Annotated in this window: 29 protein-coding genes; 14 read left to right on the top strand and 15 right to left on the bottom strand. The window is 71.1% G+C overall.

Annotated elements, in window-relative coordinates; all coding sequences use genetic code 11:
* The 8 genes from RBH18_RS23530 to RBH18_RS23495 all read left to right on the top strand — a co-directional run.
* Positions 1-3,606: hypothetical protein (locus tag RBH18_RS23530; protein WP_306211276.1), on the top strand; the 3,606-nt coding region annotated here is incomplete at its 5' end.
* A 20-nt stretch (positions 3,607-3,626) separates the two neighbouring features.
* A complete protein-coding gene (locus RBH18_RS23525; RefSeq protein WP_306211274.1) occupies positions 3,627-4,634 on the top strand; it encodes a hypothetical protein in 1,008 nt (335 codons plus the stop codon).
* An 82-nt stretch (positions 4,635-4,716) separates the two neighbouring features.
* Positions 4,717-5,640: a hypothetical protein gene (locus RBH18_RS23520; protein WP_306211272.1), complete on the top strand. Its 924-nt coding sequence runs from the start codon at positions 4,717-4,719 to the stop codon at positions 5,638-5,640.
* Between the two features lie 272 nt (positions 5,641-5,912).
* The gene (locus RBH18_RS23515; protein ID WP_306211270.1) at positions 5,913-7,004 is read left to right on the top strand and encodes an ABC transporter substrate-binding protein; all 1,092 of its coding nucleotides are present in this window, start codon (positions 5,913-5,915) and stop codon (positions 7,002-7,004) included.
* 89 nt (positions 7,005-7,093) lie between these two features.
* Positions 7,094-9,820: an AbfB domain-containing protein gene (locus RBH18_RS23510; RefSeq protein ID WP_306211268.1), complete on the top strand. Its 2,727-nt coding sequence runs from the start codon at positions 7,094-7,096 to the stop codon at positions 9,818-9,820.
* 14 nt (positions 9,821-9,834) lie between these two features.
* Entirely contained in the window at positions 9,835-11,361 is a 1,527-nt protein-coding gene (locus RBH18_RS23505; RefSeq protein WP_306211266.1) for a sugar ABC transporter ATP-binding protein, read from the top strand.
* Positions 11,351-12,313 carry an ABC transporter permease gene (locus tag RBH18_RS23500; protein WP_306211265.1) on the top strand — a complete coding sequence of 321 codons (963 nt, stop codon included), beginning with the start codon at positions 11,351-11,353 and terminating at the stop codon, positions 12,311-12,313. The genes RBH18_RS23505 and RBH18_RS23500 overlap by 11 nt, the downstream gene beginning before the upstream one ends.
* The gene (locus RBH18_RS23495) at positions 12,310-13,326 is read left to right on the top strand and encodes an ABC transporter permease (RefSeq protein WP_306211263.1); all 1,017 of its coding nucleotides are present in this window, start codon (positions 12,310-12,312) and stop codon (positions 13,324-13,326) included. The genes RBH18_RS23500 and RBH18_RS23495 overlap by 4 nt, the downstream gene beginning before the upstream one ends.
* Here RBH18_RS23495 and RBH18_RS23490 read toward each other — a convergent pair.
* Genes RBH18_RS23490 through RBH18_RS23470 form a run of 5 tightly spaced genes read right to left on the bottom strand, consistent with a single transcriptional unit; the run spans position 13,307 to position 17,215 of the window.
* Complete coding sequence (locus RBH18_RS23490) at positions 13,307-14,353, bottom strand: LpqB family beta-propeller domain-containing protein (protein ID WP_306211262.1); 1,047 nt, start codon at positions 14,351-14,353, stop codon at positions 13,307-13,309. The genes RBH18_RS23495 and RBH18_RS23490 overlap by 20 nt on opposite strands.
* A 2-nt stretch (positions 14,354-14,355) precedes the next feature.
* Positions 14,356-14,862, bottom strand: coding sequence for an RNA polymerase sigma factor (locus tag RBH18_RS23485; protein ID WP_306211260.1), 507 nt, complete (start codon positions 14,860-14,862; stop codon positions 14,356-14,358).
* Positions 14,863-14,896: 34 nt separating this feature from the next.
* A complete protein-coding gene (locus tag RBH18_RS23480; RefSeq protein WP_306211258.1) occupies positions 14,897-15,598 on the bottom strand; it encodes an anti-sigma factor family protein in 702 nt (233 codons plus the stop codon).
* Positions 15,595-16,116, bottom strand: a complete 522-nt coding sequence (locus RBH18_RS23475) for a sigma-70 family RNA polymerase sigma factor (RefSeq protein ID WP_306211256.1) — start codon at positions 16,114-16,116, stop codon at positions 15,595-15,597. The genes RBH18_RS23480 and RBH18_RS23475 overlap by 4 nt, the downstream gene beginning before the upstream one ends.
* 43 nt (positions 16,117-16,159) lie before the next feature.
* Complete coding sequence (locus RBH18_RS23470) at positions 16,160-17,215, bottom strand: neprosin family prolyl endopeptidase (RefSeq protein WP_306211254.1); 1,056 nt, start codon at positions 17,213-17,215, stop codon at positions 16,160-16,162.
* A gap of 318 nt (positions 17,216-17,533) precedes the next feature.
* Between RBH18_RS23470 and RBH18_RS23465 the strand changes: the two genes are divergently transcribed.
* From RBH18_RS23465 to RBH18_RS23450, 4 genes are all read left to right on the top strand, one after another.
* A complete protein-coding gene (locus RBH18_RS23465) occupies positions 17,534-18,007 on the top strand; it encodes a cysteine dioxygenase (protein ID WP_306211252.1) in 474 nt (157 codons plus the stop codon).
* Entirely contained in the window at positions 18,004-18,402 is a 399-nt protein-coding gene (locus RBH18_RS23460) for a rhodanese-like domain-containing protein (RefSeq protein ID WP_372338972.1), read from the top strand. Before RBH18_RS23465 ends, RBH18_RS23460 begins: the two co-directional genes overlap by 4 nt.
* Before the next feature lie 171 nt (positions 18,403-18,573).
* Positions 18,574-20,157 carry a protein kinase domain-containing protein gene (locus RBH18_RS23455; RefSeq protein WP_306211248.1) on the top strand — a complete coding sequence of 528 codons (1,584 nt, stop codon included), beginning with the start codon at positions 18,574-18,576 and terminating at the stop codon, positions 20,155-20,157.
* 302 nt (positions 20,158-20,459) lie between these two features.
* Positions 20,460-22,133, top strand: coding sequence for a DUF262 domain-containing protein (locus tag RBH18_RS23450; RefSeq protein ID WP_306211246.1), 1,674 nt, complete (start codon positions 20,460-20,462; stop codon positions 22,131-22,133).
* A gap of 255 nt (positions 22,134-22,388) precedes the next feature.
* Here RBH18_RS23450 and RBH18_RS23445 read toward each other — a convergent pair whose 3' ends face one another.
* From RBH18_RS23445 to RBH18_RS23420, 6 genes are all read right to left on the bottom strand, one after another.
* Positions 22,389-24,728 carry a glycoside hydrolase family 127 protein gene (locus RBH18_RS23445; protein WP_306211244.1) on the bottom strand — a complete coding sequence of 780 codons (2,340 nt, stop codon included), beginning with the start codon at positions 24,726-24,728 and terminating at the stop codon, positions 22,389-22,391.
* Positions 24,725-27,385, bottom strand: a complete 2,661-nt coding sequence (locus RBH18_RS23440; RefSeq protein ID WP_306211242.1) for a glycosyl hydrolase — start codon at positions 27,383-27,385, stop codon at positions 24,725-24,727. The genes RBH18_RS23445 and RBH18_RS23440 overlap by 4 nt, the downstream gene beginning before the upstream one ends.
* On the bottom strand, positions 27,382-30,564 hold the full coding sequence (locus tag RBH18_RS23435) for a glycosylhydrolase-like jelly roll fold domain-containing protein (RefSeq protein WP_306211240.1): 3,183 nt from the start codon (positions 30,562-30,564) through the stop codon (positions 27,382-27,384). The genes RBH18_RS23440 and RBH18_RS23435 overlap by 4 nt, the downstream gene beginning before the upstream one ends.
* On the bottom strand, positions 30,557-33,667 hold the full coding sequence (locus tag RBH18_RS23430) for a family 78 glycoside hydrolase catalytic domain (RefSeq protein WP_306211238.1): 3,111 nt from the start codon (positions 33,665-33,667) through the stop codon (positions 30,557-30,559). Before RBH18_RS23430 ends, RBH18_RS23435 begins: the two co-directional genes overlap by 8 nt.
* A gap of 202 nt (positions 33,668-33,869) precedes the next feature.
* On the bottom strand, positions 33,870-34,580 hold the full coding sequence (locus tag RBH18_RS23425) for an anti-sigma factor family protein (protein WP_306211236.1): 711 nt from the start codon (positions 34,578-34,580) through the stop codon (positions 33,870-33,872).
* Positions 34,577-35,080 (bottom strand): sigma-70 family RNA polymerase sigma factor, encoded by a 504-nt coding sequence (locus tag RBH18_RS23420; RefSeq protein WP_456237634.1) that lies wholly within the window; start codon positions 35,078-35,080, stop codon positions 34,577-34,579. Before RBH18_RS23420 ends, RBH18_RS23425 begins: the two co-directional genes overlap by 4 nt.
* Before the next feature lie 283 nt (positions 35,081-35,363).
* On the opposite strand from RBH18_RS23420, the gene RBH18_RS23415 reads away from it, so the two are divergent.
* Positions 35,364-36,167 (top strand): hypothetical protein, encoded by an 804-nt coding sequence (locus tag RBH18_RS23415; RefSeq protein ID WP_306211232.1) that lies wholly within the window; start codon positions 35,364-35,366, stop codon positions 36,165-36,167.
* A gap of 170 nt (positions 36,168-36,337) precedes the next feature.
* On the opposite strand, the gene RBH18_RS23410 is transcribed toward RBH18_RS23415, so the two are convergent.
* The 3 genes from RBH18_RS23410 to RBH18_RS23400 all read right to left on the bottom strand — a co-directional run bounded on the left by RBH18_RS23410 (position 36,338) and on the right by RBH18_RS23400 (position 38,996).
* Positions 36,338-37,258 (bottom strand): DUF1996 domain-containing protein, encoded by a 921-nt coding sequence (locus RBH18_RS23410; protein WP_306211230.1) that lies wholly within the window; start codon positions 37,256-37,258, stop codon positions 36,338-36,340.
* A gap of 81 nt (positions 37,259-37,339) precedes the next feature.
* Complete coding sequence (locus RBH18_RS23405) at positions 37,340-38,104, bottom strand: ABC transporter ATP-binding protein (RefSeq protein ID WP_306211228.1); 765 nt, start codon at positions 38,102-38,104, stop codon at positions 37,340-37,342.
* Positions 38,097-38,996, bottom strand: a complete 900-nt coding sequence (locus RBH18_RS23400) for an ABC transporter permease (protein ID WP_306211226.1) — start codon at positions 38,994-38,996, stop codon at positions 38,097-38,099. Before RBH18_RS23400 ends, RBH18_RS23405 begins: the two co-directional genes overlap by 8 nt.
* A gap of 169 nt (positions 38,997-39,165) precedes the next feature.
* On the opposite strand from RBH18_RS23400, the gene RBH18_RS23395 reads away from it, so the two are divergent.
* Positions 39,166-39,774 (top strand): TetR/AcrR family transcriptional regulator, encoded by a 609-nt coding sequence (locus RBH18_RS23395; protein ID WP_306211224.1) that lies wholly within the window; start codon positions 39,166-39,168, stop codon positions 39,772-39,774.
* Here the strand turns inward: RBH18_RS23395 and RBH18_RS23390 are convergent.
* A partial coding sequence (locus tag RBH18_RS23390) for a putative bifunctional diguanylate cyclase/phosphodiesterase (protein ID WP_306211222.1) occupies positions 39,737-42,226 on the bottom strand: 2,490 nt, incomplete at its 5' end. The two genes, RBH18_RS23395 and RBH18_RS23390, sit on opposite strands and share 38 nt — an antisense overlap.

Here is a 42,226-nt window from a genome sequence, read left to right as displayed (position 1 = left end):
CCGGTCACGATGCTCGCCCACGACGAGCCGCACCCGCCGGCCGCAGCCGAGGCCTCGGCGTCCGCCCCGGCACCGATGCGCGTCCCGGGCGGCGGCCTGATCTTCCCGGGCCACGGCATCTCGGGACCGCCCCAGCACCCGCCGGCCCTGACGGACCGGTACGTGGTCGAGGCCCACGGCAACCGGAACGTCATCTTCTCCGGCGCCGCCCCGGTCACCCCCGCCGAGCTGGCCGCGCTCATCCGGGCCGATCCCGAGTGGCGAGGGCGGCCGATCGTGCTCGTGGCGTGCAACACGGGCCTCGACAAGACGGACGGGTTCGCCGCCCAGCTGGCCCGGGAGCTGCCCGGCACCCGCGTCCTCGCGCCCGGCGGCCTCGCCTGGTCGGGCAATACGGGACTGGTCACCGTCACGAGCACCCGGGACCATGCGGAGCAGACGACCGAGGACGTCCGGTACTACGAATTCTTCGTCGCCCCGCACGACCCGGAGTTGCGGGCCGTGGTGCCCGGCCCGTTCTATCTGGACCCGGCGGCCCCGCTCGACGCGCCGTCCGATCCCGCCCCGCTGGTCGCGACGGTCAAGAGCCTGAGCCGGCAGGTGCAGCAGCTGCACGACACGCGGGCCAGGACGATGAGCGACCTGCAGCGCATCGCCGCCGAGGACGACGGTCACCGCGACGCGGCCACCGAGTTGAAGCGGACCGCGAACCGGCTGCAGGACGAGGTCGACGCCGGCCTCGACCCGATGTGGCACCGGCAGTCCGACGCGCGCGACGCCGTCGACGAGCTCCTCGCCTTCCCGCCGGAGGACAAGACCCTCACCGCGGACGTACGCGCCCGGCTGCGCGAGCAGCAAGCCGCCGCCCAGGAGTCCATCGACGCCGCCCGGGCCACCCGGGAGGCGATGCTTGAGCTGTGGCAGGCCGCCGGCGAGGCGTACGACTCCGCCGACATCACGCGCGACATGCGTACGCAGGCCGCCGACCTGCACACCGCCCTGGAGCTCCCGTGGCAGGCGCTGCGCGCAACCCTCCCGTTGTCCCGGCAGATTGCCGCCCACGTCCCCCTGACCGCCGCGATACGGCCCGGAGACAGCCGAGACCATCTGCTGTCGACGTCGTTGCGGCAGGCCATCGAGACGGCGAGCCAGGCCTACCTCGTCGACAACCGGATGGCCGCGGAGCTCCACCGGTACCCGGGCGACCTCGTGCAGTCCGTCCACCTGCAGCAGGCCGAGGCGCAGGAGCTGCTCGACACCGCGAGACGGGCGGAACCCGCCGCGGTCGCCGCGCTCGCGACCGCCCGGGACCGGCTCGCCGAGGCCGACGCCCGGCTGACGACGCTCGAGGCCCTGATCAACGACGTGACCGGCCGCCTCGCCGCCACGCTGATGCCCGCGGGCCCGACCCGGTTCTCCCTCCCGCCCGCGACGCCCGCGCCCCCGGTCCTGGCCGGCTCTTCCGGGTACGACGCCGTGGCGACCCAGGTACGCGGCATCACCGGCACCGGGCCGGGAACAGCCGCGCTCCGGCGCATCGCCGACGCCACCGGCACAGCCCTGCGCGTGCACCGCACCGACGGCGGCACCGAGGTGATCCGGCCGGTCGGCACCCGGGCGCGGCAGTTGATCGAGGTCACGTCCGGCGTGGACGCGGACGGCACGACCACGTACGAGCCGGGGCCGCCCGGCATGGTCGCGCACCCGGCACCCGAGCCGCCCGTCACGGCACCGCCGCCGCTGCACCTTCCGGGCGGCGGACTCGTCTTCCCGGGCCGAAACCTCCACCCGCGGCCGCTGGGTGACACCCCCGACCGGACGCCGGACCGCTATCACGTCATCGGCCACGGCAACCGGGACGGCATGTCCTCCGCCGGCCTCCCGCTGACCCCCGCCGAGGTGGCCGCCCACATCCGGGCCGACCCGGAGTGGCGCGGCCGGCCGATCCTGCTCGTCGCCTGCCGCACCGGCGAGGACCGGGAGAACGGCTTCGCCGCCCGCCTCGCCCGGGAGCTGCCCGGCACCCGGATCTTCGCGCCCGGCGGCATCGGCTGGTACTCCGACGCGGGGTCCGTCATCGTCGCGGACCCCCGGCAGCCGGGCGGCAGCCTGCCGGCGGAGAACCGGTTCCACGAGTTCCTGGCCGATCCCGGCGATCCCGCGCGGCTGACCGTGCGCCCGGGTCCCGTCTACTTAGGCCCGGCCACCCCGCTCGACACCCCGGCTGACCCGGCGCCCGCGGTCCGCACGATCGAGGGCCTGGACCGGTCGATCCAGCAGATCCACGACTTCTGGCACGCGGAGCTGGCGGACCTGCGGAGCCTCGCGACCGGCGACGACACCCTCGGCGAGCGGGCCGGCGACCTGTACGCCACGGCGGACGACCTGGACTCCGAGGTCGAGGACGACCTGAACCGGGTACAACGCCGCCTGCGGATCGCCCTGCGCGAGATGTCCGACGAGGCCCGCGAGCGGATCCGGGAGACCGAGACGGCCGTCCGGGACGCGATCCGGGACGCCGAGGCCGAGCGCGAGCGGATCAAGCCCCTGTGGCAGACGGCGGTGGCCGCCTCGGAGTCCGCCGAGGGCACGGCCGAGCTGCGTGCCGTGGCCGCCGCCCTGCACGCCCGGCTCGACCGCTACTGGCAGCTCGGCCAGGGCATCGACGGCACCAGCCGCGACGCCGTGCAGGCGGCCCGGGACGCGGCCACGCTGCCGCCCGGCGACGACCGGGACCGCCTGATCGCCACATCGTTCCGAGACGTCTTCGGTGCCACCAACGACAGCGCCGACATGCACGAGCGGATGGCCGCCGTGCTGCGCCAGGTCGAGCACAACTTCACCGCGCTCGCCGTCGCCCAGCGCACCCGGACCGCCGACCTGATCACCGCGGCGGCCGGGCTCGAGACCGCCGCGGCCGAGGCGCACCGGGCCGCACGGGCGCGGATCGCCGGGGCCGAGGCCGCCCTCACCGCCATCGAGAAGCAGGCGGCCCGGCACGCCACGCTGGCGGCGGCCGGCCCCACCCGGTTCACGCTCGCCCCCATCTCCCCGGCGCCCGCGCTGCTCACGACGACGACCGGCGCCCTGGCCACGATGAGCCGCCCGGCCACCGCGCTGATCACCTACGATCCGCAGGGCCGCCCCCGGCTCGGCCTGTCCCGGCCCGTCCCCTCCTACGTCGAGATCCCCGCCGGTCTGGCGCTGCTCGGCGACGGGCCCGGGCTGGACGTCGCCCGCGGACACCCGTCACGCCCCGGCGAGTACGTCGTCTTCCTCGCCGGCGGGCCGGCCGACCCGGAGCGGCTCGCCGCGCGGATCAACGCCGACCCCCGGTCGTACGGCAAGGACATCGTGCTCGTCGCCCCGGCCGGTGATGTCGCCGACCGGCTCGCCGAGCAGCCCGGCATCACCGCGGTCGTCGCGCCCACCCGCAGCGCCTGGCTCACCCCGGCGGGCCGGCTGCTGAGCATCGGCGTCGACGGGGCCGGCGCGCGCCCGGGCTCGTGGCGCCGGCACGTCAAGGGCCGGGCCCCCGTGGAGTACGACGGGCCCGAGCTGCCCGGCGACCGCGCCGAACCGGACCTCGCCGCGGCAGCGTCGTGATCGCTTCGAGAAGGGGAGTCATGGTCGCCTACGGCGCCGAGTTCCACCGCCTGCTGCTCAAGGTCGCCGGGCACGCCCCGGCCGAGACCCTGGTGGCGGCCCGGCAGGCGCTGGCCCGGGACCGCACGGCCGAGACCGCCCTGGCGCTGGGCTCGATCATGGCCGCCGCCGGGCTGCCCCCGTCCGAGGAGGAGTTCGCGCTGCTGGGGGCGGCGGAGCCGGACTCGGTCGAGCCGCTGTCCGAGACCCGGCCCGGCGAGTGGCCCGTACCTCCGCTGCGGTTCCGGCCCGTCGCCGCCGAGCGCCCGGACCTGCCCCCGGTGCTCGACCTCACCGCGGCGCCGGCCGCGACCGTCACCCGCCTGACCGATGCCGTCGATCGGACCGCGACCGCCGCGGCGGGACGGCTGCCCGGCGCCCGCGCCCTGTGGCGGACGTGGCGCTCCGGGCCGCAGCCGGCGCGCGTCTTCGTCCTGGAGGCGGCCGTGCCGGCGGAACGACTCCCGCTGCTGACCGGCACCCTGCAGGAGGAGCTGCGGGCCGCCGGGCTTCCGCACCCGCTGATCGAGACGTACGCCCCCGGCGACGAGCTGCCCGTCTACCAGGAACAGGCCCGCGAGGGCGCCGCGCTGCTCTGGACGGCGGACCGCCCGGACCCCGTCGTCGTCGCCCGGGTCTTCGACGGCGCGGATCCGGTCACCGGCCCCTATTTCGCCCCCGGCCACCCCACGCTCGCCGGCGCGGAGCGGGATCAGGTGCTCGCCCGGCTCGACGGCGGGCGGCCGCTGCTGATCACCACGGATCGCGCGGACGACGTCGTGGCGCCGGGGCGCGGGGCGGTGGTGCCGCTGTCGTACCGTACGGACGGCGCCTGGATCTGGACCGACACAACCGCCTACTACCTGCGGGAACACGGGCTGGCGCCGGACCCGGAGCTGCTCGCTCACCTCCGCGGCGCCCCCGCTCCCGAGCCGGACGCGGCGGCTCTCCACCGGGCCCTGGCCGCGCTCTTCCCGCTGGAGGGGTAAGAACGGGCGGAAGCCGCGGCCACTCGGACAAGTCCGGTCACGGGCCCGCCCGGCGCCCGGGCCGCTGTGGTCGAATGCGGCTATGAGCGACCAGGCCGCCCTGCACAGAACCCTGCTCGAGCTCGGTGGCCGGCTGCCGGACGCGGCGCTGGCGACGGCCCGCCTGACGCTGGCCGAGTCGGGCACGGCGAGTGTTCCGGAGCCCGGCTCGCTGCTGGAGATCGGCTTCTCCTTCGTGCCGGCCATGCCGGACGCGCGCACCTTCGGCCGCCACGTGCCCCCGCTGCTCGACCTGGTGGGACGCGAGCTGGGCGACGATGCCGACCAGGCGGCCGTACGCGCGGTGGCCGAGCTGCCCGACGCGGTCGCGCTGTGGCGGGCCTGGCGCCTCGCCCCGGAGTGGGCCGCGGCGACGATCCCGCCCTCCCGCGTCTACGTGCTGGAGGCCAACGGCCCGCAGGCGGGGACGGCCGCCACGATGATGCGCGAGCTGGCCGCCGCCGGGGTGCAGTGGCCGCAGGTCGAGGTCTACCGCTCCGGCGAGGACCTTCCCCCGTACGCCCGGCAGGCCCGCAACAACGGCGCCCTGCTCTGGGTCGAGCAGACCCCGCCGCCGCCCCGCGTCGCCCGGGTCTTCGACGTCGTGGACGACGCGGGCGCCCGCTTCCTGCCCGAGCACGAGCGGCTGACCGGCGACGACCTGGCCCACGTCGCCCGCTACCTGGACGCGGGCGCGCCCGTGCTGGCCACCACCGCCCGGCTCCGCGACGAGGTGGAGCCGGAGCGCGGCGAGGTGGTCCCGATGAGCTATCGCACCGACGGCCCCTGGGTGTGGCCCGAGTCGGTGCACTACTACCTGGTCACCTACGGCTTCGCGCCCGAACCGGAGCTGCTGGCGCGCGCCCGGGCCGCCGGCGTGCTGCTGCCCGCGCCCGACCCGGCCGAGGAGCACCGCGCCCTCGCCCTGCTGTTCCAGTCGGCGGCCTTCGCACCGGTCCCGTCCTGATCGGACGCCGAACCGCACACGTATCGACGCCAGCCTTTGTCGCATTGTGAGCGATAACAAGGATGGAATCGCGACCTGAATTAAGGTCCGCACCTCTCGACAACGCTCCCACCAGCGCATATAAGGCTCCCGGACGCCCCGCTGCAACAGCGGGGCGTTCGTTTGTGGTGCCTTGCGCGCGGACCCTTGACAGAAAAAGTTCGAGAGTGCGTGAATGTGTTACGGGATCGTTTCGCATCGATCTCAAGATCATCCTTTGAGGAGCGCTGCCCATGAGTGTCCTTTCCGGTCGCCTCAAGCCGGCCGTTGTCGCCCTCGGCGCCACCATGTTGCTTGTCAGTGCCTGCGCCAAGAGCGAGGACGAGCCGGGCAGCAGCAGCACCGCCGCCGCCGACCCGTCCGCCGGGGCGCAGGTCGTCCAGTCGGCGGCACCCGGCGCCAAGAGCTGCACGCTCGAGCAGTTCGGCGGGCAGAAGATCGACCTCAAGACCGCCAAGATCGGCTTCTCGCAGTCGGAGAAGGAGGCCAACCCGTTCCGCATCGCCGAGACGCAGTCCATCAAGGACGAGGCGGCGAAGCAGGGCATCCCGGCCGCCAACCTGCAGACCACGAACGCGAACTCGCAGTTCAACAAGCAGATCAGCGACGTCGAGCAGATGATCGACTCGGGCGTCCAGCTGCTGATCATCGCCCCGCTCAACTCCGACGGCTGGGACTCGGTCTTCGCCAAGGCGTCGGCCAAGAAGATCCCGATCATCACCATCGACCGGAAGATCAACGCCGAGTCCTGCACCGACTACCTGACCTTCATCGGGTCGGACTTCGAGGAGCAGGGCAAGCGCGCCGCCGACAAGATGGCCGCGGCGCTGGGCAACAAGGGCTCGGTGGCGATCCTGCTCGGCTCGCCCGGCAACAACGTCACCACGCTGCGGACCAAGGGCTTCAAGGACCAGATCGCCAAGGTGGCGCCGGACATCAAGATCACGTTCGAGCAGACCGGGCAGTTCTCCCGCGAGGAGGGCCAGAAGGTCACCGAGCAGCTGCTGCAGTCCAACTCGGACATCAACGGCATCTACGCGGAGAACGACGAGATGGCCCTCGGCGCCGAGGTGGCCCTCAAGGGCGCCGGCAAGCAGAAGGGCGACGTCAAGATCGTGTCGATCGACGGCACGAAGGGCGCCGTGCAGGGCATCGTCGACGGCTGGATCTACTCCGTGATCGAGAGCAACCCGCGCTTCGGCCCGCTGGCCTTCGAGACGGCCACCAAGTTCTTCAACGGCGAGCCGATCCCCGAGGACATCATCATCAGCGACCGCGAGTACGACGAGTCGACCGCCAAGACCGACATCGGCGCTGCGTATTAATCGACGTTTCTCTATTGATTGTCGGTGTTCGGTCACGTAACTATGTGTTCAATCCCCCACCGCCTCCTGACCCCCGAAGGAGAGGCACCGTGATCGGACACCGACGACGACTGCTCGCGCTCGCAGCGGCAGTCCTGACCGCCACGGCCGGCGCCCTCGTCGCCACCACCGCGCCGGCCGCGGCGTTCGTCCCCAAGACCCCGCCGCTCACCACCCCGTGGACCAGTCAGGTGTCCACGACCAACCCGCTCCCCGAATATCCCCGGCCCCAGCTCACCCGCCCCGACTGGCAGAGCCTCAACGGCATCTGGCAGTTCGCCGGCGCGAGCAACATCAACACCCCGCCCACCGGGCAGACGCTGGGCGAGGAGATCCTGGTTCCGTACCCGATCGAGAGCGCCCTCTCCGGGATCATGCGCCGCCAGGACTACTCCTACTACCGGCGCACGTTCACCGTCCCGGCCGGCTGGTCGGGCCGGAACGTGCAGCTCAACTTCGGCGCCGTCGACTGGCAGTCGAAGGTGTGGGTCAACGGCACGCTGCTCGGCACGCACGAGGGCGGCTACGACAAGTTCTCGTACGACATCACCAGCGCCCTCCGCGCCGGCAGCAACGAGATCATCGTGGGCGTCTGGGACCCGACCGACTCGCAGGACATCCCGGTCGGCAAGCAGCGCATCAACCGCGGCGGCATCTGGTACACGCCGTACTCGGGCATCTGGCAGACCGTCTGGCTCGAGCCGACCAACGCCGCCCGCATCACCCGCCTGGACACCACGCCCAACACCACCGGGCTGGACCTGACCGTGCAGGCCGCGAACGCCGCCGGGCAGTCGGTCACCGCCCAGGTGCTCACCAACGGCACGGTGGTCGGCACGGCGACGGGCACTGTCGGCTCCGCGATCCGGATCAATGTCACCAACCCGCACCTGTGGACCCCCGACGACCCCTTCCTGTACGACCTCCGCGTCACCCTGAGCAGCGGTGACACGGTCGGCGGCTACACCGGCCTGCGCACGGTCGGCAAGGCCGTGCTCGGCGGGGTCCTGCGCCCGACGCTCAACGGCAAGTTCGTCTACCAGCTCGGCACCCTCGACCAGGGCTACTGGCCCGACGGCGTCTCCACCGCGCCCACCGACGCTGCCCTGCGCTTCGACCTGGAGCAGCAGAAGGCGCTCGGCTTCAACATGGTCCGCAAGCACATCAAGGTCGAGAGCGACCGCTGGTTCTACTGGGCCGACCGCCTCGGGCTGATGGTGTGGCAGGACATGCCGGCACTGGCCAGCGGCAAGGAGCCGTCGACGGCCGGGCGCACCCGGTTCGAGAAGGAGCTCAAGGAGCTGATCGACGAGCACAAGGGCATCACGTCGATCGTCCAGTGGGTGCCGTTCAACGAGGGCTGGGGCGAGTACGACGCCGGCCGCATCGCCGACCTGGTCAAGAGCTGGGACCCGACGCGGCTCGTCAACCACAACTCGGGCTCCAACTGCTGCGACTCCGACCCGGACCCGGGCAACGGCGACGTGATCGACGACCACCTCTACGTCGGGCCGGGCATCTCCCGCGCCCCGTCGAGCACCCGCATCGCGGTCAACGGCGAGTACGGCGGCCTCGGCCTGCGCACCTCGCATGAGTTCCCGACCAGCGGCAAGTTCGCGTACGAGTGGCTGCCCGACAGCACGGCCCTCACCAACCGCTACCTCCAGATCACGAGCCGGCTGATCGACCTGATCAACGGCAACGGGCTGTCCGGTTCCGTCTACACCGAGCCGACGGACGTGGAGGAGGAGCTCAACGGCTTCTTCACGTACGACCGGCAGGTCCAGAAGATGGACTTCGCCCGCGTCCGCGCACTGCACCAGCAGATCCTGGGCGCGGCGAACGGCACCACGCTCTCTACCAACAAGCTCGCCAGCCTGCGCGTGACGACGCCCGGCTACACGGACCGCTACCTGCGGCACCAAGACGGCGCGGCGCGTACCGATGTCATCAGCGGAACGACGGCGCGGCAGGACGCGACCTTCTGGGTGCGGCCCGGACTCAGCAACAGTTCCTGCTACTCCTTCGAGTCCCGCAACTACCCGGGCCGCTACCTGCGGCATCGCGCGTACCGGGTCTACAGCGAGGCCAACGACGGCGGCAGCACCTTCAACGCCGACGCCACGTTCTGCGCCCGGCCCGGCCTCTCCGGCGGTGGCACCTCGCTGGAGGCGTCCAACATGGCCGGCTACTACCTGCGGCACCGCAACAGCGAAGTGTGGATGGATGCCAACACCGGCGGCTCGTTCAACGACGACGCCACCTGGACCGTCTCCCCGGCGCTGTGGAAGAGCGGCGCCGACCTGACCGTGGGCCAGAACCGTTCCTTCCGGGTGACGACGGCCGGATTCGACACCCGCTACCTGCGGCACCGCGACGGGCTCGCCCGGACGGACGTCATCACCACGGCGAGCGCGGCCACCGACCGGCAGGACGCGACGTTCACGGTCCGCGCCGGGCTCGCGAACGACAGCTGCTTCTCGTTCGAGTCGGTCAACTACCCGGGCCAGTACCTGCGGCATGCGAACTACCGGCTGCAGAAGGCCACCAACGACGGGACGACGACGTTCCAGCAGGACGCCACGTTCTGCGCCCAGCCGGCCCTGAACGGCGGCAGCGGCACCCTGTCGCTGGAGTCGTTCAACTACCCCGGCTACTTCTGGCGGCACTACGGCGAGGCCGTCTACATCGCCACCAACGGGGGTGGCAACACCTGGGACGCCGCGGGCAGCTTCGCCGCGGACGCCACCTGGAACAACGCAGCCCCATTGGGCTGAGCAAAAGGGGAGCCATGGCGTTACTTGAGGTTGCCGGGGTCAGCAAGGTGTTCCCGGGGGTGCGCGCGCTCGACGGCGTGTCCTTCACCTTGCAGCCCGGCGAGGTGCATGCGCTGGTCGGGGAGAACGGCGCCGGGAAGTCGACCTTGATCAAGGTGCTGACCGGCGTCTACACCCCGGACGAGGGCGAGGTGCGCTACCAGGACCGGCCGGTCCGGTTCGGCACCCCGATGGACGCCCAGCGGGCCGGCATCTCGACCATCTATCAGGAGGTCAACCTCGTCCCCTTGATGAGCGTGGCGCACAACCTGTTCCTGGGCCGCGAGCCCAGGACCAGGTTCGGCCTCGTCGACGAGAAGCGGATGGCCGCCGAGGCGCGGGAGGTGCTGCGGCAGTACGGCGTCACGACCGACGTCCGGCTGCCGCTGGGCACGCTCGCCCTCGGCGCGCAGCAGATGGTCGCCCTGGCCCGCGCGGTCATGATCGACGCCCGGGTGGTCATCATGGACGAGCCCACCTCGTCGCTCGAGCCGCGCGAGGTCGAGACCCTCTTCGGCGTCATCGACGACCTGCACTCGCGGGGCATCGGGATCGTCTACGTCAGCCACCGCATGGACGAGCTCTACCGGATCTGCGACGCGGTCACGATCCTGCGCGACGGCAAGCTGGTGCACACCGGCCGGCTGGCCGACCTCGACCGGCTGCGGCTGGTGTCATTGATGCTCGGCCGCGACATGTCGGCGGTCCGGAAGGAGGGCTTCACCGGCTTCACCGGGGAGAGCAACGCTTCCGGGGCGCCCGTGCTGCGGGCCGAGAAGCTGTCCAGCCGGCACCGCCTGCACGACGTCAGCCTCGAGGTCCGGCCCGGCGAGGTCGTCGGGCTCGGCGGGCTGCTCGGCGCCGGCCGCAGCGAGACGATCAAGGCCATCGGCGGCGCGTTCCCCTTGGACAGCGGCGACATCACCGTGGACGGCGTCGCGCTCGGCCGGCCGAACCCCGTGAAGGCACTCAAGGCCGGCATCGCGACGCAGCCGGAGGACCGCAAGGCCGAGGGCATCGTGGCCGGGCTGTCCGTCCGGGAGAACATCGCGCTCGCCGTCCTCCCCCGCACCTCCCGGCTGGGCCTGGTCTCCGACAAGCGCATCGACAAGATCGTCGAGACGTTCATGACCCGGCTGCGGATCAAGGCGTCCGGGCCGGACCAGCTGGTCGGCGACCTCTCCGGCGGCAACCAGCAGAAGGTGCTGCTGGCCCGTCTGCTCGCCACCGGGCCCAAGGTGCTGCTGCTCGACGAGCCGACCCGCGGCATCGACGTGGGCGCGAAGGCCGAGGTGCAGGCGCTGATCGACGAGCTCGCCGCCGAGGGGCTCGGCGTGGTCCTGGTCTCCTCCGACGCCGAGGAGCTGGTCGAGGGCTCGGACCGGGTGGTCGTGCTGCGCGACGGCGCCGTGGTCGGCGAGCTGCTCGGCGACGACGTGACCACCGAGGCCCTTCTGGAGACCATCGCCGCGGCTGCCGACGGAGATCGCGATGACCACTGAGACCCTGAAACCCTCCCTCGACCTGGCCAGGCTCAAGGCCTGGCTGCCCAAGTACGGCGTCTACGCGGCGATCCTCGTGCTGATCGTCTACAACATCGCCTTCACCCCGAACTTCCTGACCCTGGGCAACCTGCGCATCCAGCTGATCCAGGTGGCGCCGATCGTCATCGTGGCGCTCGGCATGGCGCTGGTGATCGGCACCGAGGGCATCGACCTGTCGGTGGGCTCGGTCATGGCGCTCGCCGCCGCCCTCATCCCTCTCTACCTGGGGTACGGCGTGGCCGGCGCGATCGCCGTGTCGCTGCTCGCGGGCGTCGCGGTCGGCCTGGTCAACGGCCTGCTCGTGGCGCGCGTCGGGCTGCAGCCCATCGTGGCGACGCTCGCGCTCTTCGTCGGCGGGCGCGGTCTCGCCCTGGTGATCTCGGGCGGCCAGCTCAAGGACGTCCGCAACGACGACCTGGTGTTCCTCGGCTCCGGGGACCTGCTGGGCGTACCGCTGCTGGTGTGGATCGCCGCCGCCCTCGTGCTCGTGGTCGCCTTCGTCGTGCGGCGCACGGTCTTCGGTCGCCGGCTGCTCGCGATCGGCGGCAACCGCCCCGCGGCCCAGCTCGCCGGCGTCCCCGTGCAACGCGTGCTCATCGGCGTCTACATCCTGTGCGCGGTGCTCGCCTCGATCGCCGGGCTGCTCGCCGTGGCCCGCATCCAGTCCAGCGACGCCTCGTCGGTGGGCCTGCTCATCGAGCTCTCCGCGATCACCGCCGTGGTCGTCGGCGGCACCCCGCTCACCGGCGGCAAGGTCCGGGTCCTCGGCACGGTCGCCGGCGCCCTGCTCATGCAGCTCGTCGTCGCCACCATGATCAAGCACAACCTGCAGCCGTCCACGACCGAGATGGTCCAGGCCGTGATCATCCTCGTCGCCGTGTACGCCGCCCGGGAGAGGAAGTCTCGGTGACCGTGTCCCTGGAGCAGAACCACAACCCCACCGCCGTCGTCGCCGCCGACGAGCGCAAGGCGGAGCGCACCGACCGGATCATCGGCCTGGTGCAACGCCAAGGTGCGCTCGCCGTGCTCGTGGTCGTCGTCATCGTGGCGGCCGCGTCCTTCCCCAACTTCCGCAGCTACGACAACGCCGCCACGATCCTCGTCGCCGCCGCGCCGCCCGCCCTCATCGCGCTGGGCATGACCTTCGTGATCATCACGGGCGGGATCGACCTGTCGGTCGGCTCGCTGTACGTGCTCGGGGGCGTCGTGTCGGCGTACGCGTCGCAGTGGGGCTGGGTCCCGGCCTTTCTCGCCCCGCTGGCCGTGTGCGGGCTCATCGGCGTCGTCAACGGGCTGCTCATCGCGTACACCAGGATGGCGCCCTTCATCGTCACGCTCGCCGCGCTGCTCGGCGCCCGGGGCCTGATGCGGGCCCTGAGCGACGAGGGGTCGACCACCTATCTCGTCGGCAGCGACACGTTCCGCTCCTTCGGCACGGGATCCTTCCTCGGGCTCGGCTACCCGGTGTGGCTGGTGATCGTCACCTTCCTGCTCGGCATGGTGCTGCTGGGCCGGACCCGCTTCGGGCACGCCGTCTACGCGGTGGGCGGCAGCGAGGACGCCGCAGCGCTGATGGGCGTGGCGGTGCGGCGTACGAAGGTGTGGGTCTATGTGTTGTCGGGCCTGCTCGCGGGGCTGGCCGGAGCCATCAACGCGGCCAAGCTCGGCTCCGGCGTCACCGTCCTCGGCGCGGGCATGGAACTGGACGCGATCGCCGCGGTCGTCATCGGCGGCACGCTGCTCACGGGCGGCGCGGGCACCCTGGCCGGCACGATCGCCGGCGTCCTGCTCCTCGGCGTCATCCAGAACATGATCAACCAGGTCGGCAACCTGCCGAGCAGCTACCAACAGGTGATCAGCGGCGCCTTCCTCGCCGTCGTCGTGGTCGCCCAGACCTACCTCGTCAAGGCACGCCGACGATGAAGGGCTTGACCGTCAGGTAGCCGGGACCGGTCGGATACAGCGCCGCGCGCAGTGTCCGGCCGTCCTGCCACGCCAGCGAGACGTCCGTCTTGTCGAACTGCGCCCCCAGCTCCTGATAGGTCCCGGGCAGCGGCTGCTCGGAGATCTTCGCTCCGCCGTCCGTCATCATGTCGAGGACGACCACCCGGCGGCCCTGGTCGCTTTCCTCGGCGACCGCGAGCCTGCTGCCGTCCGGCGACCAGCGCAGCGCCAGGATCTTGGTGCATCCGTCGGGGGCCCGGCGCAAGCTCGCCGCCAGCGAGTAGGCGCTTGCCATGCCGGCGGTGGCGACCTCGATCCCGCACGGATCGAACACGTAGGCCTGGGCCAGCCGACGGCCGATCGCGTCGGCCGCCGCAGCCATCGTGCCGCCGATGCGGGTCTTCAGGATCAGCCGCTCGGCCCCGGTCGCCAGCTCGTGGGCGAACAGCGAATCCCCACGCTGGAAGAAGGCGGTGGTCTCACTGGCCGCGGTGAGCGTGACCGTCTTGCCGTTCGCGTGCAGATCCCGCCGGAGCCGCAGCTTGCCGTCCGGCCCGACGACCGCGAGCTCCGGCCCGCTTCCCCCCGGCACCGGGCCGAGCAGGACGACGCCGCCGCCGGGCAAGGCCGACACTTGAGCCGACTCGCTCACGCGGACCAGGTCGTGCTCGGCGATCCGGCCGTCGGGAAGCAGCTCGGCGTAATTGACCGGGCCCAGCTCGACCAGCATCGTGCCGGTCCGGTAGGCCCCGGTCGCGCCGTTCAGGATCAGGCGCTGCTCCGGCGTGGCACTCACGCTGGGCCGGACGGCTGGTGGGGCCGCGGTGTTCCGCCGGTTCAGCGTCACGCCCAGCCCCACCAGCAGCGCCACCACCGCGGCGCACGCGGCCAGGGCCTGTCGCCGGGTGCGCCGCTGCCGGGCCCGGCGGTGGATGCCGTCGATGCTGCCGATGTAGGGGCCCGCGGCCCGGGCGGCGGACCGGACCACTTCTTCTTCGAGGCTCACGGTCACTTCTCCTCGCTCAGCGCGGTCCGGAGGGCGGCGAGGCCCCGGGAGAGCCGGCTCTTGACGGTGCCCTCGTTGAGTCCGAGCGCCACCGCCGTCTCCGCGGTGGTCAGGTCGAGCAGGATGCGGCAGGTCACGACCGCGCGCTGCGCCTCGGGCAGCCGGGCCAGCGCCGTGCGCGCCGCCACCGCCTCGGCTCCCGGGCCCGGACCGGCGGGTTCGGCATCGGTGGGCGGCCGCTCGCGGCGGACCTTGCGCCACCAGGAGGTCGCCCAGTTGAGGCCGACCCGGAACACCCAGCCGGCCGGGCTGTCGAGGTGCCGGACCTTGTCCCACTTGGCGTAGGCGCGGGCCATGGCCTCGTCGACGGCCTCCCGGGCCAGGTCGTCGCGGCGCAGCGTCACCGCCAGCGCGCGGTAGACCCGGTCCACGTTCGCCCGGTAGAAGCTCTCGAAGCCGTCGGCTTCCGTCCCCCCGGGCCGCGACACGACCGTCGCCGAAGCATCCATGCCAGGTACACGCCGGTGCGCCCCGGTTGGTTCCTCAGTAAATGTAGGCCGTTCCCAGGACGTGGCCCGCGGCGTCGGCCACCTCGACCTCGGCGACGCTGGTGAGCTGAATCGAGCTGGCCCCGGTCACCTTGGCGTTGCCGCTCGGGGTCGGGCCCCAGATCGCCGCCTGCTCGACCTTGCCGCCCCGGTTGCGGACGTGGCAGACGAAGGGTCCGCTGCCGGCGAGCTGCTGGACGGCCAGGTCCACGGAGACGCCCCACGTCTTGCCGGTGAGGACGGCCTCGCCCGTGAGGCCGCTGCCGCCGGCGGGGTGGAAGGCGGCGACGAGGCGGGGCTGGGCGGGGCTGGACTGGGCCACGGGCGGCGGGGGAACCGTACCGTTGTCGTGGTTGAGGACGAGGACGCCGGAGACCGCGGCGATCAGCAGGACCGCCGCGGCGATCGCAAGCCGGCGGGCCGCCGACCGGCGGCGTTCCCGGGCCTGCTCCCCGCGCATGCGGCCGAGCAGCGCCTCGATCCGGTCGGGGGTGGGCCGCGTGCCCGGCGGCACCGCGAGGTTCGGCTGCGGCAGCGTGCGGAGCAGCTCGGGCACCGGCGCCAGCTGATCCAGCTCCGCCCGGCACTCGTCGCAGGTCAGCAGGTGATTGTCGAGCCGCTCGGTGTCCGCGTCGTCGAGGCCGCCGAGCAGGTAGCCACCGAGCAGGCGGCGCAGCTCGTCGTGACCCGCGGTCATCGCAGCACTCCCATCTCCTCGAAGACCCGCCGCAGCGCCCGGACGGCGTAGTAGGCGCGCGACTTGACCGTGCCCTCGGGCACCGCGAGGGTCCGGGCGGCGTCCGCGACGCTCTGCCCGTCGTAGTACATGGCCTGGACGACCGCGCGGTGGTCGGCGGAGAGCCGCTCGAGCGCCTCGGCGACGAGCCAGCCCTCGACCAGCTCGTCGACGGTGTCCGCGGACGCCACGGTCCGCACCGCCTGCTCGTCCATCACCAGCTTCGGGCGGCGCTGCTCGGCCCGCCAGGCGTTGGTGACCACGTTGCGGGCGATGGTGAGCAGGTAGGAGCGGGTACGGCCGGGCTCCGGGTCGAGGTGGTCGATGTGCTTCCAGGCCCGCAGCAGCGTCTCCTGGACGAGGTCCTCGGCACGGTGCCTGTCCTGCACGTAGCGGGAGACGAACCCGAGCAGCACCGAGTAGTGCTCGGTGTAGAGCGCGGTCATCAGCTCCTCGTCGGCACCCGCCCGTCTTCGCATGGCCATGACCCGTTGTACCCCGCGAAGCGGTTGCCGGTTCAACCTATTCTTCGTCGTCCTCCGGGCAGTTGCCCTTCCCGCCGTACCCGAAGGTGCGGTCGGTGCGCCGATCCACGCTGTAGTACGGGCTCGTGGACTCCAGGCTGGGCTTGACCTCGGGACCATTGATCATCGAGATCGTGCCGACCCGGGTGGCCGCGGGATCGGCGCCGGGCAGGCCGTTGCCCATCTGCGTGCACGGCTCCTTGCTCGACGCGGCCACCTCGCCGAACCACTGGATCAGCCCGGCCTGGGTGTACTTGCCGTCCCACAGCTTGTCGGGGAAGTAGCCGATCCACTCGGAGTTGTAGGCGACCCACCACACACCGCTGGAGTGCCGGACACCGAACCGCTTCTGCTCGCCGACGGGCAGGGTGTCGCCCGGCTTCACCGTGCTGCTGTACTGCACGTAGCCGCAGGCGTTGTAGCAGCCCGGCTTGCCGTTCTGCCACGAGAAGACGAACAGGTGCGGGTCGTCGTCGCCGTTGACCCCGCGGTCGACGGTCCAGCCGATCTCGACGATCTGCTTGCCGTCCTCGCTCTGTACCGCGATCTCCGCCAGCGAGTGGTAGTCCTCCTGCGCCAGCTCCGGCTTCGCGATGTTGAGGTTCGCCCACGTTCCGTCGGTCGCACCGGTCTGCTCGCCGAACGCGTAGAGGTAGGACACCTCTTTGTCCGGGTTGGGCTGGGCGGACGGGGGTGTCGGGGGCTGGACGTCCGTGCGCTCCGCGCGCAGCGTCCCGGCCGGCGAGCGCTTGCCCTTCGGCGCGAACTCCGCCACCGGCCGCAGCGAGCCGCTCTGGTCGGCGGGGGCGGCGTCGGCACCGGCGGCCGCGACGGCCTTGCTGGTGGCCCCGGGCTTGCCGCGCTTGAGCTTGGTGGGCCTGGCACCCCACGGCAGGAGCTTCGGCGGTACGGGCGCCGCGTCCACGGCCACCGTGGACTCGACCGGCTGCGGTGTCTCGGCGGCTCCGGCGTTCATGGTCCACACGACCCCGGTGGCCCCCACGACGGTGGCGGCCAGACCGGCGGCGAGCAAGCCACGGCGATTGTTCGGCACGGATGCGTCCTCAAGGATCGGGGGAGTCGCCAGAGGGGCCGGCGAAGAGGCGTCGCAGACGATATAACGGCCTGAATACCTCTGGCTGCGCTGCGCGGTCGTTTCCACCGGAACGGTGACCCGGGCAGTCCGATCTTACGAGCCCGGCCGGGGAAAAGCGCACGCCGCGTAGCCGTCACGTTGCTCTGGGCGAAAGAGGCGACGCCCGCGTGGCTCTTTCGCCCCGATCATTTCCCGCGAGTCTTCACACCGCTGCCACAATCATGCGGTAAACCTATAGAACCAATAGGCAATGTATGTGACCCGAGGAGTTGCCCCGTGCCGACCGTCGACCTGCGCCTGGACCACCTCAGCATCGCCCGCGAGTTCGCGGCCGACCCCGCGTCCTGGCGCATCAAGCCCCAGTTCAGCGAGGCCGAACGCTGGTACGACCGGCTCGCCGAGGAGCCCGACCACGAGGTGTGGCTGCTCACGTGGCTGCCCGGGCAGGGCACGGATCTGCACGACCACGGCGGCTCCGCGGGCGCGTTCCACGTCTTCTCCGGCACGCTGACCGAGGAGACCGTCGCCGTGCGCCCCGACGGCCCGCCGCGCGTCTCCGTGCGCGAGCTCGGCGAGGGCGCGGGCCGGCGCTTCGGCACCCGGCACATCCACCGCATGACCAACCGCACCAACGTCCCGGCGATCAGCATCCACGCGTACGGTCCGGCGCTGACCACCATGACCAAGTACCGCATCGGCGCCGCCGGCCTCGACGTGGTGACCATCGAGCGCGCCGGAGCCCAGTGGTGACCGCGGCCGTCGCCCCCGCCGGCTCGCGCGGCATCGACGAGCTGCTGACCGCCGCGCGCACCCGGTTGCGGCGCCTCGACCCGCACCAGACCCGGCGGGCCCTGGCGGACGGCGCGGTCCTCGTCGACATCCGCCCGGCCGCCCAGCGCGCCGAGCACGGCGAGATCCCCGGCGCCATCGTCATCGAGCGCAACGTCCTGGAGTGGCGCCTCGACCCGCGCAGCGACGCCCGGCTCTCCTTCACCCGGTACGACCTCGACGTCATCGTCACCTGCCAGGAGGGCTACACCAGCAGCCTGGCCGCCGCCGCCCTGCAGGATCTCGGGCTGCACCGCGCCACCGACCTCGCCGGCGGCTTCCGCGCCTGGCAGGAGGCCGGCCTCCCCACGATCTGACACTCCACGGTGACCGGCTGTGCCGATCGTCCGCCGAAGATGGCCGTCGGGTGACGATCGCGCACCAAATCGCCCCGGCACTCCGCCGATATTTGCGGAACTCATCGGTAACCAGAACGATCGATGTGGAAGATCGTTCGAGGGAGTTGATGAGTGGACACCGCGTACCGCGTGAGTCCGCTGCGTCTGCAGGACCCCACCCGGCTGGGCGACTACGCCCTCGTGGGGCTGCTGGGCCTGGGTGGCATGGGCGCGGTCTATCTGGCGAGGAACCCGGAGGGCCGGTTCGTCGCGATCAAGCTCATCCATCCGACCCTCGCCGCGGATCCCGAGTTCAGCGGCCGGTTCCGCAGCGAGGTCGAGCGCGCCCGGCAGGTGCCGTCGTTCTGCACGGCCGAGTTCCTCGGCGCCGATCTCGAGCACGACCCGCCCTACCTGGTTGTCGAGTACGTCGACGGGCCCAGCCTCGCCGAGGTCGTCGACGAGCAGGGCCCGCTGCGCGGCGGGGCGCTGCACTCGCTGGCGACCGGCATCGCCACGGCGCTGACCGGCATCCACGGCGCCGGCGTGATCCACCGCGACCTCAAGCCGGACAACGTGCTGCTCCCGCCCGGCAGCCCCAAGGTCATCGACTTCGGCATCGCCCGGCCGTTCGAGATCACCAGCCGCCACACGCGTACGGACAACATGGTCGGCACGGTCGCGTACATGGCGCCGGAGCGCTTCTCCGCCGACCCCGACACCCCGATCACGCCGGCGGCCGACATCTTCGCGTGGGGCTGCGTGGTCGCGTACGCGGGCACCGGCCGCACCCCCTTCCACGCCGACTCCCCGCCGGCGACCGCGGCGCGCATCCTCACCCAGCCGCCGCACCTCGACGGGCTGCCCGACTCCCTGCGCGGCCCGGTGGGGCTCGCCCTATCGAAGGAGCCCGCCGACCGCCCGACCGCCCAGGAGCTGCTGGCGATGCTGATCGGCAAGCAGCCGGTCCCCCCGCCGCCTCCGCCGCCGCCCGCCGCCCCGGCGGAGCCCCCGCGACCGCCGCTCAAGGGCCGCGCCCTCCCCCTCGTCCTGGCGGCCCTGCTCCTCGTCGCCCTGCTCACCATCGTCGGCCTCGTCACCACCAGCGGCGACGACCCCGGCCGCGAGCAGCAGCAGAGCGCCGCGCTGCCCTCGGCCGCGCCGACCCCGTCGCCGAGCTCCCGCCCGTCCCGGCCCGCCAAGGCCGCCGACGCGCCGTTCTCCCCCGGCTCGCCCAGCACCGAGAAGCAGGCCCTGCCGTCCCAGGCGCCGAGCCGCCCGAGCAAGCCCGCCCCGTCGGCCGCCCCCACCACCAGCGCCGCCGCGCCGAAGGGCAAGACCAACCCGTCCGGCCGCAACCTGGCCCTGGGCCGGCCCGCCGAAGCCTCCAGCCTCGAAGGCGACCCGTGGTCCGCCGCCGGCGCCGTGGACGGCGACGCGACCACCCGCTGGAGCAGCGGCTTCAGCGACCCCCAGTGGCTGCGCGTCGACCTGGGCGCCCGCTGGCAGATCAGCGAGGTCGTCCTCCGCTGGGAGAACAGCCACGCCACCCACTACCGCGTCGAGATCTCCACCGACGCCAAGAAGTGGAAGACGGTCTACTCCACCACGAGCAGCGCCGGCGGCGTCGCCACGATCCCCGTCGAGCGGGTGACGGGCCGCTACGTCCGCATGTACGGCACCCAGCGCTCCACCGAGTACGGCTACAGCCTGTGGGAGATGGAGGTCCGCTGAGCAGACGGCTACAAGTTTGGTGAACCTAAGTCAGCCTACGCCACCCGCAGTGAGACCTGTGAGGCCCGACACTACATCGGGGCATGCGCAGGACGCCGCGTCTTTCATCGCTCCCGTCCGCGCTGTCCACATGGGCCGGAGCGACGATGGTGTGTCACGAACATGATCACAAGATTCTCGTCGCACCATAAGCGCTGCAGCCTCCGGCCAACCGTGCTCGCTCCTCGGACAGCAGTCGCCATAGGATCGACCCTCCCGCCACAACGCACCGGCGGGCACCCCTCACCTGAGAGGCACCGACCATGGCGAAGAAGCTTGAAAGCGACATGTTGCCGCTTACCAAGCTGTTCTCCCAAGACTTCTTCTTCCGGATCCCCGAGTATCAGCGGCCGTTCCTCTGGGACGACGAGGACTTCACGAACCTTATCGATGATCTCGCGGGCGCGCAGCGCGATGAGCCCTACTTTCTCGGGACTCTTGTTCTCCATAAGATCAATGACGGCGAGTACGACGTCGTCGACGGCCAGCAACGCCTGACAGCCCTCTGCATTCTCCTGGCCTGCATGCGAGACTCCCTCGACACAACGGACGACAAGACCCTTACGGTCGAGATTCACGAGAAGATATTCCAAGCAGCCAAGAAGCTTGATTCCATTCCAGCGCGCAACAGGCTGCAGGTGAAGGACCAATCGGTTTTCAACTCCATGATCGGCACTACCGGGGGCGCCGCACAAGCGCTGTCCGAGTCGGACATGAAGAACGCCATAAATCGCCGATACGAGGCCGCGCGATCAATCTTCTGGGGCAAGCTGCAGGCCATGCGGGAGCACGACCGCGAAAGCTTCGCGATCTTTGTCACGCAGAACTGCACTTTCATCTATGTGGCGACCGACACATTTGAAGACGCCTTCAGACTGTTCACCGTGGTCAACGATCGCGGCAAGCAGCTGCGCCGCATCGACGTCCTCAAGGCTTACAACCTTGATCCGGCATACATAACCACCGCGGACTCCCGCACCAAGTACGCACTGCAATGGGAAGAGATGGAGAACCGCCTCGGCGAGGCCGGCTTCGAGAACATCTTCAGCCTGCTGCGGCTCGTGTATGTCAAAGAGAAGACACAATTCGATCTGCACAAAGAGTTCGAGAAGAAAATTCTCGGGCAGCCCAACATGCCCAAGCCGGGTCCAGAATTCATGGATCAGCTCGAACGGTACGTCGATCTGTACGACGCCCTCTTCGTGGCCCGAGACTTCCTTGATGCATCGGGCGATGCGCCGCATGTCGCTTATCAGACTTTAATGGAGGCGATGGTCAGCTATTTTTCCGCCTCCGAATGGAAGTCCTGCCTTTTGGCTTTCGCTGCGAAGTTCGAGAAGACCCAGTTCTATGATTTTGTACTGATGATCGAGAGAATATACCTCGAACACTGGGTCACCGGCACCCGCAAAGACGAGCGCTACGGCGTCTATACGGCAATCTTGAAGGACATCGACAGGTTCACCTCTGCGGAGCAGGTCCTCGACCGATTGAACGCGTCAACCGAAAAGATCCAGGAGGCCTGCCGCGCGAAGAACTTCTATACTGCCAGTCACGCGAAATACCTGCTCGTCAGAGCCGAGATCGTGGCCGATGAGCTGGATCATGTCCGACACTTCCAAGTTCGCTCCATTGAGCATGTCCTGCCGCAGAACCCGAAGTCGGGTGGCCTGTGGAGCTCGACATTCACCGCGGCGGAGCACGACCAGCTGATCGACTCCGCCGGCAACCTTGTGCTGCTCAGCAAGAGCAAGAACTCGAAGGCAGGCAACCGAGAGTTCAACGAGAAGAAGACGACTTACCTCAAGGACCGGGTGACCTCGTTCCCGCGCAGTGTCCAAGTGCTTGGTTACACGGAATGGACGCCGGACGTGGTACGAGCTCGGACCGAGGAGTTCGCGAACACTGTCCTGAAGGATCCGCAGACGAAGCCGTGAGCGAATCATTCAGATGGAAACGTGCTGTCCACCCTGAGTCCTAGCCTCCGCCGTTGACCCCGACCGGCGGGCTTACCAGAGCAGCCTTGGATCTGCCACTCGCGTTGTTCGATGAGTGGCCGATCCAAGGCTGCCTGATTAATGCCGGTTGATTGTCACGGAAGGTAGTCTGTTCCTGGGATGCTGCCCGAGCTTCGTCGTCAGCCCGTAATTTCATCTGGCCGCTGGCACCTCAATGCCGGCGGCGCCTGCCCGTTATGCGTCCGCCTTGAGGACGAAGTCGGCCACGGCGCCGTCCAGGTAGGGGTGCTTCACGTTCTGCGATCTGCCCAGGTAGTTGAAGTGGGTCGCCCCTACCAGGAGGGCACTCATCCGGGGGGCCTTGTTCTCGCCGCTGAGCACGCCGTCCACATGGAACTGCAGCGTCTTGCCGACGACGATCTTCACCGTCGTCCACACGCCGACCGGGAGGGCCACGGCGGCGTCGACGAAGTCCTCGCCGTCCATGCCGCCCAGTTTCATGGCGAAGCGGGCCGTCCCGTTGCCCGTCCGCGGGGTCAGGAACATGTAGCTCTGGGTGTTGAAGCCCAGGTCGAACACGCGCGCCGAGTTGGCGATGCTGTTCAGCCGGACGGCCACCGAGATCGTCAGCTCGGTCAGGTTGGCGGGCAGGCCGGCCGGTAGCACCACGTGTGCGCCCTTGCCGTCCAGCTCGATGCCGCGCGGGCCGGGCACGGCGCCGCCCGCGAGCACGGCGTCGTCCCAGCGCCCGGTGCGATCCCGCAACGAGCCGCTCAACGGGTACGCCGCCACGACGCCCCGGCGCCGGACGGGCGGCAGGGCGAAGTACACGCTGTAGTGCTCGTGGTGCACGTCGAGGAACGGGCTCAGCCGCAGGTCGCCGAGGCTGAACTCGACCCGGCCCGGCGCCCGGCGGAGCAGGCCGGGGTCCACGGCCGGGATGACGGCGGGCGGGTCGTCGCCGTGCCGCCCGGCCAGCACCAGCGGTCCGTAGGTCAGCGCCCGGATCGCCGGGTTGTCGGGCGCCGCCTGCCAGCGCGGGCGCATCGGCAGGGTCAGCTCGACGACGTCGCCGGTGCGCCACCGCCGGCGGATCGAGGCGTACGTGCCCGGCCGGACGTGCACCGGCGCACCCGCGACCCGCAGCGTCGGCCCGCCGGCCCATCCCGGGATGCGGAGGCGCAGGGCGAAGCTGCCGCCCCGGGTCACCGTGATGCGGATCTTGTCCGAGTACGGGTACTCGGTGGTCAGGCGCAGCGACGATCCCCGGAACTCCACGGTGGAGGGGATGAAGAGCTGCACGGTCAGCTCGTCGCCGCGCTCGGCGTAGACGGACTCGGCGAACTTCGTGTGCGTCTCCAGCCCCGAGCCGTGGTCGCAGCTGAAGTTGCCGTAATCGCTGCTGTAGGAGCCCGGGTCGGAGACGAGCCCGTCCTTGCCCTTGCGCTGGGTCCCCTGCGACAGCCCGGTGTAGTAGGTGACGTTGCCGTGCGCCGAGTCGGGGTCCTGCTCGCCGAGCATCTGGTTGAGCAGCGTCCACTCGTAGTAGTCCAGGTAGTCGACGCGCTCGGGGTCCTGTTCGAGCAGCCGCAGGGTCAGCTTGAGCATGTTGTAGCTGTTGCAGTTCTCGCACGTGTTCTCGCCGAGCTGGCTGACGATCTGGTCCGGCGGCCCGAAGAACTCGGCGTTGGCGTTGCCGCCGATCACGTACGTGTGGTGCCCGACCACCTGGTCCCAGAAGTACGTGGCGATGGTCCCGTACCGCTGCTCGCCGGTCAGCTGCCAGGCCGCCGCCGCGCCGACGATCTTCGCGATGTCGGTGTTGGCGTGCCGCCCGGCGAGGGTGTCCCGCCGCTCGGCCAGCGGCACGAAGATCTCGTCGTGGTCGAACCGGCGGGCCAGCGCGAGATGCCCGGGGTCGCGCGTCACGGCATAGAGGTTGAAGAGCGCCTCGTTCATGCCGCCGAACTCGACGTGCAGCACTTTCTGCATCTGCTCACGCGACAACGCGGAGGTGCGCGAGTCGGCCCACCGGGCCACGCCCAGCGCCACCTGCAGCGCCTGCGCGTTCCCCAGCAACCGGTGCTGATCGAGCAGACCCGCCAGGATCTTGTGGATCGTGTAGTAGGGCGCCCACGGGTTCTTGCCGGCCTCGAGATCGTCGAAGACGGACGAGGGGAAGGCGGAGAGATATCCGTCGGCCGCCTGACATGCGGCGAGCCCCGCGACCAGGACGGCAGACCGCTGCCGGAGACCGGCGTCGTCGAGGTGGTAGGCGGCCTGCGCGAGCCCCGAGAGCAGGTGACCGGTCGTGTGCCCGCGCAGCTGGACGTCCGGAGCCTCCCAGCCGCCCAGGGGCTCGGCCGTGCTCGGCAGGCCCGCGGTCACCCGGAACATGTGCAGCATCCGGTCCAGGTCCACGAACCGCAGGTAGGCCACGGTCCGCATCATGTTCTGCCGGTAGCGACTGTCCAGCAGACGGACTTTTCCGGATCTCGTGCCCGCGGCGGCCGGGGTGGCGGTGAGCGCCACCGGCAAGGCCGCGCCGGCGCCCAGGACCGTACGTCGCTTCATCGGTACCACCTCAGCTGGACGGGCCCGAGCAGGCCGTACGCCTGCCGGGCGGCGATGCCGAACACCTCGGGACTGGTCGTCCGCAACCGGTTGAGCAGCGTCGTGGCCACCTCGACCTCGACGGTGTTGCGCCCGGGCCGCAGCCAGGGGCCCAGGTCCACGACCGGGTCGAGCACGTCGGCCGGCGGCAGCGCGCGGCCGTTCACCCGTACGCGGAAGGTGTCGGTCACCTCCCCCAGGTCGAGCCACGCCTTGAGCCCGCGCGGCACCTCGAAGGAGGTCCGATAGGTCCCCACACCGGACACGTCCTCGAGCCCCGGGATCGCCGTCCAGGGTGCCAAGGCGCCGAGCGTGACCCGATGCCTGGACACGCCCGCGGGCTGCCAGTCCTCGACCTCGAGCTCCCACGGCGACAGGACGGTCGTCTCGCCGGTCGGCGTCCGGGCCGGCGGCAGCGAGATCCGCCCGGGCCGCAGCGCGATCAGCATCGACTGACCCGGCTTGAGCGTCGCCCGGACCCGGATCCGACGGCCCTCGCGGACGAAGGGGACGCCCGAGATCTCCCCCGTCCACGCGTCGAGCAGGCGCGGCACGGCGTCGCGCGACCGGGCGGTCAGCCACACGTCGAGGTCGATGTCGGTGATCTTCCTGTTCTCCGCGTGCCGCGCGTTCGCCAGGTAGTAGTAGTCCGTCTCCCCGTCCACCCGATGCACGGTCATCAGCGTCGACCGCTCGTACTCCACGTCGCGGGCGATGCCGCTGAGCGCCGCCGGGATGCCCGCCGCGTCCGGCACGACCGTCGCCAGTTTCAGCAGGTCGGCGAGCACAGCGCGCAGCGAGTCGTTCTCGCCGGGCTGCGCCAGGCCGGTGACGTGCGCGTCGGCCGTCCAGTCGCCGAGCACGACGATCGGCAGGCCGGCCCGGGCCAGGGCGAGCAGCTTCCGCGCGGCCCGCAGCGAGATCGTGTGCTCCTTGCCGCGGAAGGCGTCCCCCTCCAGGATCAGCGCCTTGTACGCCGGGCCGTCCGGCGCCAGCCGCCCGCCCCGGACCACGGCACCGGGCAGGTCCAGCGCGGACTCGGTGAGGAAGCCGTGCGTCCAGCCGATCGGGATGCCGTCGTTCGTCGCCCAGGACGAGCCGATGCCGGTCGCCGTCCAGCCCTTCTGGCGGAAGAACGCGAGGTCCGTGCGGGCCCTGCCGGTGCGCAACACCAGTTGCGTACGCGCGAACCACCCCGCCACATCGCTGACGTGCCGCCACGTCGGCTGCCGCGGCCCCCACGCCTCGGCGTAGCCGATCCCGGTGCCGTTGTACGGCGAGAACGCCGCGAACCCGGGCCACGCCGCGCCGGGTGCCGTGGCGTACGCGAACCCGTGCAGCACCGCCTGATTCACGCCCCCGGCGAACACGCTGCCCATCGTCTGCAGCACTTTGTCCCACGTGGTGCTGTAGGCGCCGTTCGCGTACGCCGCCGACTCGCACGACAGCAGCTCGTGACCGGCCATGTCCCGGCCGGAGGCGAGGACCCGGTAGTCGTCGAGGTTCTTGAAGCCCAGCGACTCACTCTCGGGCACGTCGAGCAGGGTGGCGCTGCGGACGGCGTCGGTGCGGAGGCCGTACGGCTGGACCCGCAGCCGCATCCCGAGACCGTGCGCGAAGTCCCGCAGCGGGATCAGGTGATTCTCGTGATAGAGGTCGGAGAGCACGAGATCGACGTCGTCGCGGACGTGGTTCGACGTGTCGGGGTCGAAGGCGTACAGGTACTTCTCGTTCTTCTGCACGATGATCGGCAGGTAGGGCAGCAGGTCGTAGCCGGCCCGGCGCCGGAACTCGTGCAGAAAGCCGGGCGTCCAGATCGTCTCGTCCGTCTCGATCTCCAGCGAGTCCTCGAAGAGGTCGCCGCCGGCGTCGCGCAGCAGCTCGCGGATCCGCCGGGTGAGGATGACCTCGCGCCAGAAGCCGAGCACCACATCGGTGCCCGCCCGGCTGAAGTGGTCGACCACGTAGGAGTCCGGCGACGTGTGCGGGCCGCCCTCGGGTTCCTGCCCCGATCCTCGCTCGGTGTAGGCGAGCAGCACCCACGTGCCTTCTCCGGTCACGTCGACCTGACCGGGTTCGAGAGTCCGGACCGATGCCGGGTCCAGCACCCCCGCCGACACCACCCGGGCGATCTGCACGATGTCCGCCGCCACCGTTCCGGAATAGGAGCCGGTGAAAGGCGTCACCGTGGTGGCCAGTTCCTTCGCGGCGGCGGGGTGCGAGGGCGTGATCGTGGGCACGGCGGTCGGCCAGGACGGGCCCATGGCCAGGTCGACGGTGAGGCTGCGGGCCTTGGCGCGGCGCAGGGCGGTCTCGACGGCGGTGAGCCACGCGGGGGTGCCCCAGCCGTGCCCCTCGACGTCGAGGTCCGTCCGCACGCTGTGGTGCACGTCCTGGATCTCCACCCCGCCGAAGCCGGCGTCGGCGATCTGGTCCACCTCGCGGGCGATCTCGGCCGGGTCGACCAGGCCGTGCGGCCACCACCAGCGGAACTTCGCGGCCGTCTCGGTGCCCGGCCGGGCGAAGCGGCGCTCGAAGGACGTCGATCCCGGGAAGGTCAGGCCGGGCAGCGGCAGCGCCGCGCCGAGGCTCGCGGCCAGTAACGTACGGCGTTTCATCGGACGGCCTCCAGCTGAGCGTTTGCGACGGCCTGCGGCCGCAGGGTCACCGGGCCCACGAGCCCGGAGGGCAGGATCTTGTTACGGGAGTTGGCGAGGGTGTTGGTGACCCGCACGCCGATCGTGTTGGTGCCGGGCCGCAGGGCGTCGGTCACATCGACGGCGTACGGGTGCCAGAGCGCGACCGGCAGCGCCCGGCCGTTCACGGTGACCGTGGCGAGGTCGTGCACCTCCCCGAGGTCGAGGACGAGCCGCCGCTGCGCGAGGTCCGCCTTGTCCAGGGCGACCGTCGTCTCGTAGACGCCACTGCCGGAGAACGTCGGGTCGAAGGTCGTCCACGAGCCCAGGGGCCGCTGCTCCGCCACGGCGCCGGTCTTCTCCAGGCGCACGGTCCACGGACCGGCGACCGGAATCGGCGTCAGCGGATCGGTGACGGTCACACTGCCGCGGTAATCACGACGGCGATCAGTCCCTTCGAGCCGATATGTCCCGGGTGCGCCGGCGGTGACCGTGGCCCGCAGTCCACGACCCCTCGCGACCACCTCGGTGGCCGACCCGCTCGTCAGGTGCGCGGTCTCCTCGGTGTTGCGGAAGACCACTCCCAGGGTCTCGTACGGCTGCAGCGTGATCGGCACCGTGGAACCGTCGTAGGTCGTCGCCGTCGCCGTCGAGCCGGTGCGCGGGTCCCAGATCTCCGGCACGCCCCGCGCCGGGAAGGTCGCCGTGGTCGTCACGACCTGGTCGCTCTCGTTGGTGAGCAGGAACGCGACGTCGTCGCCGCGACCGGTCCGCTTGACCCGCACCGCCTCGGCCGCCGGCCGCAGTGTCACGGCCTGCTCTCCGGGGACCGAGGTCCTGATCCCGCGCAGGACGTTGCGCAGTTCCGCGTCCTTGCCGGTCGCCTCGTGCTGCGGCAACTCGTCGGCGACCAGCCTGCCGCCACCTCGGACGAAGGCGGCGAGTTGCTTCGCGGCAGCCAGGTCCAGGATCGGCGTGGGCGGCAGGACGACCTGCCGGTAGTCGGCCTTGCCGACGTGCAATACCCCTCGCGACGACGTGGCGGGGAACCGGGTCGCCGGGTCGCCCGCCAGCGCGTTGTCGGTCACCAGGTCGAAGTCGATCTGCCGGCGTTCCAGCTCGAACGCGGTCTCCGCGAAGTCCTCGTCGAGAGTGTTCGCCGTCGCCCTGGTCTGCTCGGCGGCGCGCTGCGGCTGGATCAGGGCCGTCTCGGCGAGGTCGGTGCCGCGGCCCAGCTCCATGACCCGGCCGATCCACGTGTCGACCGTGGGCATCTCGGCCCAGAAGGTGCTGCGCGGCCCGAACGGCGGCGGGAAGTTGACGTTCGTCTCGTCGGTCCACATGGCGTGCAGGAACGTCTGGTTGACGCCCCGGGCCGCCAGCGCGCCGACCGTGGCGTGCATGTAGTCGGGCGCGATCTGCCAGCCGCCGTTGCCGAAGGTCTCCATGACCACGCGTTCCGCGCCGCTCTGGTGCGCGGCCGACGCCGAGTTGCGCGCCAGCATCGTCTGCTTGCCCGCCGTGTAGTCGGTGGTGATCATGTCGCTGCCCGGCACCTGCGCCCACTGGTTGTCCTTGCTCAGGTCGCCGGTGCTGATCATCCGGTCCTGCGGGCCCTCCTCGTCCAGCAGCGGGTTCGAGATCAGCTTCAGGCCGTGCCGGGCCATCCACTCGGCCTGCCGCTGGTAGTAGCTGGTCGCGAAGAGGTTGTTCACCGCCCGCCAGTACGCGCCCCCGGCCGGATCGATCCCGTCGGCCGCCGCCAGGTACGCCGTCCCCGGTCTGCCCCCGGCCGCCTCGACCGCGTCGGCCAGCCCCGGCGACCACGGGAGCCGCTTGAACGGGTGGGGTTGCGCCGAGGCGATGAACGACTCGTCGTCCCAGAAGCCCGGGACGACCGTGCCCATGGCCCACGGCCAGCGGCGGGCGTACTCGGCCGGGACCACGTCGAGCCACGCGTCGACCGCCGCCGGGTCGAGCAGGTCGAGGTAGTTGCGCACATAGCCGCTGGAGTCGTCCCGCAGCAGCGTCGAGGCGAAGACGTCGACCTGCCAGCGTCCGGCCGGCACCTTCCAGGTCGAGCCGCTGATCTCGGTGATCGCCGTGCTTCCGACCGGCCGGGCGGCGGCCGCGGTGATGCCCGGCAGGCTCACCCGGTCCTGCGCGAAGCCGGCCAGCCCGGTGGCGTCGGTGAAGTCGTTCGTCCACAGCGTGTCGCCCGCCGGGTTCCACACGGTCAACGTGTCCCACTGCGACCGCTGGGTGCCCTCGGCCGCCACGGCTGCGGCGCCTTGCCGGTACGTGGCATCCGTCGCGACCGGTTGCACGGTGTTGTTGATCGTCGGCGCGATGGTGTCCCCGCTGACCTTCACGGTGACCGTCTGCGCCCGGGTCGCCGAGAAGCCGGGCGTCGCGACGCCGGTGGTGAGTCGCGTCTTCACGCCGTCGTCGACCCGATAGACGCTCGCCACGCCCTTGACGTCGACGTCCACGAGATAGCCGCGCGTGCCGGTGGCGTCCGCGCGTACCCACAGCTGGGTCCCGCCCGTGGTGAGCGTGACCTTGCCGGTGACCGTGTAGTCCGTCCAGCCCGTGCCCGGCTGCAGCGCCGCGGCGCCGGGCCTGGTGGCCGGGTCGACGACCAGCTTGCCGCTGTCGACGCTGAGCCCGCTGGTCCGCGCGAGGGTCAGCGTCGCCGGTCCGTCGACCACGCGGGTCGAGCGCAGCAGCGCCTTGAGCCGGAGCTCCGGCCGGGCCGGGAACGTCCGGGTGCCGACCGTGCCGCCGTTGACGACGTAACCGGCGGCCCGGCCGCTCGGGAAGTTGTTGTCGTTGAACAGCCAGATCTTCATGCCGGTGCGCTGCGCCTCCCGCAGCACGTGCTCCACCAGCGAGAACCACGCCTCGGTGAAGAAGGCGGGCTGCATGGCGTCCCCGCCGTACGGGAAGAGGACCGCCTCGTGGATCCCCTTGGCGCGCATCTCCGCCATCTGCCGGTCGGTGATCGCGGTCGTGATCGTGTTGTTCCAGTACCAGTAGACGGCGGGCATGCTGCTCTTCGACGGGTTCGTGAACGCCGCGGGGCCGAACCCTGCTCTCGCTTCGGCCGGCGCCGCGAGTCCCAGGACGACGGTCAGCAGGATCACCAGTGCTCTAGGCATGGAAGCTCCAGGTGCCGGGGCCGACAGTGCGGACCTTGCCGCCGGGCAGATGGACCTCGGCGGTCGTGCCGTTCGGAACGGTGACCCGGAGGTCGGTTCCCGCGCCGGTGCGCTGCCAGGACACCGCCACCGGGCCGTGCGGGGTGTCGTAGCTGCCTGCCACGCTGGTCAGGTCGCCGACCATCGCCGGATCGATGACGAGTTCCCGGAAGCCGGCCGAGCCGTCCGCCTGGCCGATGCCGGTGAGCCGGGTCAGCAGCCAGGAGTCGAGCGCGCCGAGCATGAAGTGGTTCTGCGACTGGCCGCTGCCGCCGTCCCAGGTCTCGCCGAGCGACGTGTTGCCCCGCACGACCTGGTAGCCGAGGCTCGGGCTGGTCGTCTGCGACGCGACCGCGTAGACGACGTCGTCGCGGCCGTTCGCCGAGAGGACCCGGAGCACGGACGGGAACGAGATCTCGCCCATGACCAGGTGGTTCCCGGCGCCCTGGACGCTGTCGACGAGGTGCCGGAGCTGGGCCGCCTGGAGGTCCGCGGGCACCGCGCCCATGTCGAGGGCGAGGGCCGTCGCGCCCTGACCGCCGCCGCCGAAGAGGCCGGTGGCCGGGTCGTAGTACTTGGCCCAGACGGCTGCCGCGAGCGCGTCCGCCTTGGCACGGTAGGGGGCCGGATCCTCACCGAGCACGCCGGCGATCTGCGCCATCCCGTCCGCGATCCGCCAGATGCCGAAGCTGCCCGGGATCGCCTTGGGCATGGCCGGCTTCTCGGTGGTGATCCAGTCGCCGAGCCCGTAGTCGTAGACGCCGTTCACCCAGCGGGCCGTCTGTCCCTCCAGGTAGGACAGGTACTGCCGCATGCGCGGCCAGTAGGTCTCCAGCTGAGCGGTGTCGCCGTACGTGCGGTAGACCTGCAGCGGCACGAGCACCAGGGCGCCACCCCAGTTCGGGTCGTCCCGGTAGGAGCCGGCCAGCGTCACGTAGTCGGGCACGGTGCTGGGCACGAGACCGGACGCCTCCTGCCCGTCCGCCATGTCCCGCACGATCTTGTCCAGGTACGCCCGGACGTCGTAGTTGCGCGCGATCGCGTCGAAGGCCAGCTGGTCCTGCTCGAGCCAGCCCAGCTTCTCGCGGCTCGGGCAGTCGGTGAGGACGCTGTTCATGTTGCTCTCGACGGCGTGGCGGGTGAGCCGGTGGATGCCGTTGACGATCTCGTTGGAGCTGGTGAACGTACCGGCGGAGGGGTTGTCGGCCATGACCCGCAGACCGGTGACGCTGACCCGGGCGTCGCCGACCACCTCCAGGTAGCGGAAGCTGTGGTAGCCGAAGTCGGGACTCCACGTCTGCGTCCGGCCGCCGCTGGTGAAGCTGTCCCAGATCGGGGCGCCGACGTTGCTCTTCGACTGGTCGGCGTGGCCGTCGCGCAGCGCCTCGGCGGGGAAGACCCGGATCGTCGTGCCCCTCGGCGCGGTGACCGTGAGCTGCGGGATGCCCGCGATGACGCGTCCGAGGTCGTAGATGGTGCCGGTCTGCACGGCCGGCAGCTTCTCGACGACCCGGACGGGCTCGCTGAGCCGGCCGGTGAGTGCGCCGACCCGCTGCCCGGGCACCACGGTGTCCCACGTCGCCTTGCCGCCCGGCTTGTTCCAGCCCGGGATCTCGCGGCGGGCGTCGTAGTCCTCGCCGCCGTACCAGTTCGAGGCCGTCGTCGCCCCGAGCGTGGTGCGCCAGGTGCTGTCCGTGCCGATCCGCTGCCTGCTGCCGTCGGCGAGGGTCAGCTCCAGCTGGGCGATGACTTGCGGGTCCGCGGCCGTACGCGCGAACTTCCGATAGCGGCCCGCGGTGTGCAGCGCGTCCGCCGTGCCGTTGCCGACCGCGATGCCGATCGTGTTGGCACCCCTGCGCAGTTGCGACGTGACGTCATAGGCCGCGTAGGTGACCCGGTCGGCGTAGTCAGTGTTGCCAGGCTCGAGCACCGCGTCGCCGACCCGCTGCCCGTTGAGGCTGGGGACGTAGACGCCGAGGCCACTCACATAGAGGCGGGCGCTGGTGACCGATGTGTCGACGAGGAAGTCACGCGCGAAGAGCGGCAGTGCCTCGGGGAGCCAGGTGTCCGGGGTCTTCTGCCCGGTGATCGTCGCGGCATCGGTGAACTCGTCCGCCTCCGCGGTCTGGATCCTGTAGTCCACCGGAAAGTTCGGCGTCCTGCCGTCCGCGGTCAGCGTGTCCGTGCGCGGATAGAGCAGCACCTGATCGACGCGCTTGGCCGTGCCCAGATCGATGGTCAGCTGGATGCTCGCGTCGGGGCCGGCGTGCGCGGCACTCTGGTAGCCCGCGTTGCTCGCCTCCTCCGGGTTCGAGGTGGTGAGCCCGTCGGCGATCAGGCCCGGCTCCCACTCCTTGCGGACGGTCTCGGTCTCCGAGGCGGTCACGAACTTCTCCCGGCCCGCGGCCAGGTTGACGCCCGGGTCGGCCGAGTCGCGCACCTGCACCTCGGCGAGCTGCAGCCGATAGGTGAGCTGCGGGAAGCGCCGGGCGTCGCCGGCCGTCACGAGCTGGTTCTGCGCGTTGATCGGCTGCTCGGCGAGGGGCAGGCCGAGCTTGGTCACGTCGAGGCGGACGTACCGGGCGTCGCGGGCGGGCAGGTCGACCACGACCGGCTCGGCCGCCTTGGTGCTGAGCTGCCACCGCTTGTTGGCGATCCAACCGGCGGACCAGTCCCGGAGGCCGGTCTCGAACCAGGTCGGCGCACTCCAGCCGCCGGCCGCGCCGGACCAGGTGCGGACGCGCCAGTAGACGCGCTGGCGGCTGCCGATCGGCTTGCCCCGGTAGACGGTCTCGCTCTCGCTGCTCCCGACGCGGCCGGAGTCCCAGAGGTCCGGCTTGCGGAGCAGCTTGGCGAGGGAGGTCGCGGCCTGGATCCGGTACGCCGTCTGGGTCGGCGTGGCGATCCGCCAGCTCAGCTCCGGCGCGGTGGCGTCGGTGCCCAGTGGACGATCCTGGTGATCGCTGCGCAGGAAGGTGGGGGCGGGCGGGGCGGCACTGGCCGGAACGGCTGTTCCGGTGGCCGCCAGGACGGCGGTGAGCAGGACGGTGATGCTGCGACGCACGGCGACTCCTGTCCCGGAATCGTTTCAAGGGCACCACAAACTGGCGGCGTGGTGGACGCCGCAAGCTGTTAACCGTGATCGTGAAACGTTTTAACAGGGTGGTAACAGGGACCGTAATCCGCGACACAGGAGATCGTCAATACGTCACGCTGCGCATGCGAACGGGACGGCCCCGGACAGGACCGCCCCGCTCCCCCCGGTGCTACAGAGAAACGCTGGTGTACTGCTTGCCGCCCTCGGTCACGACCCGCACCGAGCCGACCTGGTCGAGCGGCACGAGCGCGCTGCCGTCCAGGGTGGTCCCGTCGTCGGCGCCCGCCTCGGAGACGAGCCAGCTGCCCGCGAGCGTCACCTTGCCCGACTTGTCGACGACCTGCAGCAGGCACCGCTCGCCCTGCGGGATGCCGGCCACGGCCGCCTTGACGCGGATCCAGCCCGGCGCCGGGGTCAGCGCGACGGTGATGCGTGCGCCGGTCGTGGCGTCGACCGCGGTGGCCGTACGGGTGCCCGGCGCGGCCGTCGGCCCGGACGACACCGCGGCCGTGGGCTGGGCGACGGGCGGCGCGTCGCTCGGGGAGGTGAAGCGGCCGACCGCGGCACCCCCGGCCACCGCCGCGGCGACGACCACGGCGGCCGCGACGCCCACGAGCGTCGAGCGGCGGCGGTTCGCCCCGGACGACTCCTGGCGGATCTGCCGCAACGTGCGCTGCAGCAGCAGGTCGGCGTCGTCGGGTGGGCCGTCCAGCAGCATCGCCTCGGGCACGGCTTCCAGCGCCATGGTCCACTCCTGCAGGGATTCGGCCTCGGCGCGGCACTCGGCGCAGGTCGCGAGGTGTTCCTCGGCCTGCCGGTGCTCGTCCGCGTCCAGCGACTTGGTCAGGTAGCCGGCGAGGTCCACGTGGTTGATGTTCATGAGGCAGACCGTTCCGTTCCGGCGGGGCTCAGCGACTTGATCTCACGCAGAGCCCGGAGGGCGTAGAAAGAACGTGATTTGACGGTTCCGGGTGGGATGCCCAGGGCCTTCGCCGCCTCGGTGACCGTGCACCCTTGCAGATAGAGCTGTTCCAGCACCTCGCGATGCTCGGCCGACAGGCGGCTCAGCGCGTCGACCACCACCATCGCGTTCACCACCTGCTCGGCGTGGTCCTCGTCGGACGGCACGTCGACCGGGCTCTCCCGCACCTCGGGGGCGCGGGCGTTGCGGGCCCGAATCTGATCGGTGACGATGTTACGGATCACGGTCAGCAGCCAGCCGCGCACCGACCCCTTGCCGTTGACGAGGCTCTCGGGATGCCGCCAGGCCCGGACGAGCGCCTCCTGCACGACGTCCTCGGCGGCGGCCCGGTCCCTGGTCAGCTGCGTGGCATAGGCCAGCATCGCCCGGCCGTGCTCGGCGAACAACGATCTGACCAGTGCCTCGTCAGCCACCTCCCGGCGGCGTTGGAGCCTGAACCCCGGCATGCTCTTCCCACCTTCTCGCACGGCTTCTCGCACGGCGTGGCCGACACTGCCGAGGCTGGCCGGACGGAGCGCGTGCCCGGCCACCCCCGACCCCCGTTGCGTCGGTCTGACTCTCCCCACACGTGCGCGGGTTCGGAACGGTTCAGAAAAATTTCTTTGAACCGCCCCGGCCGTTCCCCCGTGTGGGTGGCGTAACGCTGAGTTTCGACGCCGACAGTCCCGCAGGGGGAAGACCATGAAGCGCACCCGTACCGCCGCTGCCGCCCTGGCGCTCACTGCGCTGCTGGGTATGACCGCTTGCGCCCGCCCGGCCCCGGCCGGAGTGGCCGACCTCGCCGCCGAGCCCGGCGTGCCCGAGGCCTCGGCCTCCGTGACGCCCAGTGACGACGTCCCGCCCGAGCTCCAGGTCATCCCGTCCGCGTCCGCCCCGGCCGGGCAGGGCGCCTCCGACGACGAGGAAGAGGCCGTCGTCGAGCCGCCCACCGTCGCCAAGACGCAGAAGTGGGTCAAAATCTTCAGCGGCCCGTCCGACAAGGACATCACTCCGCCCGAGAGCATCACCTCGGGCAGCAAGACGGTCGAGCTGAACGCCACCGAGAACGACGAGATCGGCACCTACGTCACCGACGGCGCCGGCCGCACCCTCTACCGCTTCGACGAGGACGACAACAAGCCGCCCAAGGCCACCTGCAACGGCGACTGCGCCAAGACCTGGCCGCCGCTGCTCATCAAGAGCCCCGGCAAGATCTTCCCCAAGGGCATCGACCCCCAGATCCTCGGCTACGTCGAGCGGGCCGACGGCCACTGCCAGGTCACCATCAACGGCTGGCCGGTCTACTACTTCGCCAAGGACGCCGAGCCCGGCGACATCAAGGGCCAGGGCGTGAAGGGCACCTGGTTCGCCGTGGCCCCGGACGGCGGCAAGACCCAGCTCCCCGACGGCGGTTCCGCCCCCGACTCCGACTCGGGCACCGGCGGCGGGACCGGCGCCGACAGCGACGCCGGCCCGGTCGAGAACCCGCCGGCTCCCGGCTACTGAGCCCACCCGAACCCCGCGACCCCGGCCAGGCCTCAGCACAGGCCGGGCCGGGCCACCGCGGAGCCACGCCGGTCGCGCCTTCAAAGCGGTGCGGCCGGCGTCCGGCCGTCAGGCTCAGGTGCGCGGCCGGCGTTCAGGCGTCAGGCGCAGGCGCGGCGGCTTTTCGGCCGTCAGGCGCAGGTGCGGCCGGCGTTCAGGCAGTCGGCGATCTTTTCCATCAGGCCCGCGGGCATGAGGTTGACGAAGAAGGCATGGTCCGTACGCGGACTGTGCCGCTGCGGGTCGAAGGCGTCGATCCGGTACGGCGTCCCCCGCGGCACCTCGTAGGCGACCGTCAGTTCGAGCCGCGGCACCGGGAAGGTCGACACCGGACATCCGCCGCCCGCCTCGGGGAAGACGAGATGCTGGCGGTGGCCCTTGCTGTCCACCCGCCGGCCGTCCCAGCAGCTCGGGAAGTCGAAGATGCGCAGGACACGCTCGCCCCGCCCGCACACCGGATAGAGCAGGGTGCGCCTCTCGGTCTCGCCCGAGCAGCTCCAGACCGGGGCCGCCAGGGCGCCGCCGTTCGTGAACGCGTACGCGTCGCCGACCGCACCGCGCAGCAGCTGGGGCATGGGCACCACGGGCGTGCGCGGATTGCCGTAGAACCGCAGGGTCACCTCGGCGGGCACCTGCACCGCGCCGTCGTGCTCGCCGGTGCCGCCCATCCGGAGGGCGGGCCAGTAGTACGTGGACTGGTCGCCGTTCGTGCAGGTGGTGGCGGCGCCGGGCAGGCTCTCGACGGTCGAGCCGACGTCGACGGAGAGATTGCCGACGTAATCGTGCACATGGTGCACAGGGCCGGGCTTCCGCGGGGTGACGACGATGTTGGCGGTGTTCCGGTGGCCGATCTCGTTGCGGCCGCAGTCCCAGCTGTACGACCCGGGCGCCGCGGCCGGCAGCGGCGCGGCGGGTACCTCACCGATGTCGATGTAGTCGGGCCCGAGCTGTGACGATGTCACCCGGGCGGCACCGATGGCCGCCCCGGCGAGCAGGAGCTCGATCGCCAGGGTCAACGCGACAGCCCGGCGCCGGCTCCACGCTTCCGCCATACATTCACCATACGCAGGCGCCGACACACCCAGCGTGTAGCAAAAAGGACAGCGGGGGCCGCCGGCCCCCGCTGATGATCGTCACTTCTTGACGTACGCCTCGTATTCCTTCATCACCGCGTCGGTCGGACCGTCGGCGCGGATCTTGCCGGACTCGAGCCAGATCGCGCGCTCGCAGGTGTCGCGGATGGACTGCTCGCTGTGGCTGACCAGGAAGACCGTGCCGGCCTCGGCGCGCAGGTCGCGGACGCGCTGCTCGCTGCGCTTGCGGAACTTGGCGTCGCCGGTGGCCAGCGCCTCGTCGATGAGCAGGACGTCGTGCTTCTTGGCGGCCGCGATGGAGAACTTGAGGCGGGCCGCCATGCCGGACGAGTAGGTGCGCATCGGCAGGGAGCTGAAGTCGCCGCGGTCGTTGATGCCGGAGAAGTCGATGATCTCCTGGGTGCGGGCCTTGACCTCGGCGGGCGACATGCCCTGGGCGAGGCAGCCGAGGACCACGTTGCGCTCGCCGGGCAGGTCGTTCATGAGGGCGGCGTTGACGCCCAGCAGGGACGGCTGGCCGGCGGAGTAGATGGCGCCGCGCTCGACGGGGAGCAGGCCGGCGATGGCCCGGAGCAGGGTGCTCTTGCCGGAGCCGTTGGTGCCGATCAGGCCGATGGCCTCGCCCTTGTACGCGACGAAGCTCACGCCCTTGACCGCGTGCACCTCGCGCAGCCCGGACGGCTTGGCGCCGGTGACGATGCGCTTGAAGCTGGCGACCGGGCTCTTGGCGCCGCCGCCCGACTGCTGGACCCGGTAGACGATGTGGGCGTCGTCCACGATGACGGTGGGTTCGCGATCAGCCACGGCCGTAGCCCTTCTCTCCGCGCCAGAAGTAGATGTAACCGCCCAGGCCGGCGACGACGGCCCAGGCGACGGCCAAAATCCACAGCGTCAGCGGCGAGGAGGCCAGCGGCACGTCCTGCATCAGCGCGTGGCGCATGAGGTCGATGTAGACGAGCAGCGGGTTGGCCTCGATGAGTTCGCGCAGCCAGCCGATGTGCACGGTCTCCTCGAACTTGGTGACCGGGTAGATCACCGCGGAGCCGTAGAGCCAGATCCGCATGATGAACGGGACCAGCTGCTTGAAGTCGGCGACCTTGGAGCCGAAGCGGGCCACGGCCATCGCGAGGCCGGCGTTGAACAGCGTCTGGAGCAGGAAGATCGGCACGAGCAGCAACCACTCGAAGGTGATCGGCTCGCCGAACGCCAGAACGATGATCATGAGGACCGCCATCGAGGCGATCATGTTGCGCACCTCGACCACGGTGATGGCGAGCGGCAGGCTGGCCCGCGGGAAGTGCAGCGCCCGGATCAGCCCCATGTTGCCGCTGATGGCCTGGGTGCCGGACTGCACCACCGACTGGGTGAAGCCGAAGATGAAGACACCGGTGCACAGGTACGCCGTGAAGTTGTCGATGCCCCGGGAGGTCTCCAGGATGACACCGAAGATCACGTAGTAGACCGCCGCGTTGAACAGCGGGGTCAGCACCTGCCAGAGCATGCCCAGCCGGGTCTTGCCCAGCGAGGAGGTGACCTTCGCGTTCGCGTACGACGCGATGAAGTGCCTGTACGCCCACAGCTGCCGGGTGTATTCGGGCAGGCTGGGCAACCGCCCGGCGAAGGTGAGCCCGTGGCGGCGAGCCAGCTCGCTCAGGGGCACGCCGGTGTCGGAATCGGCGACCGCCGTCTGTGACATGGGGTGGCGCTCCGATCTGCTCGGTCCGTCGGGGGATGGGGACCTGGATTCGCGCGACGACACACCAGCAAGTGTGCCGCGATGAAACGCAGTCGTATCGACGACCGGTCGAAAACTAACCGAACGAACGTCGAAACGCAACCGTTGCGTTCTGGCGTATAGTGTCCTCGTGGCGACAGCAAAACGCGCACCGGCCGGTGCGGCCGTACTCCGCGGGGACATCACCGCGGCCATCCGCAACGCCGTGATGCACGAGCTGGCCGAGGTCGGTTACGGCCGGCTCTCCATCGAGGCCGTGGCGCGCCGGGCCGGCGTCGGCAAGACGGCTGTCTACCGCCGGTGGAAGAACAAGCTCGAAATGGTCCTCGAGATCGTCTCCGGCGTGGCAGAGCGTAGCGTGCCCATGCCCGACACCGGTAGCTTTGCGTCGGATCTGCAACTCTTGATGTTCATCGTCAGCAAGGCGCTCCAGCACCGGATCGCCTCGCAGATCATCCCTGACCTCATGGCCGAGGCCGCGCGCAACCCGAAGATCTCGGAGACGCTGCAGCGGGCGCTTCGCACGCATCAGGTCACTCTGGGTGAGAAGATCGTCGGCCAGGCGATCGAGCGCGGCGAGCTGCCGGCCGGCACCGATCCCGAGATCGCGGTGGACCTCATGATCGGCCCGCTCTACTGGCGGCTGGCGGTGTCCCGCACCCCGTTCGACGACGACTACCTGGAGAAGATGGCGGCCTACGTCACCGCGGCGCTGAAAGCCGGTCCTCCGCAAGGGTGAAGGTGCTGATCAGCTCGGGCGCCATCGGCCGGGCGAAGTGGAAGCCCTGCGCCCGCAGATAGCCCAGGTCGCCCAGCCGCTCGGCCTGCTCCGGCGTCTCCACGCCCTCGGCGACCGCCTCGACGCCCATCGTCCGGGCCAGCTGCAGCACGGCGCCCGCGATCGCGTCCGGCCCCGGCCCGGGTGCGAACGAGCGGTCCAGCTTGATCTGGTCGACCGGGCAGTTCTTGAGCAGGCTGAGCGTGGACGCACCGGTGCCGAAGTCGTCCAGCGACAGCCGCACCCCCAGCGCCCGCAGCTCGCGCAGCGTCTCGTGGGTCGCCCCGCCGCCGAGCGCGACCGACTCGGTGATCTCGATCGTGAGCCGCGAGGCCGCCAGCCCGGTCTCGGCCAGCACGGCGGCCACCTCCTGGGCGAAGCCGGCGTTCTGCAGCTGCCGGGCCGACACGTTCACGCTCATGCTGCCCGGGGCCCGGTCGCCCAGCTCGCGCTGCCACGCCGCCGCCTGCCGGCACGCCTCGCGCAGCACCCAGCGCCCCAGCGGCACGATCATGCCGGTCAGCTCGGCGCCGGGGATGAACTCGCCCGGGTTCAGCAGGCCGCGTTTCGGGTGCACCCAGCGCACCAGCGCCTCCACGCCGGTCAGCTCGCCGCCGGGCAGGGTCACCACCGGCTGGTAGTGCAGGACGAACTCCTCGCGCTCCAGGGCGGCGGTGAGGGCGGCCGTGATGCGGTGCCGCTCGGCGCCACGGGCCTCCGAGCCGGGCCGGTAGCGCTGGTAGCCGCCGTCGCCACGCTCCTTGGCCTCGTACATGGCGATGTCGGCCTGGCGCAGCAGGTTGCCCGGGTCGTCGCCGCCGTGCCCCTCGACCACGCCGAAGCTCGCGCGCACACTCAGCAGGTGCCCGTCGACATCCACGGGTACGGCCAGCACGTCCGCGATCCGCTCCAGCACCCGGTCCACGCTCCCGCCGTCCAGCCCGTCGAAGAGGATCGCGAACTCGTCGCCGCCGAGGCGGGCCACGGTGTCCGACGGCCGTACGGCCGACAGCATCCGCTCGGCCACCGCCACCAGCAGGCCGTCGCCGACCGCATGGCCCAGGGTGTCGTTGACGGTCTTGAAGTCGTCCAGGTCCACGAGCACGATGCTGATCGCCTGGCCGGTCCGGGCCTGCCGGACGCACGCCTCGACCCGCTCGCCGAAGAGGGCCCGGTTGGCCAGCCCGGTCAGCACGTCGTGGGTCGCCTCGTAGCTGAGCCGCTCGTGCGCCTCGACCGTCTCGGTCACATCCCGGGAGTTGGTCACGATGCCCCGTACGCTGGGCTCGTCCAGCAGGTTGGCGCCGGTGGTCTCCATCGTCCGCCACGAGCCGTCGGCGTGGGCGAAGCGGACCCGGTTGGTCATCACGGTGCCGGGCGCCGCGAGCAGCTGCGCCACCGCCTCGGTGAGGACGGCCCGGTCGTCCGGGTGCGCCCGCTCGCGCAGGTCGGTCCCGATCAGCGTGCCCGGCGCGCAGCCCAGCACCCGCTCGACCGCCGGGCTGATGTAGGAGATCCGGCCGCCGAGCTCGGTGATCGTCACGACGTCGCTGGAGTTCTGCACCAGCAGACGGAACCGCTGCTCCTTGAGCCCCAGCTCCAGCATGTTGGTGTCGATACGGGCCAGCAGCTGCGCGTTCTCCCGCATCGAGGTCAGCTGGCGCACGATCACCAGCGCGGTGAGCACGACGGCGGCCACGGCGACCGGCAGCAGGCCGTCGCTGTCCCGCACGATCAGGACGATGAGCAGCGCACTGGTGGCGCCGGCGGCCAGGTAGGGCAGGGTGCTGTAGTGGCCGCCCTCGGCCGGGCCCGTCGCCTGCCACCGCGCGGCCAGGGCGACGAAGAAGGAGCCGACCGGCACCACGAACAGCTTGGCGTCCAGGTAGGGGTGCAGCTGGAACAGCGGCTGGAGGACCGCCCCGAGGATGCCGGCGAGGAAGGCCAGCTGCAGCGCCCGCAGGGCCCGGCGGTTGAGGGTGGTGCCGCCGGTGATCGCCGTCTTCGCGATCGCGAAGGCGCCCAGCAGGCCGGCCACGAAGAGCGCGATGCTCGCCACGGGAGCCACGTGCTGGCTGCCGTCGAACAAGCCCCGCGCGGAGAAGTGCCAGTAGAAGACCCCGACCGCCGCGACGACGATGCCGACGTCCAGGCCGGTCGCGATCCGCTGCGCCCGGGTGGTCAGCCCCCACGGCAGCGCGAGCAGCGTCGTGACCATCAGCACGGTGCCGGCCGTCTGGAGCAGGCCGCCGGTGGTGCTGACCTCGGCGACCATGCTGAGGCCGGCGTGCAGCGACGTCGCCGCCTGCACGGCCGCCGCGGCGCCGAGGATGCCGAGGGAGATGCCGATCCGGCGCCAGAAGCGCCGGGTGGCGACCGGGCCGGCGGCGGATCCGGCGCGCCAGCACTGCAG

Source organism: Actinoplanes oryzae, from assembly GCF_030757795.1.
Classification (GTDB): domain Bacteria; phylum Actinomycetota; class Actinomycetes; order Mycobacteriales; family Micromonosporaceae; genus Actinoplanes.
The sequence above is the reverse complement of the archived record's forward strand: the minus strand, read 5'-3'. Positions and strand labels throughout refer to the sequence as shown.

Coding starts and splice junctions, on each gene's coding strand:
- RBH18_RS23525 (WP_306211274.1), top strand. CDS start 3,627: ATGGTCGCCTACGGCGCCGAGTTCCACCGCCTGCTGCTCAAGGTCGCC.
- RBH18_RS23520 (WP_306211272.1), top strand. CDS start 4,717: ATGAGCGACCAGGCCGCCCTGCACAGAACCCTGCTCGAGCTCGGTGGC.
- RBH18_RS23515 (WP_306211270.1), top strand. CDS start 5,913: ATGAGTGTCCTTTCCGGTCGCCTCAAGCCGGCCGTTGTCGCCCTCGGC.
- RBH18_RS23505 (WP_306211266.1), top strand. CDS start 9,835: ATGGCGTTACTTGAGGTTGCCGGGGTCAGCAAGGTGTTCCCGGGGGTG.
- RBH18_RS23500 (WP_306211265.1), top strand. CDS start 11,351: ATGACCACTGAGACCCTGAAACCCTCCCTCGACCTGGCCAGGCTCAAG.
- RBH18_RS23485 (WP_306211260.1), bottom strand. CDS start 14,862: ATGGATGCTTCGGCGACGGTCGTGTCGCGGCCCGGGGGGACGGAAGCC.
- RBH18_RS23480 (WP_306211258.1), bottom strand. CDS start 15,598: ATGACCGCGGGTCACGACGAGCTGCGCCGCCTGCTCGGTGGCTACCTG.
- RBH18_RS23475 (WP_306211256.1), bottom strand. CDS start 16,116: ATGCGAAGACGGGCGGGTGCCGACGAGGAGCTGATGACCGCGCTCTAC.
- RBH18_RS23450 (WP_306211246.1), top strand. CDS start 20,460: ATGGCGAAGAAGCTTGAAAGCGACATGTTGCCGCTTACCAAGCTGTTC.
- RBH18_RS23445 (WP_306211244.1), bottom strand. CDS start 24,728: ATGAAGCGACGTACGGTCCTGGGCGCCGGCGCGGCCTTGCCGGTGGCG.
- RBH18_RS23440 (WP_306211242.1), bottom strand. CDS start 27,385: ATGAAACGCCGTACGTTACTGGCCGCGAGCCTCGGCGCGGCGCTGCCG.
- RBH18_RS23435 (WP_306211240.1), bottom strand. CDS start 30,564: ATGCCTAGAGCACTGGTGATCCTGCTGACCGTCGTCCTGGGACTCGCG.
- RBH18_RS23425 (WP_306211236.1), bottom strand. CDS start 34,580: ATGAACATCAACCACGTGGACCTCGCCGGCTACCTGACCAAGTCGCTG.
- RBH18_RS23415 (WP_306211232.1), top strand. CDS start 35,364: ATGAAGCGCACCCGTACCGCCGCTGCCGCCCTGGCGCTCACTGCGCTG.
- RBH18_RS23410 (WP_306211230.1), bottom strand. CDS start 37,258: ATGGCGGAAGCGTGGAGCCGGCGCCGGGCTGTCGCGTTGACCCTGGCG.
- RBH18_RS23400 (WP_306211226.1), bottom strand. CDS start 38,996: ATGTCACAGACGGCGGTCGCCGATTCCGACACCGGCGTGCCCCTGAGC.